Source organism: Pseudomonas sp. URIL14HWK12:I6 (assembly GCF_000514195.1).
Classification (GTDB): Bacteria; Pseudomonadota; Gammaproteobacteria; order Pseudomonadales; family Pseudomonadaceae; genus Aquipseudomonas; species Aquipseudomonas putida_A.
In genome coordinates this window covers 1-57,671 of record NZ_AZVL01000002.1, presented here as the reverse complement: position 1 = coordinate 57,671, position 57,671 = coordinate 1, and the positions used below count along the sequence as shown (strand labels likewise).

Here is a 57,671-nt window from a genome sequence, read left to right as displayed (position 1 = left end):
CTGGGAGACATAAATCGCGGGATTGCGCGAGGGGATGGTGCCCGAGACAGGAATCGAACCTGCGACCTTCGCGTTACGAGTGCGCTGCTCTACCGGCTGAGCTACACGGGCGGTGGGCTAAACCTAGCACCGGTCTTGAAGTCCGGCAACTTCAAAGCCTGTCCCGGTATTTCGCAGACAAAAAAATGCCCCGCCGTTTTCACGGCGGGGCATTTTCATTGCGCTAAAGCTGTGGGCTGATTAAACGCCCGAAGCCTTGGCCGCTGCCACGTCTTTGATGGACAGCTTGATACGGCCGCGGTTGTCCACGTCCAGTACCAGCACTTCCACTTCCTGGCCTTCTTTCAGGATGTCGGTGACTTTCTCTACGCGAGCGTCGCTCAGCATCGAGATGTGCACCAGACCGTCCTTGCCCGGCAGGATGTTGACGAATGCGCCGAAGTCGACGATGCGTTCAACCTTGCCGACGTAGATCTTGCCGATCTCGGCTTCTGCAGTGATGCTCAGAACGCGCTGACGAGCAGCCTCTGCGGCATCCTTGGTTTCGCCGAAGATCTTGATCGAGCCGTCGTCTTCGATGTCGATCGAAGCCTTGGTTTCTTCGCAGATCGCACGGATGGTCGCGCCACCTTTACCGATAACGTCACGGATCTTGTCGGTGTCGATCTTCATCGCGATCATGGTCGGAGCGTTGGCCGACAGTTCGGTACGCGACTGGCCGATGATCTGGTTCATCTGGCCGAGGATGTTCAGGCGCGCTTCCAGGGCTTGGCCCAGAGCGATTTCCATGATCTCTTCGGTGATGCCCTTGATCTTGATGTCCATCTGCAGCGCAGTAACGCCTTTGGCGGTACCGGCTACTTTGAAGTCCATGTCACCCAGGTGGTCTTCGTCACCCAGGATGTCGGTCAGGACGGCGAACTTCTCGCCTTCTTTAACCAGACCCATGGCGATACCGGCAACCGGTGCCTTCATTGGCACACCAGCGTCCATCAGGGCCAGGGAAGCGCCGCAAACGGAAGCCATCGAGCTCGAACCGTTGGATTCGGTGATTTCCGAAACCACACGGATGGTGTACGGGAACACGTCAGCGGCTGGCAGCATGGCCGAAACCGAACGACGGGCCAGACGGCCGTGACCGATTTCACGACGACCGGCACCACCCATGCGACCACACTCGCCCACCGAGAACGGAGGGAAGTTGTAGTGCAGCATGAACGGGTCTTTTTTCTCGCCTTCCAGGGTGTCCAGCAGCTGTGCGTCACGGGCGGTACCCAGCGTCGCAACGACCAGGGCCTGGGTTTCGCCACGGGTGAACAGCGCCGAACCGTGAGTCTTCGGCAGAACGCCGACTTCGATGTTCAGCGGACGTACGGTGCGGGTGTCGCGGCCGTCGATACGTGGCTTGCCGTTAACGATGTTTTCGCGAACGGTGCGGTATTCGATTTCGCCGAAAGCGGCTTTGACGTCAGCAGCAGAAGGCTGGCCTTCTTCGCCGGACAGCTTGGCAACGACCTGGTCTTTCAGCTCGCCCAGACGTGCGTAGCGGTCAGCCTTGACGGTGATGGTGTAAGCCTGGGAGATCGCTTCGCCGAACTCGGCACGGATCGCGCCCAGCAGTTCGGTGGCTTCTGGAGCAGGAGCCCAGGTCCAGGTTGGCTTGGCAGCTTCAGCGGCCAGTTCTTTGACGGCGTTGATCACCACCTGGAACTCGTCGTGAGCAAACAGTACCGCGCCCAGCATCTGGTCTTCGGTCAGCTCTTTGGCTTCCGATTCAACCATCAGTACGGCGTCGGAGGTGCCGGCAACGACCATGTCCAGGCTCGAAGCAGCTTGCTGCTCGTAGGTCGGGTTCAGCAGGTAGCCGGTGCTTTCGTGGAAAGCGACGCGAGCGGCGCCGATCGGGCCGTCGAACGGAATGCCCGAGATGGCCAGGGCAGCCGAGGTACCGATCATCGCAGCGATGTCCGGATCGGTCTTCTTGCTGGTGGAAACGACGGTGCAGACAACCTGCACTTCGTTCATGAAGCCTTCCGGGAACAGCGGACGGATCGGACGGTCGATCAGTCGGGAAGTCAGGGTTTCTTTCTCGGAAGGACGGCCTTCACGCTTGAAGAAACCGCCAGGGATCTTACCGGCAGCGTAAGTCTTTTCCTGGTAGTGAACGGACAGAGGGAAGAAGCCCTTGCCTGGATCGGCTTGCTTGGCACCGACTACGGTCACCAATACGCTGACGTCGTCGTCAACGGTGACCAATACTGCGCCGGAGGCCTGACGGGCGATACGGCCAGTCTCGAGGGTAACGGTCGACTGACCGAACTGGAATTTTTTGATTACCGGGTTCACGGTGTCCTACCTTCTTTGTGGCTCTTGGGGGAACTGGTTTCTTGCGAAATTCTTGGGCAATGTCGGGAATCGGCCCGCTGACTGTCCGGGTAAAACGGTAGTGCAGATAAAACTTGAGGCTGGGAGCCTGCCAGCCACCAGCGATAAACCGCTGATGCCTGACAGACAACCAACCTCATAGCGCAATCGCTGATTAGCGACGCAGACCCAGGCGGCCGATCAGAGCGCTGTAACGGCTCAGATCTTTGCCTTTCAGGTAATCCAGCAGCTTGCGACGCTGGTTTACCATGCGGATCAGACCACGACGGGAGTGGTGGTCTTTACCGTTGGCCTTGAAGTGACCTTGCAGTTTGTTGATGTTGGCGGTCAGCAGTGCAACTTGCACTTCTGGCGAACCAGTATCACCAACAGCTTGCTGGTAGTCGGCAACGATTTGAGCTTTTTCTTGAACGTCGAGAGCCATGAGGCAATCCTTTTATCAGGAAACTGTTTCAAAAACAGTTTCAACAGGCCAGGGACAAATCCCTGTATCTATAAATGAGTAGTGACCGTGCCTGTTAACAGCCACACTCGTTCGGTCATTCTGACCGAATCAGTCGACGCGGCGCGATGCGCCCGTCTTCGCTCACTTCACCGATACCGATGAAGCGACCATTGTGATCCTGTACCCGTACCATGCCGAACTTCGGAGCATCCGGGGCACGTACCGGCTGGCCGTTGAGCCAGTAGAACGCACTCGCTTCGGAGAAGTGCAGCAGCGGCCAATCCTGCAGGCCGCTGTCCGATGGCATCAGGAAGCGGTCGACCGCTTCGTTGCCGCCTTCGGCATGTACCGCTTCCAGCTCTTCGAGGGTCACGGTCTGCGCCAGGGTGAAAGGCCCGGCCTGGGTACGACGCAGTTCCGCGACGTACGCACCACAACCGAGTTGCTCACCGATATCCTCCACCAGGGTGCGGATATAGGTGCCCTTGCTGCAATCCACCGCAAGACGCGCAGTATCGCCTTCGAAGGCCAGCAATTCCAAGCGCGCAATAGTAACAGAACGCGGTTCGCGCTCCACTACTTCGCCTGCACGGGCCAGCTTGTACAGCGGCTGACCGTCACGCTTGAGTGCCGAGTACATCGGCGGTATCTGACTGATTTGCCCACGAAATTTCGGCAGAACCGCTTCGACATCGGCGCGACCAACGGTCACCGGACGCTCCTGCAAAACCTCACCCTCGGCGTCCGCCGTGGTAGTGGTCTTGCCCAGTTGCGCCAGGGTTTCGTAACCCTTGTCGGAATCGAGCAGGTACTGCGAGAACTTCGTTGCCTCGCCAAAGCACAGCGGCAATACACCGGTGGCCAGCGGGTCGAGACTGCCGGTGTGACCGGCCTTCTCGGCGTTGAGCAACCAGCGAACCTTCTGCAACGCGGCGTTGGAGGTGAACCCCAGCGGCTTGTCGAGCAGGATGATACCGCTGACGTTACGACGGATACGTTTGACCTGAGCCACCGAATTACTCCTTGGTGTCTTCAGGTGCAGCGGCCAGGTGCTGATTGTCCTCAGCCACGGCGCGCTCGATCAGGGCCGACAGATGCGCGCCACGCACGACGCTTTCGTCGTAGTGGAAGTGCAATTGCGGCACGCTGCGCAGCTTCATTTCACGGGCCAGCTGCATGCGCAGGAAACCTGCGGCAGCGTTGAGCACCTTGATGCTTTGCGCGATGTCTTCAGCGTTGTCCTGCCCCATCACGGTGATGAAGATCTTCGCGTGACCGACGTCACGGCTGACTTCCACAGCGGTAATGGTGACCAGGCCGACGCGCGGGTCTTTGACTTCACGACGGATCAGTTGGGCCAGCTCACGCTGCATCTGATCGCCGATACGTTGGGTACGGCTGTATTCTTTTGCCATGATTTTGTTACCTGTTACTGCCCCACGGTGAAACCCGCAAGGTCTGAAAGCGGCAAACGCCCGGCCTGACAAAAGCCAGACCGGGCGTTGCGTTTAGAGTCCTGACGCCGTGGCGCGCATCTGCATGCGGCGGCTCGGCGTGGCCCTTGAAGTACGCGAGTCAGAGGCTGCGAGCAACCTGAACCTTCTCGAAGACTTCGATCTTGTCACCGACTTTGACGTCGTTGTAGCTCTTCACGCCGATACCGCATTCCATGCCGGCACGTACTTCGGAAGCGTCATCCTTGAAGCGGCGCAGGGATTCCAGCTCGCCTTCGAAGATAACGATGTCTTCACGCAGTACACGGATCGGACGGTTACGGTGCACAACACCTTCGATCACCATGCAACCGGCGATCGCGCCAAACTTCGGCGAACGGAACACATCACGCACTTCGGCCACACCCAGGATGTTCTCGCGAACATCGCTGCCGAGCATGCCGGTCAGGGCTTTTTTGACGTCTTCGATGATGTCGTAGATCACGTTGTAGTAACGCATGTCCAGACCTTCCTGCTCGACGATCTTCCGTGCGCCAGCATCGGCACGCACGTTGAAGCCGAACAGTACAGCGTTGGAAGCCAGTGCCAGGTTGGCGTCGGATTCGGTGATACCACCGACACCACCACCGACTACGCGCACTTGCACTTCGTCGTTGCCCAGGCCGTTCAGAGCGCCCTGCAAAGCTTCCAGCGAACCACGGACGTCGGATTTGAGGACGATGTTGAGCGTCTTCTTCTCTTCCTGGCCCATGTTTTCGAAGATGTTTTCCAGCTTGCCGGCGTGAGCGCGAGCCAGTTTGACTTCGCGGAACTTGCCTTGACGGAACAGAGCCACTTCACGGGCTTTCTTCTCGTCGGCAACCACGCTCATCTCGTCGCCAGCGTCCGGCGTACCGTCAAGACCCAGGATCTCGACCGGAATGGCCGGACCTGCTTCCTTGATCGGCTTGCCGTTCTCGTCGAGCATGGCGCGCACGCGGCCATAGTTCGAGCCGACCAGCACCATGTCGCCTTGACGCAGCGTACCGTCCTGAACCAGAACAGTGGCTACCGGGCCACGGCCCTTGTCCAGACGCGATTCAACGACTACACCACGGCCAGGAGCCGATGGAGTGGCGGTCAGTTCGAGTACTTCGGCCTGCAGCAGAACCGCTTCGAGCAGCTCGTCAACGCCGGTACCCATTTTCGCCGAGACCGGTACGAATGGAGTGTCGCCACCCCAGTCTTCGGAGGTCACGCCGTGAACCGACAGTTCGCTGCGGATGCGATCGAGGTCGGCACCCGGCTTGTCGATCTTGTTCACCGCAACCACCAGAGGAACGCCAGCCGCCTGAGCGTGCTGAACAGCCTCGATGGTTTGCGGCATCACGCCGTCGTCCGCCGCAACCACCAGGATCACGATGTCGGTCGCCTTGGCACCACGGGCACGCATTGCGGTAAACGCAGCGTGACCAGGGGTGTCGAGGAACGTCACCATGCCGCGGTCGGTTTCAACGTGGTACGCACCGATGTGCTGGGTAATGCCGCCGGCTTCGCCCGCTGCTACCTTGGCACGACGGATGTAGTCGAGCAGGGAAGTCTTACCGTGGTCAACGTGGCCCATTACGGTCACGACTGGCGCACGGGAAACTGCCTCACCTTCAAACTTCAGGGACTCGGCCAGGGAATCTTCCAGGGCGGTGTCGCTGACCAGGGTCACTTTGTGGCCCAGCTCTTCAGCTACCAGTTGAGCAGTTTCCTGATCGAGTACCTGGTTGATGGTCGCTGGAGTGCCCAGTTTGAACATGAACTTGATGATTTCAGCAGCCTTGACCGACATCTGCTGAGCGAGATCGCCAACAGTGATGGTCTCGCCGATCTTCACCTCACGCACGACAGGACCGGTAGGGTTCTGGAAACCGTGAGCGTTGCGTTTTTTCAGCTTGGCCTTGCCGCGACCACCACGACGGAAGCCATCGCTTTCTTCGTCGGTAGTGCGTGGCGCCACACGTGGAGCCGGCGCTTTTTCTTTGACCGATGCGCGATGCGGAGCGTTTTTGCGCTCGCCATCGCCACCACCGCCGCGACGATTGTTATCGTCGGCACGTGGCTTGTCCGGACGGCGCTGTTCGTCACGCTTGCGAGTGTCGGCAGCCGGCGCAGCAGCAACCGGCGCGGCGTCGCGCACTGGTTCAGCGACTGGCGCAGGTGCTGCAACAGCTTCGGCAGGAGCGGACGGCGCAGCAGCAGGCTGGCGACGCGCTTCTTCTTCAGCGCGCTGCTTGGCTTCTTCTTCAGCCTTCTGACGAGCAGCATTTTCTACTGCGCGACGCTCTTCCAGTTCACGCTTGCGCTCGGCTTCGATTTCTTCCGGGCTACGCTGTACGAAAACTTTCTTCTTGCGAACTTCAACGCTGATGCTCTTGCTACCAGCCACACGCAGGGTGCTGGTGGTTTTACGCTGCAGCGTGATCTTGCGTGGTTCTTCCACTTTCGCCTTGTGGCTGCTCTTCAAGTGAGTCAGCAGGGATTGCTTCTCACTGTCAGTCACATTTTCTTCGGCGGCGGTGTGCGGCAGACCTGCCTCACGCATCTGCTGCAACAGGCGCTCTACCGGTGTTTTGACCTCATCGGCCAGTTGTTTCACCGTGACTTGCGTCATGCACTTCTCTCCTCAGGCCGCGCCTAATTACTCGAACCAGTGGGCTCGGGCGGCCATGATCAACTTGCCGGCACGATCATCGTCAATGCCGTCGATGTCGAGCAGGTCGTCAATAGACTGCTCGGCCAGGTCTTCGCGGGTAATTACGCCGCGCACCGCCAGTTCCATCGCCAAATCCTTGTCCATACCCTCAAGCGAGAGCAGGTCTTCGGCCGGATGGGCGTCTGCCAGCTTTTCCTCAGTAGCGATGGCTTTGGTCAACAAACGATCCTTGGCACGAGCGCGAAGCTCGTTGACGATATCTTCGTCAAAGCCGTCGATGTTGAGCATTTCTTCCAACGGTACGTAGGCAATCTCTTCCAGGCTGGTGAAGCCTTCATCTACCAGCACCTGAGCCAGTTCTTCGTCGACTTCCAGCTCGTCGATGAAGTTGCGCAGGATGTCGCCGGTTTCTGCTTGCTGCTTAGCCTGGATGTCCGATTCGGTCATCACGTTCAGGGTCCAGCCAGTCAACTGGCTCGCCAGACGCACGTTCTGACCACCTCGACCGATGGCCTGAGCCAGATTGTCTGCGCCAACGGCGATGTCCATTGCATGGGCATCCTCGTCAACGATAATGGCCGCCACTTCTGCCGGCGACATGGCATTGATCACGAACTGCGCCGGGTTATCGTCCCACAGGACGATATCGACACGCTCGCCACCCAACTCGCCCGACACGGCCTGGACGCGCGAACCGCGCATACCGATGCACGCGCCCTGCGGGTCGATGCGTTTGTCCTTGGAACGGACAGCGATCTTGGCACGCGAACCCGGATCACGGGACGCCGCCATGACTTCGATCAGGCCTTCAGCGATTTCCGGCACTTCGATACGGAACAGCTCGATCAGCATTTCCGGCGCGGTACGCGACAGGATCAGCTGCGGGCCGCGATTCTCGGTGCGGATTTCCTTAAGCAGTGCACGCAGACGCACACCGACACGGAAGGTTTCGCGAGAAATGATGTCTTCACGGGCCAGCAACGCTTCGGCGTTGTTGCCCAGATCGACGATCACGTTGTCGCGGGTGACTTTCTTCACGGTGCCGGAGATGATTTCTCCCAGGCGCTCGCGATAGGCGTCGACCACTTGAGCGCGCTCGGCTTCACGCACTTTCTGCACGATGACCTGTTTGGCGGTCTGTGCTGCAATGCGGCCGAACTCGATGGATTCGATCTTTTCTTCGACGACGTCGCCGACCTTGGCGCCCGGATGCGTTTCGGCAACCTTGCTTGGCCAGGTTTCGATCGCAGGATCGTCGAGATCATTCTCTTCGACGACTGTCCAGCGACGGAAAGTCTCATAGGAACCGGTGTGGCGGTTAATTTCCACACGCAGGTCAACTTCGTCTTCAAAACGCTTTTTGGTAGCAGTGGCCAGAGCCAGCTCCAGCGCTTCAAAAATCACGCTTGCCGGTACGCCCTTTTCATTGGATACCGACTCAACAACCAGCAGTACTTCTTTGCTCATCGTACGCCTCGCCTTTCGCAAGCCATTGGATCCGCGGGATCCGCGTCTCAGTCAAAACTGGGAATAATGTTGGCCTTGTCGATCATATCGATCGGCAACAGGAATTCATGGTCATCTACCTGCACCACGACATCCTGTTCTTCTACACCGCGCAGAAGGCCCTGAAAGTTGCGTCGACCTTCAAAAGGCGAGCGCAGCTTGATCTTCACTTGTTCACCGGCAAATTTTGCAAACTGCTCAAGAGTGAACAGTGGGCGTTCCATGCCAGGCGAGGAAACTTCGAGGGTGTATTCAACGGAGATCGGATCTTCAACATCCAGGACACCGCTGATCTGACGGCTGACAATGGCGCAATCGTCCACCAGCACGCCACCCTCTTTATCGATATAAACGCGCAACATCGAGTGACGACCTTGAGCCGAAAACTCGATACCCCAGCATTCATAGCCTAGGGCCACGACCACCGGGGCCAACAAGGCCTGCAACTCTTCTAGCTTGCTCGACACCTGAACCCCCTCGTGCATGTAAATGCATGCGCTGCAAAATAAAAAAATGGGCGAAACGCCCATCCTTGAAACGCCGTCGAACATCGGCGTAGAAAGTGTCCAGCTAACAAAAAGCCCCTGAAAAGGGGCTCCTTAAACTGGTTGCGGGGGCCGGATTTGAACCGACGACCTTCGGGTTATGAGCCCGACGAGCTACCAGACTGCTCCACCCCGCGACAAAGCTGGGGCGGAAGTATACGACCGATCCCTTATAGGGTCAATGTAACCTTCCACCTGCAAGAAAGCCCGCAACAGCGGGCTCTCCTGACTAATTGGTACCGAGAAGGGGACTCGAACCCCTACACCCTATGGGCACAACCACCTCAAGGTTGCGTGTCTACCAATTCCACCACCTCGGCAAAACTACGTTTGAAACCCTTCTTACTTCTGCTCTTGAGCTGGAGGTACGTCAGTCGCTGGAGTAGCCGACTTTTGCTCTTGAAGCACCGGGACATCATCAGAAGCCGGTTGTTGTTGCTTAGGTACTTCCAACACTGCTGGATCTGGCAAACCTGCTTGAGTCAGCTGATGAGCCTTCTCTTTAGCAAAGTAACCTAACCCCAAGCTGGTTATGAAGAAACCGGCGGCAAGTATAGCAGTAAACTTACTAAGAAAGGTAGAGGAACCTTGGCTTCCGAACACAGTATTTGAAGCACCTGCTCCGAAAGACGCGCCAGCGTCCGCACCCTTACCCTGCTGCAGCAAAACCAGAGCAACTACGCCCAATGCACCCAGCAGATGAAAAACGACTACGACTGTTTCCAGCATTTTTTCAGTTTCCCGCGGCGCGACAAATCGCACCGAACTCATCTGCATTCAGGGAAGCTCCACCAATGAGCCCCCCATCGATATCCGGCATGCCGAACAGTTCGACCGCATTGGCCGCCTTCACGCTGCCGCCGTATAGAAGCCGCACACCTCGTGCGACTTCAGAATTCTCTGCCGCCAACTGCTCGCGAATGGCTTTATGCACATCCTGAGCCTGTTGCGGCGTTGCAGTCAGTCCGGTACCAATGGCCCAGACAGGCTCGTAAGCAATGACTGCCTTGGCAAAGGCACCAACACCCAGCTCCTCGATGATGCTGCCCAGCTGACGCCCGACAACTTCAAGAGTTTTTCCGGCTTCGCGCTGCTCGAGGGTTTCCCCTACACACAACACCGGAATCAAGCCACATGCCTGTGCCGCTGCGAACTTGCGATTCAGCATCCCGTCTCGCTCGCCCATTATCTGGCGGCGTTCGGAGTGCCCGACAAGCACCAGGGAACAACCTGCATCCACCAACTGACTCGGTGCAATTTCACCGGTCAATGCACCTTGCATGGATTCCACCGCAGAATTCTGCGCACCGACCGAAATCGATTTGCCTTTCAAGCCATCAATCACTTGATTGATATGCAAGCAAGGCGGGAATACCGCGACATCAACACCGCTTGGCAAGGCCAGATGACGAAGGCCGTTGATCAGCTCAGCGACGCTGGCGCGGGTACCGTGCATCTTCCAGTTACCAGCTACCATAGGGCGACGCATGCTGTACCTCGTCGGTCAAAGTGGGCGCAGATGTTACCCAACACAATCATGGCTGGCAAGCCGAATCAGGCAGAAACTTCACTTACCAGTTTTGCCAGTTCTTCGGCGTAGCTGCGAACCTGAGTTTCATCCTCACCTTCGACCATCACGCGCACCAAAGGCTCTGTACCGGACTTGCGCAGAAGTACCCGGCCACGCCCCGCCATTGCCTGGGTGACACGCGCACTGGCTTCCTTGACCGCCGGATGCTCAAGCGGACTTTCACCGCCACCAAAACGCACATTGATCAGCACCTGAGGACACTTGCGCAAGGCCTGACGCGTTTGCGCAAGACCTTCATTGCGGGCCTTCAGTGCCATCAGCACCTGGAGCGCAGCAATGATCGCATCACCGGTGGTGGTGTGATTGAAGCAGACGATATGCCCCGAGTTTTCACCGCCTACCAGCCAGTCGCGCTCCAGCAGTTCGGCGATCACATAACGGTCACCGACATTGGCACGAATGAATGGTATCGAGAGCTCTGCCAGCGCGAGTTCAAGACCCAGGTTGCTCATCAGCGTACCGACTACGCCGCCCTGCAATTTGCCCCGCCCGTGCAGATCGCGCGCAATGATGAACAGCAACTCATCACCATCAACGATGGCGCCAGTGTGATCAACCATCAACACCCGATCACCGTCACCATCAAAGGCGATGCCCAGATCAGCGTGCTCGGCCAGAACCGCGGCCTGCAGCTGACCCATATGGGTCGAGCCGCAATTGTCATTGATGTTCAGACCGTTGGGCTGCGCCGACAGCACGACCACTTCAGCACCCAGCTCACGGAACACACTCGGAGCAACCTTGTAGGTCGCACCGTGCGCACAATCGATCACGATCTTCAAACCGGAAAAACTGGTACCGGTCGGCACACTGCTTTTGCAGAATTCGATGTAGCGGCCGGAGGCGTCATTGATGCGCGACACCTTGCCGATCTTGCTCGACTCAACCACAGTCATTGGGGTATCGAGCAGCTCTTCGATCATCAGCTCCAGCTCATCAGGCAGCTTTGTGCCCTTGCCGGAGAAAAACTTGATGCCGTTATCGTCATGCGGATTGTGCGAAGCACTGATCACGATCCCGGCTTCAGCCTGGAACGTGCGCGCCAGATAAGCAATGGCCGGCGTCGGCATCGGACCGAGCAGCATCACGTCCGCACCAGCCGAGGTCAGGCCTGCTTCAAGTGCCGATTCGAACATGTAGCCAGAGATGCGCGTGTCCTTGCCGACCAGCACCTTGCAGGCGCCCATCTTGCGAAAGGCCATGCCCGCCGCCCAGCCGAGCTTAAGCATGAAGTCAGGAGTGATCGGATATTCACCGACACGACCACGAATACCGTCAGTACCAAAGTATTTCTTGCTCATAAGTGCTCCATCATTCTTATTCGGCTGATTCCACGGCCGCGAGCATGCGCACCACGTCTACCGTTTCCGCCACATCATGGACGCGCAATATACGCGCTCCTTTAACCGACGCGAGTGCTGCGAGAGCCAGACCACCATAAAGACGCTCACCCACGGGGCGGTTCAATGCGTGGCCGATCATGCTTTTGCGTGAGACACCGACCAATAGCGGACGCCCCAGCGCATGCAGGGCTTCCATATGCTTGAACAAGCTTAGATTGTGCTGCAGGGTTTTCGCGAAACCGAAACCGGGATCAAGAATGATCCGTTCGGCAGGAATGCCCGCCGCCGCACATTGAGTCATGCGCTCTGCCAGAAACTCACCCACTTCCCGGGTAACGTCCTGATAGTGCGGATTGTCCTGCATGTCACCCGGCTCGCCGAGCATGTGCATCAGGCAGACCGGCAATCCGGTCGCGGCTGCGGCATCCAGCGCGCCATCGCGGCGCAGCGAGCGCACATCATTGATCAACCCGGCACCCAGGCGCGCCGTTTCACGCATCACCGCTGGCGTCGAAGTATCGACCGAGATGACTACATCCAGCTCGCGATTGATCAACTCCACGATCGGAGCTACGCGTTCCAACTCCTCCAACGGCGAAACCGCTCGAGCGCCAGGCCGGGTCGATTCGCCGCCGACATCGATCAGCGTCGCACCAGCAGCCACCATGGCTTCGGCGTGACGCAAGGCCACGTCGAGCTGGTTGTACCGGCCACCGTCGGAAAAGGAATCGGGAGTGACATTGAGAATACCCATGACATGCGTCTGGGCCAAATCAAGAACCCGATTGCCGCAAGGCAACCGGGTCAGGGACTGTACAGAAGTCATTTCAAACCTTAAACGTCAGCAGCCGGACCGCCGATCGGTGTTTCCGGGCGCTCATCCTGAATCACTGGAGGCGGGGGCGTACCCGTGCCACCGGTCCAGTCACGCGGTTCGCGAGGCGTACGACCCGCCATGATGTCGTCGATCTGCTCGGCATCGATGGTTTCGTACTTCATCAGCGCATCAGCCATGGCATCCAGCTTGTCACGGTTGTCCGTGAGGATCTGCTTGGCCGTGCCGTAGCACTGGTCAATGATGCTGCGCACTTCGGAGTCGATCAGCTTGGCAGTCTCACCGGAGAAACTTGCATTCTGACCGCCACCACCGCGACCGAGGAACACTTCACCCTCTTCTTCGGCGTACATCAGCGGACCGAGCTTTTCCGACAGACCCCACTTGGTCACCATGTTCCGCGCAATCTGACTGGCACGCATGATGTCGTTGGAAGCGCCGGTGGTCACACCGTCGAAACCAAGGGTCATTTCTTCAGCAATACGGCCACCGTACAGCGAGCAGATCTGACTGATCAACGCACGTTTGGACAGGCTGTAGCGATCTTCTTCCGGCAGGAACATGGTCACACCCAGCGCACGACCACGTGGAATGATCGAAACCTTGTAGACCGGATCATGCTCAGGTACGACGCGACCGACAATAGCGTGACCCGCTTCGTGATAAGCGGTGTTCTGCTTCTCTTTCTCGGACATGACCATCGATTTGCGCTCGGCGCCCATCATGATCTTGTCTTTGGCCAGTTCGAACTCTTTCATTTCGACGATGCGCTTGCCGCTGCGTGCAGCGAACAGCGACGCTTCGTTGACCAGGTTGGCCAGATCGGCACCAGAGAAGCCCGGGGTACCACGTGCGATAACGGCCGGGGCAACGTCGTCACCCATTGGCACTTTGCGCATGTGAACCTTGAGGATCTGCTCGCGACCACGGATATCCGGCAAACCTACAACGACCTGACGGTCGAAACGGCCCGGACGCAGCAGCGCAGGGTCGAGTACGTCAGGACGGTTGGTAGCGGCGATCACGATGATGCCGTCATTCATTTCAAAGCCATCCATCTCTACCAGCAACTGGTTGAGAGTCTGCTCACGCTCGTCGTGACCGCCGCCCATGCCGGCGCCACGGTGGCGACCGACGGCGTCGATTTCGTCGATGAAGATGATGCACGGCGCATGCTTCTTGGCCTGCTCGAACATGTCGCGAACGCGGCTTGCGCCAACACCCACGAACATTTCAACGAAGTCGGAACCGGAAATAGTGAAGAACGGAACCTTCGCTTCGCCGGCAATCGCCTTGGCCAGCAAGGTTTTACCGGTACCCGGAGGGCCGACCATCAATACGCCGCGAGGAATACGACCACCCAGGCGCTGAAACTTGCCGGGATCACGCAGGAACTCAACCAGTTCGCCGACCTCTTCCTTGGCTTCGTCGCAACCTGCAACGTCAGCCAAGGTGGTTTTCACCTGGTCTTCGGAAAGCAGGCGTGCCTTGCTCTTGCCGAAGCTCATCGGTCCGCCCTTGCCGCCAGCACCGCCCTGCATCTGGCGCATGAAGAACATGAACACCGCGATGATCACCAGTATCGGGAAGCTCGCCACCAGGAGTTGAGTCCAGATGCTTTGCTGTTCAGGCTGCTTGCCCTCAACCACAACGTGGTTGTCGACCAGGTCGCCGATCAGGCCATTGTCCTGGATCGCCGGACGAATGGTCTTGAAGCTGTCGCCATCGTTGCGCTTGCCGGTAATCACATAGCCGTCAACGGCTACGCGCTCGACCTTGCCATCCTTGACCTGCTGGATGAAGTCGGAATAGTTGAGGGTCTGCGGCTCGTTAGGGCTGGAGAAGTTGTTCATCACCGTCACGAGGACTGCCGCGATGATCAACCACAGGATCAGATTCTTTGCCATATCGTTCAATTAACTACCCTCTGAAGCAAGCTCCGCTACTGGCGCGCGCTTCGCATGATATTCACCGGCCTAACTTACTACATTACCTACAACTCTGGCAGGCGCCGTCTGTAACCCTTTGTGAAACACTTTCTACACAATATTCGCTTATGCACGCGGGGCAAAATACGAAAAACCTATCGCCCGGGCAAAAAACCTCGTTTTACTCGTTACCACCGCGGTAACCCCAAGCCAGCATATATTGCTCGCGGGAGCTGCCTCGAGAAGAATCCGGCTTGATCATCTGGATCTTGTCGAATTTCTTGCGAGCATCCTTCAGGTAAACATCGAAACCTTCACCCTGAAAGATCTTGATCACGAAATTGCCACCCGGCTTGAGTATCCGTTCCGCCAGATCAAGCGCCAGTTCGCAAAGGAACATGGCTTTCGGCATATCCACTTCAGGCGTACCACTCATATTGGGGGCCATATCGGAAATCACAAGGTCCACCTGCGAATTACCCACAGCCTCAAGAATCCGCGCAAGCACTTCGTCTTCGGTGAAGTCCCCTTGAATGAAGGTCACGTCCGGAATGCTGTCCATTTCCAGAATGTCCGAAGCGATCAGACGCCCCTGACCGCCGATCAGCCGGCTAGTGACCTGCGACCAGCCGCCGGGCGCTGCGCCCAGGTCGACAACGCTCATGCCGGAACGGATCAGCTTGTATTTCTCCTGGATCTCCAGAAGCTTGTAACTTGCACGCGAACGGTAGCCATCCTTCTGCGCCTGCTTCACATAAGGATCGTTGACATGTCGTTTCAGCCAACCAAGGCTTGTCTTGGAACGCGCCATTGGGCACCTCGATGATTAGGGTCGTGATTAATTGGGCGGATCCACGAACCCTCGGGTAAAATGGCCGCCATTTTACAGAATCCAGACGAAAGGGTCAGATTATGCCGCTCACTCCAGAGCAGAAGAAACAGTACAAATCCATTGGCCACCACCTGAAGCCGGTTTTGACGGTGGCGGACAACGGTCTGACTGAAGGTGTATTAGCCGAACTCGAACGCGCACTGGCGGATCACGAGCTGATCAAGATCAAGCTCAACATCCTCGATCGCGAGTCGCGCCTGGCGCACATTGCAGAGTTGTGCAAGGTCGGCAAGGCTGACCTGGTTCAGGTCATCGGCAAGATGGCACTGGTTTACCGCAAGAACTTCAGCGTCAACAAGCAGCTGTCGAACGTTCATCGCTTCAAGTGATGACAAGGGTCAAGGGTGTGCTTCGCGCACCCTGCCACTCCATCCCGGCAGCGGTTGCAACACCAACACCACACCGGAGAAGCCCAACAGCAGAAAACTGAATTCCTGCCAGCGCTGCGCTTGCGGCCAGCCGACACGCACTGCAATAAACATCGCACACGCATACAACGCCATCAGCAACACCTGCCCGCGAAAATCCCGCCATAGACTGGCAAGGCCATCGGCCTGTACCAGCACCAAAGCCTGAAAAATCACGCATGCCGCGGCAAAACCCGCCACCGGCACTTCGAATGCATCGGCAACTTCATCGATCAGCAACGGTGCCAGGCCAATCTTGCCCAACACCGGTCGCAAACCGAGATGTATCAACCAGAAGCCGCCGACCCACAACATCTGGGTCAGCTGCCAAAGCATGGCGCCCGCACGTAGCGGGCGCCTGCCTTCAGATGTGACGGACTTCGACAATCTCGTACTCGATAACGCCACTCGGCGTTTTCACGGCAACCACATCACCCTCTTCCTTGCCGATCAAGGCACGGGCCAATGGTGAGCCGACCGAAATCTTGCCGAGTTTGAAGTCAGCCTCATCCTCACCCACGATGTGGTAAGTGACGCTCTCATCAGTCTCGACGTTGGCGATTTCGACGGTAGTACCGAAGATCACTTTGCCGGTGTGCGGGATAGTCGTGACGTCGATGATGACCTGATTCTGAATCCGGCCTTCGATGTCACGGATCCGCGCCTCGACCATGCCTTGCTGTTCGCGGGCGGCATGGTACTCGGCGTTTTCCTTCAGGTCACCCAACTCGCGAGCGGTACCGATGTCCTGGCTGAGCTTCGGACGAACGACCTTGGTCAGGTGAGCGTGTTCTTCTTCCAGGGCTTTCGCGCCCTGGACGGTCATTGGGTATTTGATCATGCCTTCAATCCTGCGTGTAGATCCTGCAAGCGGCGCACGGTCTTCTCGGGACCGAACTTCAGCGCTTCGCAGATAGCTTCGCCCGCAGCAATGGTGGTGGTGCAGTAGATCTTGTGCTGCAGGGCATTACGACGAATGGAGTAGGAATCAGCGATCGACTGACGGCCTTCGGTGGTGTTGATGATCAGAGTGACTTCGTCATTCTTGATCATGTCGACCACGTGCGGACGCCCCTCGGTCACCTTGTTCACACGGCGCACTTTCAGGCCTGCAGCTTCGATCAGCTTGGCAGTGCCGGCAGTGGCGACCACTTCGAAGCCCAAGTTGATCAGATCACGGGCCACGCCTGCAACCAGCGGCTTGTCATCGTCACGCACGCTGATGAACGCGGTACCGCCGGTCGGCAGCACTTCGCTGGCGCCCATCTGGGCCTTGGCGAATGCTTCACCGAAGGTGTCGCCGACGCCCATCACTTCACCGGTGGACTTCATCTCTGGGCCGAGGATCGGGTCAACGCCAGGGAATTTGGCGAACGGGAACACCGCCTCTTTCACGCTGTAGAAGTTCGGGATGATTTCCTTGGTGAAGCCGATTTCCTTCAGAGTCTTACCGGCCATGACGCGAGCCGCGATCATTGCCAGGGAGACACCGATGCACTTGGACACGAACGGCACGGTACGCGAAGCGCGCGGGTTGACTTCGATGACGTAGATGTCTTCGCCCTGCAGCGCCAGTTGCACGTTCATCAGGCCGACAACGCCCAGTTCCAGGGCCATTTTCTTGACCTGTTCGCGCATCTCGTCCTGGATGTGTGCCGGCAGCGAGTACGGCGGCAGCGAGCACGCGGAGTCACCGGAGTGAACGCCCGCCTGTTCGATGTGCTGCATGATCGCGCCGATCACCACGTCTTTGCCGTCGCAGACCGCATCCACGTCCATCTCGATGGCGCAGTTGAGGAAGTGATCGAGCAGCACCGGGCTGTCGTTGGACACTTGCACCGCGTCACGCAGGTAACGCTTGAGCTCGTCTTCCTTGTACACGATTTCCATCGCGCGGCCGCCCAGTACGTAGGACGGGCGCACCACCAGCGGATAACCGATTTTCGCGGCAGCACGAACGGCTTCATCTTCGCTGCGCACGGTGGCGTTTGGCGGCTGACGCAAGTTCAGGCGTTCAACCATTTGCTGGAAGCGCTCGCGGTCTTCGGCGCGGTCGATGGCGTCAGGGCTGGTACCGATGATCGGCACGCCAGCGGCTTCGAGGGCACGCGCCAGTTTCAGCGGAGTCTGGCCCCCGTACTGGACGATCACGCCTTTCGGCTTCTCGACGCGGCAGATTTCCAGCACGTCTTCCAGGGTTACCGGCTCGAAGTACAGACGGTCGGAAGTGTCGTAGTCGGTGGAAACGGTTTCCGGGTTGCAGTTGACCATGATGGTTTCGTAGCCGTCTTCGCGCAGTGCGAGGGCAGCGTGTACGCAGCAGTAGTCGAACTCGATGCCCTGGCCGATACGGTTCGGACCGCCACCCAGAATCATGATCTTGTCGCGACCGGACGGTGCGGCTTCGCACTCTTCCTCGTACGTCGAGTAGAGGTAAGCGGTGTCGGTGGCGAACTCGGCGGCGCAGGTGTCAACGCGCTTGTAGACCGGGAACACTTCCAGTTTTTGACGGTGAGTACGCAGGTTCTTCTCGGTCACACCCAGCAGCTTGGCCAGACGCTGATCGGAGAAGCCTTTGCGCTTGAGCTTGAACATCAGGTCGCGGTCGATGGCGGACAGACCGAGGGTTTTGACCCTCTCTTCGTCCTTGATCAGATCTTCGATCTGCACCAGGAACCACGGGTCGATCATGTTCATGCCGAAGATGTCTTCGACGGTCATGCCGGCGCGGAAGGCGTCCGCCACGTACCAGATACGCTCGGCGCCCGGCACGGTCAGCTCGCGCTTAAGGATGCTCATGCTTTCCGGATTGCTCAGGTCGAGCTTCTCGTCCAGACCGCAAACACCGACTTCCAGACCGCGCAAGGCTTTCTGCAGGGATTCCTGGAAGGTGCGACCGATGGCCATGACTTCGCCGACCGACTTCATTTGAGTGGTCAGGCGTGCGTCAGCGTTGGCGAATTTCTCGAAAGCGAAACGTGGCAGCTTGGTGACGACGTAGTCGATCGACGGTTCGAAGGACGCCGGGGTCTTGCCGCCGGTGATGTCGTTCGACAGTTCGTCGAGGGTGTAGCCCACAGCCAGCTTGGCCGCGACTTTGGCGATCGGGAAACCGGTGGCTTTCGAAGCCAGTGCCGAGGAACGCGATACACGCGGGTTCATCTCGATCACGACCATGCGGCCGGTGTCCGGGCAGATGCCGAACTGCACGTTGGAACCGCCGGTCTCGACGCCGATCTCGCGCAGTACCGCCAGCGAGGCGTTACGCAGGATCTGGTATTCCTTGTCGGTCAGGGTCTGTGCCGGAGCAACGGTGATCGAGTCACCGGTGTGCACGCCCATCGGGTCGAAGTTTTCGATCGAGCAGACGATGATGCAGTTGTCCTTTTTGTCGCGGACAACTTCCATTTCATATTCTTTCCAGCCGATCAGCGACTCGTCGATCAGCAGCTCTTTGGTCGGCGACAGGTCCAGACCGCGGGCGCAGATTTCTTCGAACTCTTCACGGTTGTACGCGATACCGCCACCGGTGCCGCCCATGGTGAAGGACGGACGGATGATGCACGGGAAACCCAGACGCTCGAGGACGGCGTTGGCTTCTTCCATGCTGTGGGCGATACCGGAACGCGGGCATTCCAGGCCGATCGACTTCATGGCCTTGTCGAAACGCGAACGGTCTTCAGCCTTGTCGATGGTGTCGGCGTTGGCGCCGATCATTTCCACGCCGAATTTTTCCAGAACGCCTTCGCGCTCCAGGTCCAGGGCGCAGTTCAGAGCAGTCTGGCCGCCCATGGTTGGCAGGACCGCATCCGGACGCTCTTTTTCGATGATCTTGGCCACGGTCTGCCACTTGATCGGCTCGATGTACGTGGCGTCAGCCATGTCCGGGTCGGTCATGATGGTGGCCGGGTTGGAGTTCACCAGGATGACGCGGTAACCCTCTTCGCGCAGGGCTTTGCAGGCCTGGGCGCCGGAGTAGTCGAATTCGCAGGCCTGGCCGATAACGATCGGGCCAGCGCCGAGAATCAGGATGCTTTTAATGTCTGTACGTTTTGGCATGGGTTTGTCACTCAAATCCGCAGGTCAGTCGGCAAGCCGTCTTGATCGATTTCTGAAGCCCTGAGGGGCGCCACCGGTATCGGGGCCGCCCTCAAGGGCTTCTCGCTACAGTCTCAAGGCGAACGCTTAGCGTCGCTTGGCCATCTCGTTGATGAAGCGGTCGAACAGGGGTGCCACATCGTTCGGGCCCGGGCTCGCTTCAGGGTGGCCCTGGAAGCTGAACGCGCTCTTGTCGGTGCGTTCGATACCTTGCAGGGTGCCGTCGAACAACGATTTATGGATCGCACGTACGTTGGCTGGCAGGGTCGCTTCGTCAACCGCGAAACCGTGGTTCTGGCTGGTGATCATCACGACGCCAGTGTCCAGATCCTGTACCGGGTGGTTGGCACCGTGGTGGCCGTGACCCATTTTCAGGGTCTTGGCGCCGGAGGCCAGAGCCAGCAGTTGGTGACCGAGGCAGATACCGAATACCGGAATCTCGGTTTCCAGCACCTCCTTGATCGCCTTGATCGCGTAGTCGCAAGGCTCCGGGTCACCAGGGCCGTTGGACAGGAACACGCCGTCCGGCTTGAGTGCCAGCACATCGGCAGCCGGGGTTTGCGCCGGCACCACGGTCACGCGGCAGCCGCGCTCGACCAGCATGCGCAGGATGTTCAGTTTGACGCCGTAGTCGTAGGCAACCACGTGGTACGGCAACTCGGACGCTTCGATGGTCGCGTGGCTGTCGGTCTTCAAGTCCCAGACAGTCGAGCGCCATTCGTACTTTTCCTTGGTGCTGACGACTTTCGCCAGATCCATGCCCTTCAGGCCCGGGAAGCCTTGCGCGGCGGCAATTGCAGCTTCTTCGGAGATGTTGTCGCCGGCCATGATGCAGCCGTTCTGTGCGCCTTTTTCACGCAGGATGCGGGTCAGGCGACGAGTATCGATACCAGCGATTGCCACAACGTTGTTGGCTTTCAGGTAGTCGGACAGGGACATCGTGTTACGCCAGTTGCTCGCTACCAGCGGCAGGTCACGAATCACCAGGCCTGCGGACCATACGCGGTCAGACTCGGCGTCTTCCGGCGTGGTGCCGGTGTTGCCGATGTGCGGGTAAGTCAGGGTAACGATCTGCTGGGCGTAGGAAGGATCGGTAAGGATTTCCTGATAGCCGGTCATTGCGGTGTTGAACACCACCTCACCAACGGTTTGACCGTCGGCTCCAATGGCTTCGCCGCGAAAAATGCTGCCATCAGCAAGGGCGAGTATGGCTGGCTTAGTCAAGAAGACCTCCCGTAAATAACGCATGAAAGGGCAATCGCAGGTTGTAAAAAAGCGGAGTGACGTATGGACACGTCACCCCGCTTCTTCACTGAATTATTCTGCGCGCTTTTAGTGGACACACTAAAGCTGTAGCTTACAGAAAAAGGCTTTTTTGGTCCACCGCTAAAGAGCCTAAAAGGCCGGAGAATGCGACAGGCCGTCGCGCGGTATAGAAAAACCAGCGCAAACCGGGCGTTTACGCTGGGTAAAACAGTCAATCAATGCAGGTCGAGCACGTCCTGCATGTCATACAGACCCGGCTCGCGACCATCCAGCCACAACGCCGCACGCACAGCACCCTTGGCGAATGTCATGCGACTGGAAGCCTTGTGCGTGATCTCCAGGCGCTCGCCCTCACAGGCGAACAGCACGGTGTGATCGCCGACCACATCACCACCACGCACGGTGGCGAAACCGATGGTTTCCCGCTCGCGCGCACCCGTGTGGCCTTCACGGCCATAGACCGCAACCTTCTGCAGATCGCGATCCAGCGCATCGGCAATCACCTCACCCATGCGCAGGGCAGTACCCGAAGGCGCGTCAATCTTGTGCCGGTGATGCGCCTCGATGATCTCGATGTCCGCATCATCGCCCAGCACCCGGGCGGTCATCTCGAGCAGCTTCAACGACAGGTTGACCCCGACGCTGAAGTTGGCCGCGAACACGATCGGAATATCCTTGCCCGCCTCGGCCAGTAGCTGCTTTTGCGCAGCGTCGAGCCCGGTGGTGCCGATGACCATGGCCTTGCCGGCCTTGCGGCAGAACGCGAGGTTTTTCAGCATGACTTCCGGCAGGGTGAAATCGATCAGTACATCGAACTCTTCAGCCACCGATTCGAGATTGCCGGACAACGGCACACCGATGCGACCCAGCGAAGCCAGCTCACCGGCATCCACCCCGATCAGCGTACTGCCGGGACGAACGATCGCCGCGGTCAGGCCGGTCAGCGGCGCGCGCTGCTGCACGGCCTCGACCAGAATCTTGCCCATGCGCCCGGCGGCGCCCATCACAGCTATACGTCGCATGCCGACTCCTTACAGATCGCCGAAGAAGCGCTTCACACCATCGAACCAACCGGTGGTTTTTGGCGAGTGGCTGTTGTCATCCGCCAGCGAGCTGCGGAATTCTTCGAGCAATTCGCGCTGACGACGATTCAGATTGACCGGGGTCTCGACCGCTACACGGCACATCAAGTCGCCCGCACCACCGCCCCGCACCGGCGCCACGCCTTTGCCACGCACGCGGAACTGCTTGCCGGTCTGGGTGCCTTCAGGGATTTTCAGTTTGACGCGACCGTCGAGGGTCGGGATTTCCAGCTCGCCGCCGAGCGCCGCATCAACAAAGCTGATCGGCACTTCGCAGAACAGATGTTTGCCGTCGCGCTGGAAGATGTCGTGCTCGCGCACATTGATCACCACGTACAGGTCGCCAGTCGGGCCGCCCTGGGTGCCCGCCTCGCCTTCGCCGGACAGACGGATGCGGTCGCCGGTATCAACGCCAGCCGGCACTTTGACCGACAGTGTTTTGTACTCTTCGACGCGACCGTCGCCGTGGCAGGAATCGCACGGATCGGAAATGATCTTGCCCTGGCCATGGCAACGCGGGCAGGTCTGCTGCACCGAGAAGAAGCCCTGCTGCATGCGCACCTGACCGATGCCGCCGCAGGTCGGGCAGGTTGATGGCGACGAGCCTTTCTTCGCGCCGGAACCATCGCATGGCTTGCAATTGACCAGTGTCGGAACGCGAATATTCACGGTGGTACCGCGTACCGCTTCTTCCAGATTCAGCTCCAGGGTGTAGCGCAGATCGCTGCCACGCTGGGCGCCGCCACGGGAACCGCCACGACCGCCACCGAAGAAGTCACTGAAGACATCGCCAAAGATGTCGGAGAAGTTCTGCCCGCCGAAACCGGCGCCACCGCCACCCATGCTTGGGTCGACGCCAGCATGACCGTACTGGTCGTACGCCGCGCGCTTGCTCGAATCGGACAATACTTCGTAGGCCTCGTTGGCCTCTTTGAACAGTTCTTCCGACGCTTTGTCATCGGGATTACGGTCCGGGTGATGCTTCATCGCCAGACGACGATAGGCCTTCTTCAGGTCTGCATCGCTTGAACCACGCTCTACACCCAATACTTCGTAATAGTCACGCTTTGCCATAAGTCTTTTGCACTCTTGAGGACGTTCGGCAAACCCCTCCTGAGGATGGCCAAACTCGTTGAGCCCCAATACAGGCCCGGACCCAACTCACGTCAATTCAACGATCCTGGTCTTTGTTTCTTTTGGTACTTGCGGCACGAAAAGCAGGAGCATTCCCGGCCATACCAGCAGCAGGCGAACCTTGTCGCATGCTGTAAAAATTCGTGTATTCCAGATACGCCAACGCGGGAGCAAGCTCCCGCGCGGCGACATCCTACCAGTCACCGCCGCAAGGCAGTCAACCGGCCGACCAACAACTTACTTGTGGTCTTTGACTTCTTCGAACTCGGCATCGACAACATCGTCAGCCTTTTCAGCTTTCTCGTCGTGCGGTGCCGCGCCTTCAGCAGGCTGAGCCTGTTCGGCGTACATCTTCTGAGCAACCGGAGCCGAGACTTTCGACAGCTCTTCGATCTTCGCTTCGATGGCAGCCTTGTCGTCGCCTTTCACAGCGGCTTCCAGTGCAACCACAGCGGCTTCGATCGCGGTCTTCTCTTCAGCGCTGACCTTGTCGCCCGCTTCGGTAACCATTTTGCGAGTCGAGTGAACCAGTGCATCACCCTTGTTACGGGATTCAGCCAGTTCAGCGAACTTGCGGTCTTCCTCGGCGTTCAGCTCGGCATCGCGAACCATCTTCTGAATTTCTTCATCCGACAGACCGGAGTTGGCCTTGATGGTGATCTTCTGCTCTTTACCGGTCGCCTTGTCTTTCGCACCAACGTGCAGGATGCCGTTAGCGTCGATGTCGAAGGTCACTTCGATCTGTGGCACGCCACGTGGAGCTGGTGGAATGTCGGCCAGGTCGAACTTGCCCAGGGACTTGTTCTGTGCGGCCTGCTTACGCTCACCTTGTAGAACGTGAATGGTCACAGCGCCCTGGTTGTCGTCGGCAGTCGAGAACACTTGCGATTTCTTGGTAGGAATCGTGGTGTTTTTCTCGATCAGCGCGGTCATCACGCCACCCATGGTTTCGATACCCAGGGTCAGCGGGCTGACGTCGAGCAGCAGAACGTCTTTCACGTCACCGGCCAGAACGGCGCCCTGGATCGCAGCACCCATGGCAACCGCTTCGTCCGGGTTCACGTCTTTACGTGCTTCTTTACCGAAGAAATCGGTCACCAGCTTCTGTACCAGCGGCATACGGGTCTGACCGCCGACCAGAATCACGTCGTTGATCGCGCCAACGTCGATACCGGCGTCTTTCATGGCGATACGGCAAGGTTCGATGGTGCGCTGAACCAGGTCTTCAACCAGCGCTTCGAGCTTGGCACGCGAGATCTTCACGTTCAGGTGCTTAGGACCGGTAGCGTCTGCAGTGATGTACGGCAGGTTGACGTCGGTCGACTGAGCGGACGACAGCTCGATCTTGGCTTTCTCAGCGGCTTCTTTCAGGCGCTGCATGGCCAGCGGGTCACCTTTGAGGTTCATACCGCTTTCTTTCTTGAATTCGTCAACGAGGTAGTCGATCAGACGAATGTCGAAGTCTTCACCGCCGAGGAAAGTGTCACCGTTGGTGGCCAACACTTCGAACTGGTGCTCGCCGTCAACTTCAGCGATCTCGATCACGGAAACGTCGAAAGTACCGCCACCCAGGTCATAAACGATCACGGTGTGATCGCCCTTGGCCTTGTCCATACCGTAAGCCAGAGCAGCTGCGGTTGGTTCGTTGATGATACGTTTAACGTCCAGACCGGCGATGCGGCCGGCGTCTTTGGTCGCCTGACGCTGGCTGTCGTTGAAGTAGGCCGGAACGGTGATCACCGCTTCGGTCACAGGCTCGCCGAGGTAGTCTTCGGCGGTCTTCTTCATCTTCTTCAGAATTTCAGCCGAGATTTGTGGCGGCGCCATTTTCTGGCCGTTCACTTCAACCCAGGCGTCGCCGTTGTCAGCCTTGGCGATTTTGTACGGGACCATCTTGATGTCTTTCTGTACGACTTCTTCGTCGAACTTGCGACCGATCAGACGCTTCACCGCGTACAGGGTGTTGTGCGGGTTGGTCACTGCCTGACGCTTGGCCGACTGACCAACGAGGATTTCACCATCGTTGGCGTAAGCGATGATCGACGGCGTGGTACGCGCGCCTTCGGCGTTTTCGATAACTTTGGCTACGCCGTTTTCCAGCACGGAGACGCAGGAGTTGGTAGTCCCCAGGTCGATACCGATAATTTTGCCCATGTTCACTCTCCCGAAACTTTGGATTTTGTTGCCGCAGCAGTGGTGGCTAACTGCGGTAATACTTAAACGCTTGACTTCTAAATGGGGGCCTTGCGGCTAATTTCAAGCCTTCTCGTCAATCGAAGGCGAAATTGGCGCCGGCGCCTTGCTGACCACAACCATGGCCGGACGCAACAGGCGGCCATTGAGCTGGTAGCCCTTCTGGAACACCTTCAGAACGCTGTTCGGTTCGACGTCGGCGCTTTCCTGCATGGCCATCGCCTGATGGTGAACGGCATTGAACGGTTCGCCATGCGGATCGATCGCTTCAAGCTGGTAACGCTTGAGGGTGTCGTGGAACATTTTCAGGGTCAGCTCGATGCCTTCGCGCATCGGACGGATGCTTTCGTCGTCCGGGCTCGACAGTTCGAGGCCGCGCTCCAGGCTGTCAACGATCGGCAGCAAGTCACCGGCGAACTTTTCCAGCGCAAACTTGTGCGCCTTCTCGACATCCTGCTCGGCACGACGGCGGACGTTCTGCAGATCGGCAGCTACGCGCAGCGACTGATCCTGCGCGGCGGCCAACTGCTCTTCGAGCACTTGTACACGGGTCGCCAGGTCGTCACCCGAAGTTTCGGGCGCCTGATTGGCTTCTGGATTTTGCGTATCTACTGTCTGTTCGTCAGCCATAGAATTCTCCTTTCAATTACGTCCGCGAGCTGTACTCGCGCTTCTGCCCCGATATATGGGGCCGCAAAATCAGGCTTCAAGGGCCTGCAATGATTAACCCTACAAAAAAGTGCTGCATTGTCATTCCCGCTCGGACTAAGCATTTGATCGGATCAAGCAAATCGAGCTAAGCGAGGGCATTGTCAGCCTGAAACAAAACACTGTATAAATAACCAGACCTAAAGCCTGGGAGCGGCCTTTATGCTGGTGCACCTGTCCGTACATAACTACGCCATCGTTGAACATCTCGATCTCGAACTCGATCGCGGGATGAGCGTGATCACAGGGGAAACCGGCGCCGGCAAGTCGATCATGCTCGACGCCCTGGGCCTGACCCTGGGCGATCGCGCCGACAGCGGCGTGGTTCGCCCGGGCGCCGACAAGGCCGACATACTGGCCACCTTCGATCTGGTCGACATCCCTGAAGCCCATGCCTGGTTGGCCGAGCGCGATCTTGAAAGCGATGGTCCGTGCATCCTGCGTCGGGTGATCACCGCTGAAGGCCGTTCACGCGGCTATATCAATGGCACGCCCTGCCCGCTCGGCGATCTCAAGGCCCTCGGCGAACTGCTGATCGATATCCACAGCCAGCACGAACACCAGTCCCTGCTGAAGACCGACACTCACCGGCGCCTGCTCGACGAATACGCCGGCGCTACCGATCTGGCCCGCCAGGTTCAACTCGCCGCGCAGCGCTGGCGTCAAACCCGCCAGGAGCTGGAGCGCCTCTCCAATTCCGGTGACGAACAACGCGCGCGCCACCAACTGCTCAGCTACCAGCTTGAAGAACTGGAAAACCTCGGCCTCGGCGACAACGAGCTGGAACAGCTGGAGCAGGAACACAAGAATCTGACCAATGCCGAAACCCTGCTCGGCATCTGCCGACAGGTGGTCGAGCAGTGCAGCGAAAGCGATTCCGGCAATGTGCTGAATGCACTGACCGCCAGCCTCAATCGCCTGTCGAGCGTGAACAACTCGGTTGGCGCACTGGGCGAAGCCAGCAGCCTGCTGACCAGCGCGCAGATCCAGGTCGAAGAAGCCGTGGGCGAACTCAATCGCTTCCTCGACAACTTCGATGCCGATCCGGCGCGCCTGCAGTATCTGGAAGAACGCCTCGACGCAATTTACACCCTGGCCCGCAAGCACCGGATCCAGCCAACCGAAGTCGCCGAGATGCAGCAGAAGTTGCTGGATGAGATCGAAACCCTTAACGCCAACGACGAATCCATCGAGCGCCTGGGTGAAGAACTGGCGTCCTACGCACGCCATTATCAAGAGAAGGCCCGCGAGCTGAGCAACTTGCGTCATCAGGGCGCCAGCAGCCTTGCCAGCGCCGTGGAACAGGAAATCCAGCGCCTGGGCATGCCCGGTGGTCGTTTCACCATCGAATTGCGCGCCAACAGCAGCGACGAATTGCTACCCAACGGCCTGGAGCAAGTCGAGCTGCTGGTCAGCGCCAACCCCGGCCAGCCACTGAAGGCGCTGGCCAAAGTGGCCTCCGGCGGCGAGCTGTCGCGGATCAGTCTGGCGATTCAGGTGATCACCGCGCAGACCTCACGGGTACCAACCCTGGTATTCGACGAAGTGGACGTGGGCATCGGCGGGCCGACCGCCGAAATCGTCGGCCAGTTGCTGCGGCGGCTTGGCGATCGCGGTCAGGTGCTGACCGTGACGCACTTGCCGCAAGTGGCAGCGCAGGGTCATCAGCATTTATTCGTGCACAAGGTACGGGGCGAACAAGCGACTCACACCGCCGTGTCCAAGCTGAGCAAGAACGACCGTATAGAAGAAGTGGCGCGGATGCTGGGCGGCATCGACCTGACCAAAGAGTCTTTGGCTCACGCAAAAAAAATGGTGGTTACCGCAAAAGTTTAAGCACAGCAGAAAGCACGAAGGCGACCCTTGGGTCGCCTTCGTTCGTTTCGCGAACCTGAAATTCGCGCGACATGCTTACTTTTTCTTGCGTACGTACAGCACCAGATTGTGATCTACCAGATCAACACCGTGCTCCTCGGCAATTGCCTTCTGGAGCTTTTCGATTTCCGGACTGACGAATTCGACGACTTCACCGGTTTCCACGTTGACCATGTGGTCGTGGTGGCCACCGTCGGCCAGCTCGAATACCGCGTGGCCACCGTCGAAGTTGTGACGGACCACGAGGCCAGCGGCTTCGAACTGGGTCAGAACACGGTAAACCGTGGCCAGACCAACGTCCTCGCCCGCTTCCATCAACGCCTTGTAGACGTCTTCGGCACTCATGTGACGCTGCTCGGTAGAATCGAGCATTTGCAGGATCTTGACCCGTGGCAGGGTCACTTTGAGGCCGGCTTTGCGTAGTTCGCTATTTTCAACCATGGTCAGCTTTCTCGCGATGCTGCTTCGCAGCTTCTCTTAATGCGGGTATGATCGGCGTTTACGTTGTCCCAGCCAAGATAGTGGAAGTCGCCCACCGATGCAAAACACCAAGCTCTTGCTAACCAGTTTCACCTTTGTGGGACTGCTCGCACTCGCCGGTTGTTCATTCCCCGGGGTTTACAAAATCGACATCCAGCAGGGCAATGTCGTCACGCAGGACATGATAGACCAGTTACGCCCGGGAATGACCCGTCGGCAAGTACGGTTTATCATGGGTAACCCTCTGCTGACCGACACGTTCCATGCCGATCGCTGGGATTATCTGTACAGCCTGCAACCTGGTGGCGGTGAACGCCAACAGGAACGCGTGAGTGTTAACTTCAACTCCAACGACCAGCTTGTCAGCCTGTCCGGTGACTTCATGCCGGGCGTGAGCCGTGACGAAGCCATTCTCGGCAAGGACAGTGGCACCAGCGTGACCGCCCCTGCTGAAAACGCCGAGAAGCCGAAGCCGGAACAACCAGCCAAACCAGGTTCCTTGCTGGATTCGATCCAGAAGGACGTGGACGGTGTTGAAACCGTTCCGGTTCCGACGCCTGAACCGCTGGACACCTCGCCGCAGTAATGTGCGAGGCAATAAAAAACCCGGAATTTCCGGGTTTTTTATTGCCTGCGATTTGGCCTATCTACTGATTTCGCGCTTTCGCCTCGGCAGCCTTGGCCGCGCGCAGACGCCGCACCTCTTTCGGGTCAGCCAGCAATGGTCGGTAGATCTCGATGCGATCCCCCGCCTGAATCAGGCGAACCTGCGGATCCGCGATCACTTTGCCGAAGATACCCAACGGGCACTCGCTCAAGTCCAGCTCCGGAAATTCATCGCCAATACCTGACTTGAGCACCGTCTCACGCACTGTCGTCCCTTCAGGAACGCTCAAAGTGCGCAAGATCTGACGATCCACGGCGGCATACACCACCTCAATCTCGATCACCGGCTCAACCATGCATCTGTTTGGCGCGCTGGCAGAACGCATCCACCAACGTATTCGCCGCCTGATTGAACAGCGGGCCGAGTGTCGCGCGCACCAGCGGGCCGGCGTAGTCGAAAGACAGGTCAAGACTGATCTTGCAGGCCTTCTCGTTCAACGCCTTGAAGACCCAGACGCCATGCAGTTGGTTGAACGGGCCTTCTTCCAGGTTCATTTCGATCGATTGCCCCGGCACCAGCGTATTGCGCGTGACGAAGTGCTGACTCAGACCGCCCTTGGCCACGCCAACGCTGGCACGCATGTGCTCGGGCGAACTCTCCAGCACCTCGGCGGACGAGCACCATGGCAAGAATTCCGGGTAACGCGCGACGTCGTTGACCAGGTCGTAGAGGAATTGCGCCGGGTATGGCAGCAACGCCGAACGTTGAATATGTGTCGTCATGTAAGCGTTACTTCCAGAGCTGAGCGGCAAACACTACCAGAATGCCGATGGGCGCCACGTAGCGCATCAAGAACAGGGACAGGGCAAACAGCGCCGGGTTACGAATCGACAACTCGTCACGCACCGCCTCACGCCCCATCACCCAACCGGCAAACAGCACGAAGCACAGGCCACCGAGCGGCAACATGATCCGCGAGGTGAAGAAATCGATCACGCCGAAGAAGTCCAGACCACCTGCCGCACCCCATTGATAGAGATGGAACAGCCCGCCATCGTTCACGAAAAATTTGGCTTCCTTCCAGATATTGAAAGAGAAAACCGTACCGAGACCGACGAACCAGCAAATGAATGCCAGCCAGAAAGTCACCCAGCCACGGCTGATTTTCGTGCGTTCAACCAGATAGGCAACCATCGGCTCGAGCAGGGAAATCGCCGAGCTCCAGGCGGCAATTGCCACCAGGACAAAGAACACCACGCCCATCAATTGGCCGAAAACCACGTTACCGAAGGCAAATGGCAGACTGACGAACATCAGGCCCGGACCTTCGCTAGGGTTCAAACCGCCAGCAAACACAATCGGAAACAATGCCAGACCGGCCACCAGCGACACGAAGGTGTCGAGCAGTGCCACACCGACCACCGTGCCGGACAACGAGGCTTCCTTGGTCATGTAAGCGCCGTAGATCATGATCGAGCCGACGCCCACGCTCAGGGAAAAGAACGCATGGCCCATGGCGGGCAGCAAGCCGTCGAGGACTTTTTCCGGGTGGAAATCGAACATGAAATGCACGCCCTCCATGAAATGCCCGGTGGTCATGCTGTAACCCAGCAACACCAGCACCATCACGAACAGCAGCGGCATCATGATCCGCAGACTGCGCTCAAGCCCGGCAACCACGCCTTTGGCGATCACCACGGCCGACAACAGCATGAAAACTGTGTGCCAAAGTGTCAGGCGCCAGGGATCGGAGATGACATTGCCGAAATAAGCGCCGACCTGCTCCGCCGTGGCGCCCTGGAAGTCGCCGCGCCCCATGTCGATGATGTAATCCAGCGACCAGCCGCCAACCACACTATAGAAAGACAGGATCAGCAGCGCCGTGATCATCCCGGCAAATGCGCCCCACGACCACTTGCCCGAATGCCCGGCTTCCAGCGCCAGCACCTTCAAGGCATTCGCCGGACTCTGCCGCGCGCGGCGGCCGATCAGGGTTTCAGCCAGCATGACCGGGATCCCGATCAGGGCGATGCAGGCCAGAAACATCAGCACGAAGGCGCCGCCACCGTAGACCCCGACCATGTAGGGGAATTTCCAGATGCTGCCCAGTCCCACGGCCGAACCGGTCGCGGCGAATATGAAAACCCAGCGGCTAGCCCAACTGCCGTGGACAGAAACCTTGTCTGTCGACATTGAATATCACGCCCAAGCGTTAGAAAAAGAGGCCGCATTGTCCGGGATTCACTCAACGTGCTCAAGCACGCAGCATCACCGTAGCCGAGGACCGTTTATCTCCATATAATGCCGCCCCTATGGCTAAACAGAAGAAACACCCAACAGGGACCATCGCGCAGAACAAAAAGGCGCGACACGATTACTTCATCGAACATCGTTTCGAGGCTGGTCTGGTCCTGGCCGGCTGGGAAGTAAAAAGTCTGCGGGCAAGCAAGCTGCAACTGGTCGACAGTTACGTGCTGCTCAAGGATGGCGAAGCCTGGCTCCTCGGCAGTCACATCACGCCGTTGATGACCGCCAGCACCCACGTCATCGCCGATCCGACCCGCACCCGCAAACTGCTGCTGAACAAGCGCGAGCTGGAAAAACTCGCCGCTGCCGTGCAACAGAAAGGCTACGCCTGCGTGTGCCTGTCCTTCTACTGGAGCAAGCACATGGTCAAGTGCGAGATCGCTCTGGGCAAGGGCAAGAAGGAATACGACAAGCGTGACACCGAGCGCGAACGCGACGCCGGTCGTGAATTGCAGCGCGCCGTGCGCAACAAGGGCAAGGAAGAATAATTTTCCTGCTTTAAAAGATCGCAGCCTGCGGCAGCTCCTACACAGGAATGAGAATTTCCCTGTAAGAGCTGCCGAAGGCTGCGATCTTTTTGCTTCTAAAAGCTACATCCCCTTGCGCCGCTCCGCCCGAGCCATGCGCTGAACTTCCTGCCGCACCTCTTCCAGCACTTCCTGCACATACAGAATGTGCCGACTGGAAACCTCGCGCGCCTGCTCCGCACGCCCCTCGATAATCGCCAGATACAGCTCCCGGTGCTGAGAGATCAGCATGTCGCGGGTTTCCGTGCGCTGCTTGTACATGCCGCCAATGTTGGTCACCACGTTGCGCTTGAGCAGATCGAACAGACCGCGAATGGTGTGCAGCAGCACCGCGTTATGGCTGGCTTCGGCGATCGCCAGATGAAACTTCGCATCCGCCGCGCCCTCTTCCGCCCGACTCACTTCGTCATGCCGCGTATAGCAATCCTGCAACTCATTGAACGCAGCAGTCAGACGCTCACGATCCACGTCCGTAGCGCGCAATGCTGCGTAATAGGCACACGATGCCTCCAGAGTGTGCCGAAACTCCAGCAAGTCGCGCTGCGCCTCGGGATTGCTCTCCAGCAGCAATAGCAGAGGATCGCTGAAGGTCGAGCCGAGCGTTTCCACCACATAGTTACCGCCGCCCTGGCGACTGACCAGCAAACCTTTGGCCGCCAGTTTCTGAATCGCTTCGCGCAACGACGGACGCGATACGCCGAACTGCTCGGCCAAAGCGCGCTCGGCCGGAAGCCGCTCACCGGACTTCAGCGTGCCCTCGAGGATCATCCCCTCGAGGCGCTCGACAATATCGTCAGACAAACGGCGCTGACGAATCTGATCAAACCCCATAACTCAATTCTCCACGATCCCGACCGCTCGCCGGGCTCTCTATTCTGGCCTATCGGCGCCCCGCCGACACCTGTCAGCGCACATTCGCCCGACCGGATTAGATGCCCTCTGCACCGCCTGTTCGACAAAAGTTTCAGGGCGACAAATTGACACACCGACATCAAGGCTTTTACCCTAGCCAACAGCGATTGTAAATTGGTATTACCAATTAACCAAGAACGCTGACAGTGCCTGACCAACAACAATTAGGGGCCACCCCATATGCAAACCTGGCAACAGCTCTATACCCCGCTCGGCAGTCTCGGCGTCTCCGCTCTTGCGGCCGTCATCCCCATCGTTTTCTTCTTTCTCGCGCTGGCGGTGTTCCGCCTCAAGGGTCACGTGGCCGGCAGCATCACGCTGGCCCTGTCGATTGCCGTGGCGATTTTCGCCTTCCACATGCCGGTCGACATGGCCTTCGCCGCGGCCGGATACGGCTTTGCCTACGGTCTGTGGCCGATTGCCTGGATCATTGTCGCGGCGGTGTTCCTCTACAAACTGACGGTCAAGAGTGGTCAGTTCGAGGTCATTCGCAGTTCGGTGCTGTCGATTACCGACGACCAGCGTCTGCAGGTGTTGCTGATCGGTTTCTGTTTCGGTGCGTTTCTGGAAGGTGCCGCCGGCTTCGGCGCGCCGGTAGCGATTACCGCCGCGCTGCTGGTCGGCCTCGGCTTCAACCCGCTGTACGCCGCTGGCCTGTGCCTGATTGCCAACACCGCGCCAGTAGCGTTTGGCGCACTGGGCATTCCAATCATTGTTGCCGGGCAAGTGACCGGCATCGACGCGTTCAAGATCGGCGCCATGACCGGCCGCCAACTGCCGCTGCTGTCGCTGTTCGTGCCGTTCTGGCTGGTGTTCATGATGGACGGCCTGCGTGGCGTGCGTGAAACCTGGCCGGCAGCGCTGGTTGCAGGCCTGAGCTTCGCCGTGACCCAGTACTTCACTTCGAACTTCATCGGCCCGGAGTTGCCGGATATCACCTCGGCTCTGGCCAGCCTGATTTCCCTTACCCTGTTCCTCAAAGTCTGGCAGCCAAAACGCGCCGCCGGCCAACACATCGCCGGCGCCGTTTCGGCCTCGGTGGTGACCGCCAGCGCAGGAGGTTTCGGCCAGAAGCGCAGCACCGTGGCGTCGCCTTACAGCCTCTGGGAAATTTTCATCGCCTGGTCGCCATTCCTGATCCTCACCGTGCTGGTAACCATCTGGACCCTCAAGCCGTTCAAGGCCATGTTTGCCGCCGGCGGTTCGATGTACGCCTGGGTGTTCAACTTTGCCATCCCGCACCTTGACCAACTGGTGATCAAGACTGCTCCGATCGTCGCCACCCCGACCGCCATCCCGGCCGTGTTCAAACTCGACCCGATTTCCGCGACCGGTACCGCGATTTTCTTCTCGGCGCTGATCTCGATGCTGGTACTGAAGATCAATTTCAAAACTGGTCTGACCACTTTGAAAGAAACCTTTTACGAACTGCGCTGGCCTATTCTGTCGATCGGCATGGTGTTGGCGTTTGCCTTCGTCACCAACTACTCAGGGATGTCTTCGACCATGGCGCTGGTCTTGGCCGCGACCGGCGCAGCCTTCCCGTTCTTCTCTCCGTTCCTCGGCTGGCTGGGCGTGTTCCTCACCGGCTCGGATACCTCGTCCAACGCGCTGTTCAGTTCGCTGCAGGCGACCACCGCGCACCAGATCGGCGTCAATGACACCCTGCTGGTAGCCGCCAATACCAGCGGCGGTGTGACCGGCAAGATGATCTCGCCACAATCGATCGCCGTGGCCTGCGCCGCGACCGGGCTGGTGGGTAAGGAATCGGATCTGTTCCGCTTCACTCTCAAGCACAGCCTATTCTTTGCCACGATTGTCGGCCTGATCACTCTGGCCCAGGCCTACTGGTTCACCGGCATGCTGGTGCACTAAACCTATAAACAAAACGGAAATAACCGACGCCGGCTGGTGATTCCGGCGTCAGCAATTCACACCCCGGTCTGTAAGGCTGCTGAAAGCAAGGCTCTTTATATTCAGCAGTCTCAACAGACGGATAACCGGGCCCACCCGGAGACACGCCTGATGAGCGAGCTTTTTTACAACGCTGTGCCCAACGCCACCCGCGTCGCACCGCCACTGCCCGAACCTCGGCAGTACCCCAGCGAGAAACCGTCGCGGGTCTATCTGTTCGGCACCTGCGTGGTCGACCTGTTCTACCCCGAAGCCGGGATGGACGCGATCCACTTGCTCGAGCGTGAAGGGATCAAGGTCGAGTACCCGCAAGGGCAGAGCTGCTGCGGGCAACCGGCCTACACCTCGGGTTACACCGAGCAGGCGCGGACGGTGGCGCGCGCGCAACTGGCGCTGTTTGCCGGGGATTATCCGGTGGTGGTGCCGTCGGGTTCCTGCGCGGGCATGTTGCGCGAGCATTACGCCGACTTGTTCAAGGACGAGCCGCAAACGTTGAAACAGGTGCAGGCCCTCGCGGCCCGCACCTATGAGCTGGCCGAGTTCCTGCTGTTCGTCTGTAAGGTGCAGCTCAAGGACAGCGGCGAGCCGGTCAAAGTCGCGCTGCACACCTCGTGTTCGGCACGGCGCGAAATGAACACCCACCTGCACGGCCGCGAGTTGTTGGCGCAGTTGAGCAACGTGGAACGGGTCAACCACGACCACGAAAGCGAATGCTGTGGCTTCGGTGGGACATTCAGCGTCCGTATGCCAGACATTTCCGGCGCGATGGTGGCGGACAAGACCCGGGCGTTGAAGGATTCCGGCGCGCACAAAGTGTTGAGCGCCGACTGTGGCTGTTTGATGAACATCAACGGCGCATTGGAGAAACAAAAAGAAGCGCTGCGCGGGCAACATCTCGCCAGCTTCCTCTGGCAACGAACCGGAGGTGCGCAATGAGCACCTCGACGATTATTCCTACGGTTGCCATAGAAGAAGATTTCCGCACGCGGGCGCACAACGCCTTGGGTGATCAGCAGTTACGGAACAACTTCCGTACTGCGATGGATTCATTGATGACCAAGCGGGCAGCGGCTTTCAGCGATGCCCACGAAAGAGAACACTTGCGCGCCCTGGGCAACTCGATCAGGGCGCGTGCGCTCTCCAAGTTGCCCGACCTGCTCGAGCAACTGGAACAGAACCTGACCCGCAACGGTGTGACAGTGCACTGGGCGGAAACGGTGGACGAGGCCAATGGCATCGTCCTTTCGATCATCCGCGCTCACGAGGCGCGGCAAGTGATCAAGGGCAAATCGATGGTCAGCGAAGAGATGGAGATGAACCATTTCCTCGAGGCTCAAGGTGTTGAATGCCTGGAGTCCGACATGGGGGAATACATCGTCCAGCTCGACCACGAGAAGCCTTCACACATCATTATGCCGGCGATCCACAAGAATGCCGGTCAGGTCGCGTCCTTGTTCCACGACAAACTTGGCGTGGAGTACACCAAGGACGTTGACCAACTCATTCAGATCGGTCGCAGAGTCCTGCGGCAGAAATTCTTCGAAGCGGACATCGGCGTTTCCGGCGTCAACTTCGCCGTCGCCGAAACCGGCACCCTGCTGCTGGTGGAAAACGAAGGCAACGGACGCATGACCACCACCGTGCCGCCGGTGCACATCGCCGTCACCGGCATCGAAAAGGTCGTGGAAAACCTGCGCGACGTGGTGCCGCTGTTGTCGCTGCTGACCCGCTCGGCGCTGGGCATTCCGATCACCACCTACGTCAACATGATCTCCGGCCCGCGCAAGGAACATGAACTCGACGGCCCGCAAGAAGTGCATCTGGTGCTGCTCGATAACGGTCGCAGCCAGGCCTTCGCCGACAGCGAACTACGCCAGACCCTCAACTGCATCCGCTGCGGTGCCTGCATGAACCATTGCCCGGTTTACACCCGCGTCGGTGGTCACACCTACGGCGAGGTGTACCCGGGACCGATCGGCAAAATCATCACCCCGCACATGGTCGGTCTGGCGAAAGTCCCGGATCACCCGAGCGCTTCGTCGCTGTGCGGTGCCTGCGGTGAAGTGTGCCCGGTGAAAATTCCGATCCCTGCCCTGCTGCGGCGATTGCGCGAAGAAAACGTCAAAGCCCCGGACAGTCCGCATCAAGTGATGCGCGGTCAGGGCAGCAAGTATTCGCGCAAGGAACGTTTCATCTGGAACGCCTGGGCGAAACTCAACAGCTCGCCGACGTTGTATCGGTTGTTCGGTTTCTTCGCCACACGCCTGCGTGCCCTGACCCCGAGCAATGTCGGCCCGTGGACGCAAAACCACAGCGCACCAAAACCCGCCGCCCGCTCACTGCACGACATGGCCCGCGAGCATCTGGGCAAACAGGGAGATCGCTGATGAGCGCCAAGCAAAATATCCTCGCCAAGCTACGGAAAAGTCTGACCGGCACCACACCGATTGCCGACGACTTCGACGTCGATCTGGTGACCCAGCCTTACACCTACAGCGCCGAGCAACGTATCCCGCAACTGCGCAAACTGATGGAAGCGGTGCACACCGAAATCCATCTGACTACCGGCGCAGACTGGCCGACGCTGCTCGCGCAATTACTGCGTGACCGTCAACTGCCAAGCCTGCTGATCGCACCGACTACGCCTCACGGGCAGCGCATCTCACAACACTGGGCGAACAATCCTGATCTGCCGGCACTGAAGTCCTACGACCGGCCGATGGAGGAGTGGAAAGCCGAGCTGTTCAACGACACCCCGGCCAGCCTAACCGGCACTCTCGGTGCCATCGCCGCCACTGGCAGCCTGATCCTCTGGCCAACCCGTGAAGAACCGCGGTTGATGAGCCTGGTGCCGCCGGTGCATTTCGCCCTGCTTAAGGCCAGCGAAATCCGCGACAACTTCTATCAGGTGCAACAGGAGTTCGAGTGGGCCCAAGGCATGCCGACCAACGCACTGCTGGTGTCCGGCCCGTCGAAAACCGCCGACATCGAACAAGTGCTGGCCTACGGCGCCCACGGCCCGAAAGATCTGGTGGTACTGATCCTGGAGGACCAATGACGCTTCCGGTGAATTTCCTGCGCGATGCGCAGCAACTGATTCCAGCAGATCGCCGTTTCGACGATCCACTGTCGACCTTGGCCTTCGGCACCGACGCCAGTTTTTATCGGCTGATTCCCAAACTGGTGATCCGCGTCGAGTCCGAGGACGAAGTGGTGGCGCTACTGAAACTGGCCCAGCGCGATCAAGTCCCGGTGACCTTCCGCGCCGCTGGCACCAGTTTGTCCGGGCAGGCGATCAGCGATTCGGTGCTGATTGTGCTGGGGGATAACTGGAACGCTCGCGAGATTCGCGGCCAAGGCATGCAGATTCGCCTGCAACCGGGCGTGATTGGCGCACAGGCCAACGCGTGGCTGGCACCATTCGGGCGCAAGATCGGCCCGGACCCGGCGTCGATCAACGCTTGCAAGATCGGCGGCATCGTCGCCAACAACGCCAGCGGCATGTGCTGCGGCACCGCGCAAAATACCTACCACACCCTGGCCGGAATTCGCTTGGTACTCGCCGACGGCACCCGTCTCGACACCGAAGACGCCGCCAGCGTCGCCGCTTTCCGCGTCAGCCACAGCGATCTGCTGGAGCGCCTGGCAACATTGGGCCGCGAGACCCGCGCCAATGCCGAACTGGCCGCGCGAATCCGCCACAAATATCGTCTGAAAAATACCACCGGCCTGTCACTCAACGCCCTGGTGGATTTCGACGAGCCTGTGGATATCTTGAGCCACTTGCTGGTCGGTTCCGAAGGCACCCTTGGCTTCATCAGCGCGGTGACCTATGACACGGTGATCGACCATCCGAACAAGGCGTCGGCGCTGATCGTGTTCCCGGATGTGGAAACCTGCTGCAACGCGGTTACCGTGCTGAAAAGCCAACCGGTGTCGGCGGTGGAATTGCTCGATCGGCGTAGTCTGCGTTCGGTGCAGGACAAACCGGGCATGCCGGATTTCGTACAGCACCTGTCGAACAATGCCTGCGCGCTGCTGATCGAATCCCGCGCCGCCTCTTCCACTTTGCTGCAAGAACAACTGGCGCAGATCATGGCTTCGCTGACCCGTTTCCCGGTGGAGAAACAGGTCGATTTCACCGAAGATCCGGCCGAGAACGCCAAGCTTTGGGCCATCCGCAAGGACACCTTCCCCGCCGTCGGCGCCGTGCGCAAAACCGGCACCACGGTGATCATCGAAGACGTGACCTTCCCGGTCGAGCAACTGGCCATCGGCGTCAATCGCCTGATCGCGCTGTTCGACAAACACGCCTACGACGAAGCGATCCTTTTCGGACACGCACTGGAAGGCAATCTGCACTTCGTCTTCACCCAAGGCTTCAACAGTCCGGAAGAAGTCGCACGCTACCAAGCGTTTATGGACGACGTGGCGCAACTGGTGGCGGTGGAGTTCGGCGGTTCGCTCAAGGCCGAACACGGCACCGGGCGCAACATGGCACCGTTCGTTGAGCTGGAATGGGGCAGGGATGCCTATCAGTTGATGTGGCAGCTCAAACGTCTGCTCGACCCCAACGGCATCCTCAACCCCGACGTGGTGCTCAGCGAAGATCCGCAGATCCACCTCAAACACCTGAAGCCGCTGCCGGCGGCTGACGAGATTGTCGATAAATGCATCGAGTGCGGCTTCTGCGAACCGGTCTGCCCGTCGAAAGGTCTGACCCTCAGCCCGCGCCAGCGCATCGTGATCTGGCGTGACATTCAAGCGAAGAAACGCGCCGGCGTTGACACCACCGAGCTGGAACAAGCCTACGAGTACCAAGGCATTGAAACCTGTGCCGCGACAGGCTTGTGCGCGCAGCGTTGCCCCGTAGGCATCAATACCGGCGAACTGGTGAAAAAGCTCCACGCCCGTAACGCCACGCATCAGAAAACCGCTGACTGGATCGAAGGAAATTTCGCCAAGACCCTGCAAGGCGCACGCTTCACCCTGCACCTGGCCAACGGCGCACGGATGTTGCTTGGCGCACCGCGCCTGGCGAAGCTGTCGGCAACCCTGACACGTTTGTCCAAAGGCCAGGTGCCGCTGTGGACCAGCGCGATGCCGCAACCGGAAAAAGCCATTCGCTTCAGCCCGAGCGTGTCGGATCAACGTCCACGCGTGGTGTATCTGGCGGCCTGCGTTTCACGGGTGATGGGCCCGGCAGCCGGCGACAAAGAGCAAATGTCGCTGTACGACAAGACCCGTGGTTTGCTGGAAAAGGCCGGTTACCAAGTGGTGTTCCCGGACAATCAGGACAACCTCTGCTGCGGTCAGCCTTTCGCTTCCAAAGGCTATGCCGAACAGGCCGAGCACAAGCGTCAGGAGTTGATCAGCGCGCTGCTGCACGCCAGTCGCGGTGGACTCGATCCGATCTATTGCGACACCAGCCCGTGCACCTTGCGCCTAGTGCAGGACGTGGGAAATGTTCGCCTGGATCTGTATGACCCGGTGCGCTTCATCCGTACGCATCTTCTCGATCGACTGGAGTTCACCCCGCAAGAAGCACCGATTGCAGTTCATGTGACCTGCAGCACCCAGCATCTGGGCGAAAGCCAGGCGCTGATCGAACTGGCACGCAAATGCAGCAAAACCGTGGTGATCCCGGAAGGCATCCATTGTTGCGGGTTTGCCGGTGACAAGGGTTTCACCACGCCGGAGCTGAACAGCCACTCGCTGCGCACACTCAAGGGCGCGGTGCAACATTGCAACGAGGGGATTTCCACCAGCCGCACCTGTGAGATCGGCCTGACGCAGCACGGCGGCATCGACTATCACGGACTGGTCTATTTGGTGGATCGGGTCACTCGAGCGAAGGCCTGCTAAAAGAAAGTTAGAACCCTTGAGCGAGGCGGTAGTCCACAGAACAAGCCCCGAACACGCGGGGCTTTACCTCCTTTCGCTGGCCTGCTCTGACGGTCAGCGAGAGTCTGGATTCCTCAGTGCAAGGAGATACTCATGAAGCATTCTGTACTGTTTGGTCTGTTCGTTACTGCCTCGATGATGGCTTCTACTTCGTTCGCCGATGGCAAACCTGCCGACTTGTGCGAGGCGAATCTGCAAAAGATCGAAAGCGCCAAGACGCAATATCAGACGTCGCCGGATCTGAATTCGCGCGTCTCGGCAAGCGTCAGCAAAGCCCAGGCCCTCAAGGCTCAGGGCAGGATCGACGACTGCCTGGCGGAAACCCAGCAAACCCTTCTGGTAATCCAGAACTCGACGGGGGATACCAAGAAATAAACCTCGGGACGACCAGTCTTCAGGTGGCGTGATGCAGCGCGGTTAGGGTTGAAGGGTCACGATGTAAAAAAAACCGAATTCCTGCGTGCGGCCGCGGTCGATTGAACAGGCCCACTACCAAACACGGCCTGTTACGACCTCGGCATCGCCGCCAGACCGTCCGGCAGCACCGAGACCAACCGTTCAAGGAGATACCCATGAAGCATTCTGCAATTGCTGGATTGTTCATCGCTGGTGCCCTGCTGACGTCGCCGGTGTTTGCGGCAGACAAAGACCTTTGTGCCGGGAATCTTCAAACCATCAAAGACTTCGTTACCAGTCAGCCGTCAATTCCCGAGACGTCCATGAACAACGTCAAGGAAGCGCAGAAAAAAGCTGAAGACGCGCAGGCGGCCGGCAATGACAAGGATTGCGTTGAGGTCACCTCTTCCTTGATAACCAAAATGCAAATCCGCAATCCAACGCGCAATTGATATGCCACGAGGCCAACCTTCGGGTTGGCCTCGCCGGCCGTTTGGCGTACACTGCGCAGGCTTGTTGCCTCACCTGATGTACGAGGCAATGAGTTCGGGGCCGATTAGGATTCGACGCCGGTGACGAAACTTTAGGTGCATGCCGACTTGGTAACAGAAGTCGTAAATCCACTGTTGCAACTTCTTATAGTTGCCAATGACGACCAATACGGTGCTGCTCTCGCTGCTTAATTGCAGCTGACATGCACTCCTGGTGCCTTCGGGCCCAGCAATCATCAGGGGATGTCTGTAAACCCGAAATGATTGTCATATAGAACAGAATCGCCGTGCAGTACGTTGTGGACGAAGCGGCTAAAACTTACACAACTCGCCCAAAGCACCCTGCCCGTCGGGTCGCTGAGGGTTAACTTAATAGACACGGCTACGCATGTAGTACCGACAGCGGAGCACTGGCGGACGGGGGTTCAAATCCCCCCGGCTCCACCAAATAGCTGTTTAGACCTGTCTCGGACAGTCTACGAAACACCTCAAGAAGCCCGCCTAGTGCGGGCTTTCTTGTTTCTGGCTGTATCTTCTCGTCTACCCCTATACGAACTGCCCGTGTATCCTGCCGTGTATCTTCTGTATAAATTGAAACTAGGGGGTACAAGGAGTGAAGCGCAGCGAAATTAAGCGCCGCCCACTGGCCGACACAGTGCTGTCGACCCTTGAGCCTGAGGTAAAGGAATACCGTGAGCATGACGGGGACAGCCTGTACCTACGCGTCCGTCCGGACGGGAATAAATCGTGGCAACTGCGCTACAAAAAAGCTGACGGCAAATGGTCGTGGCTGGGGTTGGGCAGTTATCCCTCCGTAAGCGGCGCCATGGCCCGCAAGAAAGCGGCAGAGTTGCGAGCTGACGCGGCGCAAGGCAGTAATCCACTGGCGACCAAGCGCGCCAGAAAAGCAGCTGAAGACGAGGCCGCTGGCCACACGTTTGAATCACTTGCTCGTGAGTGGTACGCAGTCAAGCGCAAGAGCTGGACTGACGGCACCGCGGTACGAACCATCGGAGCTCTGGAGCTTCACGTTTTCCCGGTCTTTGGCAAACGGATCTATCGCGAGATACTGCCAATGGAATGGATGGAGTTTCTGCGGTCGATGGAACAGAAAGGAATCATCGAGCAGACCAGTCGTGTCCGAGGTATGTGCCGTGAGATTTACGACTTGGCACGCGTCACCGGTCGCGCAACACACAACCCTTTGGAGGGGTTGCACAAATTCCTCCAGACCAAGGCCGCCGAGAACTATGCCCATGTATCCCCGGAAGAGTTACCACCTCTCCTAAGGGCCATTCGAGCGTATCCAAGCGCAACCGATATCCGCATTGGTCTCCACCTTCTCTCCATGCTCGCTTGCCGTCCTTCAGAGTTGCGCGAAGCAAGCTGGTCCGAATTCGACCTAGATAAAGCCCTGTGGTCGATCCCAGCCGAACGCATGAAGCGCCGACGAGAACACTTGGTTCCACTGCCAACTCAAGCTGTCGAGTTGCTGCGTAATTTGCAGGCGCTCACCGGTGCCTACCCGATGCTCTTCCCAGGCCGAAGCGATACAACCAAAGCTCGATCCAATACGGTATTCCTGATGGCGTTACGTCGTCTTGGATATGAAGGCCGCCAGACTGGGCACGGTTTCCGCCATATCGCCTCAACGATCCTGAACGAGCACGGCTTTGACGAAAATCATATCGAAGCGCAGCTCTCTCATGTCAAAGAGGGCATAGCCGGTGTGTACAACAAAGCGATCTATCTGCCTCAGCGAACAACCATGATGCAATGGTATGCAGATCACTTGGACAAGCTGGCCAACGGCAATGTTGTCGCAATCAAGAGGGCCTGATGCGGTCCTTCCATGCGCGCATAGACAGATATAGAATATGAGCCACCACTGTCCAAATACACAGTAGCTGGCTTGCAATGTGTTCCGCGCGCCCAGCTCAAGACCAGGGCTTGCCGAATTGATGGATAAAATCTACAAGCTGCTGCCTTGGCTCAACTCCTCCCAAGCGGTGGACTGGCTTTGCCGCCTCACCGGTACGCAAATGACCGAGGAGTTACTCATATGCCTATGTGGGGCTGGTCACGCGCGCATCTATATCGACGTTGGCGGGGCGTGCCTTGGAGTCGATGATGAGGACTGGAGCCGCGAGGTAGTAGCGAGTGGAAAACAGATGGTGGTCGATCCATCAGCACTCACTAAACCAGACGCTGACCACTCGCACATCCTGTTACGCGGCGAAGTACTCAATCTGAGCGACGATAAAAAAGATCATCGAAAGGACGTCGATTGGTTTCCAAATAGGCTCATTTCAATTTTTCTTTGCTTCAGGCAAGCCGACATTCTGGCACTTGCAGACAAGGTGAATGCGGATGAAACCGCCCAGAAGGCCGACCTGATTGCTCAAGTCGAACGCTATCGTAAAGACCGAGAGCTCACGCTAAACGAACTTCATGAAGCGCAGGAGGAAATAGCAGGTCTGCAGGGTAAGCTTGATTTAGCCCTCACCAACTCACCAGGCCTAGGCCTCAACTCGAGCTCCAAAAAATCACATTTGTTGGCGATTGGAGGGCTACTTCGCCTGATTAAAGATCCTGCCCGTCCTCGGTATAACCAGACTGGAGCAGTTAACGCGATAACTGCAATGGGGTGGGCAGGCGCAAGCAATTCGAACCTAAACCATATTTTTGCAGAAGCTAATTCCGCCGCGAAAGACGCCGATAGTGAACTTGAGGCAAAGATAGAAGCCTTGGGCATGGCAGTAAAAAACTTCGCTGATGCTTGAAACTCTTGCAGATGCAAAAATCAAAATTGCAGTTGCAATGACCTCCCCCCTAAATAATCTCAATCTGGCTCCTGTCATCTACAGCGATAACAGGAGCACGCTATGCATCATATTCACACCACACTCCATGGCTCTGCGCCAGCAACGCAAAGCTTCGACCCAGCAACAACTTTAATTCGCATGCCGGATCTCGAAGCCATTACTGGCCTCGCCCGCCCCACCGTATACAAACGTCTCAAAGACGACCCGACCTTCCCCCGTCCTGTGCCGTTGAGCAACAGTAAGTCGCGCGGGTCTCCAGTTGGCTTCGTTCTGGCCGAGGTCCATGCCTGGGTTCGTCAGCGCATCGCATTGCGAGGGGAGGCGGCATAATGAGCGAACAAAAAAAAGGCCAACCCAATAAGGCCAGCCCAAAAAATACTCACGTAGAGAATACCAGCAACGACGCCCAGCTAGCACGGCTTGTTCCGCACCTACGCCAAGGGCCATCTGACACCTTCACAATCATGCGTGAGCTGAATATCTGCCGCCCCGGTGCCCGTATCTGCGACTTGCGCGCCTCCGGCTACAAGATCATTACTACTCGCACATTGCTTACGGATGAGTGGGGCCGCACCCACCGTGGCGTAGCCATCTACACCCTGATCGCCGAACCCGGCCAGAAGGTGGCTGCATGAGTGCTCGTATAATCCCATTCGACTATCAAGGCCAGGCCGTCACTTTCAACGCCGATGGCTGGATCAACGCAACCGTAGCAGCCACGCGCTTCGGTAAGGTTCCTAATGAGTGGCTGCGCCTCAGTTCCACTGAGGAGTACATCGAGAAGCTGGCCAGCAGGATGGCTGAGAGTAATACGGGGAAATCCCGCATTACCCTAGTGACAACTCGCCGCGGCAATACTGCCAACAGTGGAACTTGGCTCCATCCGAAACTCGCAGTGAAGTTCGCTCGCTGGCTCTCAGTGGACTTTGAGATCTGGTGCGACGAGCAGATCGACACACTGGTACGCGCTGACCACGTTACTTGGCAACAGGCACGCCAGCAGTCAGCTATTGGCTATCGCGGCCTGTGTGAAGCGCTGGCGATCGCCCACGAGGAGAGCGGCAAGACTCCCCGGCGGCACCACTTCATCAATGAAGCAAAGCTGATCAATCAGGCAATCACCGGACAGTTCGACGGCCGCAATCGCGATCAACTCAGCGCGCATGAGCTGGTGCTGGTCACTCTGATTGAGATCCGCGACGTGCTGCTGATCGGCCAGGGCAAAGACTTCGCGGCCCGCAAAGCATCCCTATTGCGCTATGTCCAAAGCCTTACCTCCAAGCACCTTCGGAGTGATGCCGCATGACGGCTATGCTTATGATCAGCGACAAACAGTCGATAACTTTTCTTGCCAGTCGTCACACCCGCCGGTATGGTTCGCATGTCGCTGCAAATTCAGCGACCGACCTTGGCGGGTCGAACGACTTCAGGCGCAACAGCGCCCCCATTACGATTGCAGGCGCTTTTTTTGTGCCCGCATTCTCGTGTTATGGCGGGTTGCGCAGGAGCACCCTCGGGTGCGCCGGGTTCCTGAATCTCCGGTCCGCCAATCCTGTGCAACTCGCCACCCTTCTCTGCTTGGCGGCAGGCCGCGGTGGCTCTCATGATTCGGGAGCTACGACCATGCAACACGCCCTCATTCCGTCCGCAATTCGCGCCTTCGCTCACCGCCGAATGGCTCTAAGCGCTCTCCGCGCTAACTCGTCCCTCTCAATTCGTCTCGCCCGCTACAACGCCCACATGGCCATCGTCCGCACACTGGAAACTTCAGGGGGCGTGCAATGAGCCAGCCAATCGCTCGTATCGCCGACGAAGCCCTTGAACTGCTGCGCGCCACACACGAACGCATCAGCAATATGCGGGTGTTGTTCAACGCGATCACGAAGGACCTGAAGCACGGCAAATCGCACGATATTGAAGAGTTGGCCAGCCTGGGCAGCTTCCTCGGGTACGACTGGGCGAACTATGTCGACAGCGAAGTCGAGCAGATGCAGAAGACCCTGGATACCGCGGAGGTGGCCAAATGAACGCCTCTATCCGGTCACGGGAGCACCTGAGCTTCACGCAGCGAGATGTCGAGGGGCGTTTCATCAACTGGCCTCGGAACAATCCCGGCGTAGCGGCCGACTGGCAGAAAGGTATCGAGTTCTTCGAAAGCGAAGTATTCGAGCTGGCCACTCACGATGAAACTGAAGCGTTCAACGCTATTCAATTTGCCATTGCCGGAATGGGCGGGCGCACCACCAATCTTGAAATCGGATTTATAGATCGCGTGGCACGTGCTGCGGTACTTGGTTTGCGCGTGATTCGCGGCGGCGCAGCACGGTTCGAACCCAAAGACTTCGACGAGATTTAAAACATGAAAATTCAAAACGGCGCATCAGCGTCGACGGGATCGGCTTGCCCGAAGAAAGCCACCGCACTGTTTTACGTCACGCATCCGAAGGTGCCCAAGGCATTGCTGGGACCGTTCTATACCGAGGCCGACGCTGAGTGCGGGCGCTTTGTTATGCGCAGTGCTGACGCTCAGGTAACGGCCTACCTGGTTGACTCAATCGACGACATCACCCACTGGCACGGCGTGAACAACGGCCAGGTTTGCCGGGCCTTTGCTGGCGCTGATCGACAGGAGGCCAGCCATGGGTGACGTGACCCCAATCAATCGCAAGAGCAGTGGCGGCCGACCCGCTGCTGGCGCCCATATCGACAGCGCCAGCTATGTGCTGCTGGTGGAAACGCTGGTCGGCTTCCTGGAGCTGCGCATCTCGGAAGGCGACCAAGGCCGGCACTGCGATGAGCTCGAGCGCCTGACTCAGAAACTGCAAAGTTTGGCCAAGCGGTTCACAACGCCGAAGGGGGCCGCATGACTGACGCAACCATCCAGTTCCGTGATGCCCTTCAGTCCGTCTACGGTTTGCTCGATTGGATGCCAGAACCTGATGGCCACATTCACCGGTTCCGCGTGCCTGAGGATAAGCCCGGCTCCCTCAACGGCTGGTATGTGCTGTACCTGGACGGCATTGCATCCGGAGCGTTCGGCAGTTGGAAGGCCGGAGGCGCCAGCACCTGGTGTAGTCGCGAACCGGTGGACGCCCGCGAAGCGGCTCAGATCCGCAAGCGGGTTGACCAGGCCCGTCGTCAGCGCGAGGCCGAACAACACCGGCGCCAGCAGCAGGCCGCCGAGAAGGCCAACCACTGGTGGCGCAATGCGCGCCGAGCCGCGCCCGACCATCCGTACTTGATCGCCAAGGCGGTTCGCTCCTACGGCCTACGCCAGCGTGGCGCTGATTTGTTGATCCCGCTGTATTTGGATGGTCGCTTGGTCAACCTGCAACGAATTGCTCCGGACGGCGAGAAGCGCTTCCTGTTCGGAGGCCGGATTAAAGGCACGTACTCACCGCTGGGCATCATCGAGCCGGGTTGCGTGCTTTGCATCTGCGAAGGATGGGCGACGGCCGCCAGCCTTCACCAGCACGGCGGCTACGTCGTGGCGGCAGCCATGAACGCCGGCAACTTGATCCCGGCGGCGATGGCCCTTCGTGCTCGCTACCCGGGCCTGCCAATCGTCATCGCCGGCGACGACGACCGGCTCACCGATGGCAACCCGGGGCGCGCAGCGGCAAACGCAGCGGCGGCGGCCGTGGGTGGCCAAGTGGCTTTCCCTGAGTGGCCGGAAGGCGCCCCCGATGACCTCACTGATTTCAACGACCTCGCCAACTGGAAGCTCGCCCATGTCCAAGCCTGACACCAATGTGATCAACCTTCGACCGGACGCCGCGACCATTGCGCCAGATCGCCCCTGCTGGGCGGTGTATGAACATTGGGTGATCAATGAGAAAGGCCGCAAGCTGCGTCCCGGCGTTTACTGGCACAGCTTCAAACGCACCGCCGCCGATCAAGATGACGCCGATGGTGATACCGGTGACCGGCCTATCACCGATGAGTGGATCTCCAGCCCCGTTACAGTCGTGGCCCGCACCACCAATAGCGACGACGGCAGCGAAGGTCGGTTGCTGCGCCTGGTAACAGATGGTGGCATCAAGGAATGGATCATCGCCATGGAAGTGTTCGGCGGCAGCGGCGAGGACGCCCGGCGCGCATTGTTCGGGATGGGCGTCATCATTGCCCTGAAGAAGCGCGGTACGTTCATGGAGTACCTGCTCGACCAGCATCCTGCAGAAGTGTTCGCCACCACCAGCCGGCCAGGTTGGCACGAATCGGGCGCGTTCGTGCTGCCCGGGCGGACGATCGGCAGTGACAAATTGCGATACCAGGCCAGCAACAAGGCCCAAGTTCTTTTCAGCCGCCGCGGCGAGTTGGCGCTCTGGCAAACAGAGGTGGCGGCAAAGTGCGCCGGCAACCCTGTGCTGACACTGGCGATTGGCTGCTCGTTGGCCGGCCCGCTGCTGAGTCTGGTCGGCGTGCTGGGTGGGGGCGTTCACTTGGTGGGCGACAGCTCGAGCGGCAAGTCCTTGGCGCAGTTGATCGGCTCGTCAGTGTGGGGTGACCCGGGCGTGTTCGCTGCCAGTTGGGACATGACCAAGGGCGGCCTTGAGATCGAAGCGTCGAGCCGTAACGACACCATCTTGCCGCTGGACGAAATCAAGCGCGCCGATCCGAAACGGGTACAGGAAATGGCCTACTCCCTCGCCAACGGCCAGGGCAAAGGCACCATGACCCGCGAGCGTGAAGGCCGCGCCAAATTGAGCTGGCGCCTGCTGACCCTTTCCAGCGGCGAGCGCTCGCTCTCCGAGCACGCCGCTATTTCCGGCAATGCCGCCCACGCTGGCGCCGAGCTGCGTATGGTCGACGTGAATGCTGGCACCCGCACGCATCGAGCCTTTGACGAGTTACATGGGCTGGAGGGCGCGGACTTTCACCGGCAGCTCACCGTCGCGGTGGGTGCCCACCATGGCCACCTAGGACCGGCCTTTGTCGAGCGCTTGGTTGCGACCGACGACAAGCCGGGCTTGCTCAGTGACTTCGACGGCATCCGCGCTCAGTTCGTCGAGGACAACGCCCAGGCCGGCCGGGTGGCTGACCGGTTCGCCGTGATCGCGCTGGCCGGCGAGATGGCCATCGCCTACGGACTGCTCCCGTGGGAGCCGGGCACCGCCCTCGCCGACTGCCGCCTGCTCTACGGCGAATGGCTCTCCCGTGTCGGCGGTGGGAATGCCGAAGACCGCCAAATCCTGGCCGGCATCATCGACTTTATCGACAAGCACGGCAGCAGCCGATTCTCGGACGTGGACGCACCCGAGGCGGACGCCAAGGTGTTCAACCGTGCCGGGTACTGGGAAGTGGTCGCCCACAAGCGACTGTTCCTATTCAACAAGTCCGCGCTCATCGAAGCCGCCCACGGGTACGGCCTCACCCGCGTCATCAAGGCGCTGGAGGTTGGCGGAGCCCTTGCCAAGCGCGACACCGATCGGGATAGCCGAAAGACCAAAAAGTACCGCATCCCCGCCGGCGGATCTGCTCGGCTGTACGTCATCGATCCAGAAGCTCTGGACGGCGAAGGCGGTGCTGTATGAGCTCAACCAACACCAGAGACGAATGCCCGACTTCACAGGAACCTACAAACGTGGGGAACAGGGGGAACGGGGGAACATCCAGCAAAGACGCGGCCTGTAGCCGTCCCCCCTTATTTGGTGTTTGGGGAACAGGGGGAACACAAACATGTTTTTGAATATAAGTGAGCAGCACTTTCCTGACGTTTGGTTATCACTGTTCCCCACAAAAAAACGTGGGGTACAGAATCCCCCTCTGGAAGCCCCTGAATCACTGGGTGTTCCCACTGTTCCCCCGTTCCCCCGTTTTTTTTTCACAGACTCATTTGGGCAATGTTGCAAATCGGGCGAGGTGAAGCCGTGAGCCTCCTTTCCAGCCTGCTCGATCACATGCCGCCAGCTATCACCGGTACCGACTCCACAATTTTGCGGAGTCACCCAGAACCTCGCCCGTGCCTGGTTTTGGCCAACCTCGTCGAGCGCACTCAGCAGCTCATCACAAGCTCACACGCAAGCGCCGCCACTGCCACGCCTGGATGGCGACACGCCCGTGACCAGTACCTCAACCACATCATGGCTTGTCGTTCCTGTTACGCGCCCACCGGCCGCCATTGCCCGGCGGGCGCCCACCTGCGTGCCAGCTACGACAACACGCCCATGGAGGGGCACCAATGACGCCAAGACTTATCACCCGCTTGTGCAACATCGCTTTGAAGCCCGGCATCAGCGCCAGCACGCACCTCATCACTACACGGCGGATCTGCCGCGCCATTGCTGACCAACTCGACGCTATCCGCGCCGAACGTCGAGCCATTCGCCGCGAGGCCGGCAAATTGAAAGCGTTCCTGCCGTTCACGCGGCAAGCGATCGAGGATCTGGAGGAAAAGGCCCGGGAACACCAAGAGGCTATTCGCACCGGAGCACAGGAAGCGCTCGCCGGGTTCGGCCAATCGCTGATGTTCGACCGGGAAGGGCTGGCGCAGACGTTGGGATTCGAACGGATGTGCGACCTGCTAGGCGTTAACCCAGTACATCGCCAGCAAGCCAGAACAGACGGAGATACCAGCCTTCGCGGGCTGGCCTACCTCTCCCAACTGGAGGACAGCGCCGACCGCAAGAGCGAGGAATGGGGCGGCGGTGGCCCTCTGTATCGCGCTTGTCATGCCGCCTTGATCCGGTTCATCAAGGAATGCCCGGAAGACCAGTTACCCGATCCCTTCGCGCCTGGCGCTCCCTTCGGGCCGAAGTTGCCGCCCACCTTAAGCATCGTCGCCAAGTAGAAACCCAATTACGCGACACGTTTTGCGAATCACGAAAACGTGTCGCGACACAGAGCAACACAACCGGGCATCCGCCCATCAATGGCGCCGACGGCGCCAAAGGAGGCAACAAGTGTCACACCACATACGCTTCGCTGAAGCGTGCAATGCCACAGATTTCACCACCGACCCGGGGACCATTGGCGGATACATCGTGTGGACCGTACAGCATGTGCGAGACGGCCAGCGGGTTGAACTCGAGGGGCCATTCTTCACCGAGGAAGAAGCCAGGATCTCCGCCGAACTGATGCGAATCGAGTACCGCGGTGCCCGGGCTTATCAGTCGACTCACTGTTCCGCCTGGAATCCCGACGTGAAACGCGAGATCGCGATTCGAAACGACGCGATGGCCGCCCGCATGATCCTTGCCGGCCAGCTAGGCGTGGAAATCCCCAAACACAGCGCCCATGGCGCCCAGGAGTAAGAAATGGCAATGGCAACGAATTTTGGCAATAAGACGCTGATTCTACTTGGAGGTAGCGCTGGGAAACTATTTGGTCGGGAACACCTGTACGAGCTCTCCACGGGTGACGTTCGCGAGGCAGTGAAGGCCATCGACGTAAATCACCCTGGCTTTGTGCAGTACCTGGCCAACGCCAAGAGCAAAGGCTTGGAGTTTGCCGTTTTCCGTAATCGGAGAAACATTGGCGAGCGTGACTTGAAGCTGGGTGGGGCGCAGGAGATTCGAATTGTTCCTGTAATAGCTGGTAGCAAGCGCGCCGGCGTTCTGCAGACAGTGATCGGAGTTGCGCTCATCGTCATAGCGTCGTTCATGACCGCCGGCGCTGCGGCGACTGCGGTAATGGGTGCGGGGATTGGCACAGCCGCCGGCGGCGTTATCCAGATGCTCAGCCCGCAGGCTGCTGGACTAAAGCAAAGCGCCGGGCCTGAGAACTCTCCGTCCTACGCCTTCGGCAGCGCCAAGAACACTACGGCCAGCGGTAACCCGGTCCCGATTTGCATCGGACATCGTCGGTGGGGTGGGATGATCATCTCGGCTTCGATCTACGCTGAAGACAAGGCGTAACGCGGTTATTGGGCTTTCAGCAAGCGCATGTTAGCGTCACGGCTTTATTAGTTACGGATGACGCCAACATGTGCTCTCTTAAAGCCGCAGCTCTCGCTACTTCGACCCTTATTTTGGCTGGGTGCTACTCACCAAGCGACCTTGTTGAAAAAGGGCCGGCGCTTTCAGCATCCTCCAGCAAGACACCTAAGAACTACGCTCTATGTGTTTTCCCTCAATGGCAGGAGTATCGACCAGACGCCACTATGTCCGAAACAGAAACGGGCTACCGGATCATCAGCGGTAACGACATGAACACCAATGAGATCCTGAGCATCAGCAAAACCGCCTCGGGCAGCTCGGTAAAATTTTACCAACGCGCGTACCTCGACTTCGGTTCAGGCAAAGAAAGCGCCTTGCGATCGACCAAAGCGTGCCTCTGAACACTTCGCTGACTGACGCGAGCCTTGGGGCTTAGTAGTTGGCGTCATACTCGTCGCGCACCGTTTTCTAAGTGGTAACCAATCAAGGAAGTTGAAAATGACTGAACGAAGCGTCCAGCTCCACCAGAGCGCGAGCACCGAAAATGCGAACTTTGATCGATTTGTCTTAGGGGCATCAATGGCAGCCTGCGCGTACCTAGCGCAGACCATGCCCTTCGGTCCCATTGGCGTGAACGTATCCACGATGTATCTCGCGACCCTCTTAATGATGGCGCTAAGCGCAATCTTTGGCTTTCTACGGATTGAGGCGACGATCTCAACAATGAACTCCAACTCAAAATACCTTCACATGATCGAGATGGGGCAACTGAACGATGTCACCATGCGCCGACTTGCGCATGACGCAGTGGAAAAGGTGGCCGATAGAACGAAGACGATGTATCAACTTCGCAATCTCACGATGCTGCTCTCATTCTTCTGTTACGTCGCCACAAAGGTGTACGCCGCTTATCCCGCCTAGCTCTTTCTACGTTGATTTTTTTACAGGGTGGCGGACTTTGAGCCGCCAGCGATATCAGGTTTTGTCAGGTTCGCAGGGGCGAGCCATACCGCCCAGTATCCACGCTGGTATCCACCAGTTGCGAGGTCGCAGCGTCCCCCGCGGCCCCCGTCGAGACACTCATCCAGCCAGTGACCATTCGCGGTGACCACCAGCAGTGACCACTCCCACCGGTCACCGAATGAACCTTCACGCACGTCTTCACGCACGATCCTCACGCACCCAAGAGCTCGCGAAATCCCTGTGGGAGCGAGATTCCCAACGCTGGTACGCAGCCAGGTACGCACGATCAGTACGCACCCTGGACCTGCCAGCCAAGCCCTCGGTGGAGGGTGCCGAGCAAAGCTAAATTCCCGTCAAACTCAGCTTTTTGATGTTGACTGACGCTTCATGAAGCCGAGCTGCAACGAGTGCCAAGTAATTGTTAAATCTGGCCCTGTCGCCGGGAGAGACGCTGGCGATCACTGCTTCGTCCACAACTCCCACGCCTCGTAGAGTGGCCTGCAAATTGGCAATCCAGTTACTCATGAAACCGTCATAAAGGCTCGGTACCGCGTCGAACACCGATTTGATAGCTCCAGCGATAGCGGCGTCATTGAGGCTATTCACCACCTGGTGAGCAAAGGTATTTCTTGCCTCACGCAGACTATGCAGAAGCGTGAGCATTTCCAACGAAATCAAACCCAGAGAGAACGCTAGGTCTATTTTTGCGGCATATTGGAATTTCAGCTTTCCCTTGCGAGCGCGAGGTAGGCCAATGAGTCGCGCTCTGATCATCTCATCCAAAATGCCGTCGGTTATTACTCCGCTCAGCAGAACCGCACCTCGATCATTCTCTTCAGAAAGCAACTCAAAGGTTTTTTTATAGACTTCACCAACGTTAGCGCCCGCGAACATGCGTACCTTCCTTGAGATCATGATTTAACAAATGGCTTCCAGAAGCGACTAAGCCTGTGAGCCGCTAGCACTATGGCACGCGCGCTCGACAGTTCGCAGCGATGGTTCGCAACCACCATTACGCGCAAACCGTCGTGCCCATGCAGACCTTTCGCGAAAAAGTCGTAAAACTGGATGCGGCGGGGAGGTTCCTGTTATCAAAAGCCATGATTAGCGATGGAAGGTTTCCACTGAGGTTCCACCGAAACGCAGGCATTTAACCTGGAAACCCGCGAAGCGCACGGCATATTGTCTGGACGATCGGTATAGACGTTTACCCCCACTGGGGAAACACCCATGATTGGTTATCGAATCTTCAGTGAGAACAGCATGCCCAGCATCGTTTGGGGTCGACATCCCCAAGAGGCATACGACAACCCTTACGAGCATGAAGCCCAGCGGCAGTTCCTCAGGGAGTGCGATGCCCTGCTTCGTGAAATCATCAAACGCCTCAGGCCGCACACGCTGAAATACCATCGCGACGAGCAATCCCTGCAGAAGGCGACTTGGCTGATCACCATGGACTTGCTGGCGTCACTCCTCGACTGCGTCGACTTACTGAAGGAAACGCGCCACAGGCCAGTTGCGCGAGTCTTTCGCGACGCAGTTGAAGCGATCGACGTGATGCGCTTTCTGCACGAGGATTCCCCGAAAGCAGTATCTGCGTTGAAGAAGTGGTACCAAAACGAAACAATTTCTCACGGCGAAATCCGGAAACTGATCGAAGCGCAGGACGGCGCAGAGGCGGCCACCGAGCGCAGAATCTTCTATCAGCAACTGTCCAAGTTCACCCACCGCACGTATCGAGCACTTCTCCACAGCGTGTCACTCGGACGTGACGATCTCATGGTTCACGACAGTCATGGCTCCGGCCACCTTGTTCTGCCGCAAACCATCGCGGCTTACATGGCTGTGTTGGGCGACATAACGATTCAGGCGAGCGGGAGCCTCAGCGCTACCGGACTTCTCTCCACCGACGAAGTGGTAGAAGCATGGGGTGCTGCTCTGGAAGTTCATACCGTCCCTCGGCGCTTCGCAATTCGATTCAAACCTGGCTCGTCTCTTTGACCACGCTTTGACGGAATGTGAGACAGGCGTGAGACGGAATCCACGCTGGATGGTCGTCCAAGGCCTATTCCGTTCGGGATGCGTCAAAGTAGGACGCTTGGCCGTCTCAACCCCCTTACAACCCCCTGACGGATTTTGGACAGGCTCTGGACGGATTGACGGGCGCATTTTGTTAGGTGCCGGCCGAACGCCCCAGCCATCAAGGGCAGAAAACCACGGAAGGCTGACTTGGTGCTGAAGCAGTCCAGAATGGATGAGCGAGCATCAGTGAAGGAGCGGCCATAATCCTTGACCACCCTTGACAGGGCCTTGACGAAACATCGAGCAGGTACTGACGGTTTTCGCCGGCGCCGCCAACCACCGATCCTGTCAAACCCACACACAATAACGCTTCCAACCATTCGCGTTGCTCTGTATGCGCGAGTCTCGTCGATAATTAATGGCCATGGCCGTCAAGGGCGAAGGCAAGGTGGATGACTAGGTGGTAGCGCCCGATCGCTACTGAAACAGCTAGCTAGGCTGGTGAGCGAAAAATTTCCGAAAACGTCATTTGACATTTACAGCTCTAGGTGTAAATTTAGTATTCTTACTAAGTTTACAGCTGGAGCTAATCATGGCCGCACTTCAAAACCCTTTCAAGCCAGGAGCGGGGCACATGCCTCCCTACCTCGCAGGTCGGGAGGATGAAAAAAAGGAATTCGCGCGCCTTCTACATCAAAAGACGATTCTCGAGAACTTGGTTCTCACAGGTCTGCGAGGTACAGGGAAGACGGTATTACTAGAAACATTTAAACCCATGGCCCAGCAAAGTAAATGGCTGTGGGTAGGCACTGATTTATCAGAAAGCGCAAGCTTGAACGAAAGTAGCATTGCTACTCGCCTTCTCACGGATTTATCCGTTGTTACTTCCGGCGTGAAGGTTGGAGAGTTTCAAATTTCCGAAGGAATAGGGTTCTCCCGCAAAGAGTCAACAGTTGACCAAACATTAAACTATCAGACTTTGCAAAGCATCTATGAGACAACACCAGGTCTCGTAGAAGATAAGGTAAAGCGAGTCTTAGAAATCGTATGGAACTCCATTAAAGACTTAGGCGTATCAGGGATAATTTTTGCATACGACGAGGCTCAAAACTTATCTGACCACGCACAGAAAGACCAGTTTCCACTTTCGATGCTACTGGATGTTTTCCAGTCTATCCAGCGTAAGGGCGTTCCTTTCATGCTAGCGCTGACAGGCTTGCCGACCTTATTCCCTAAGCTCGTTGAAGCTAGGACTTATGCTGAGCGTATGTTCCGAGTAGTGATGCTAGATAAGCTGAATGAAAAGGCAGTGCACGACGCGATTAGCATCCCACTAAAAGACTACCCAATTCAGTTATCCAAACCCTCTATGCAGCAAATCGCCTCTCTATCTGGCGGATACCCTTACTTTGTTCAATTTATATGTAGAGAAGTCTACGATGTCTTCATACAGCAAATTGGCAACGGTAAAACTCCTGGGGTACCCTCAGATGAGATTCTTCGAAAGCTGGATAGTGATTTTTTTGTAGGTCGATGGGCAAGAGCAACAGATCGGCAGCGAGAACTTCTTGGAGTTATCGCGGAACTTGACCACTGTGATGGAGAGTTCTCTGTTCAGGACGTGACAGTAAAATCGAAGGAAGTACTAGAGAAACCTTTCGGAAGCAGTCACGTCAATCAAATGCTATCTAGCTTGGCTGAATCAGGTTTGATATATAAAAACCGACATGGCAAATACTCATTTGCGGTTCCTTTGCTGGGTCAATTCATTAGACGCCAAAAAGAGTACCTTTAAATTATCTGGCTGCGAGCTGACGACTAGTCAAAAGCCAGAAGCGCCCTCCCCTCCCCCCCCTAGGAAGGAGGGGGGCCTCCAATACCAGGTGGCAGCTGCGGAGGGAGCTCATGAAAAAGCACCACCCTGATATGGGGTAGTGCTAGCTGAGGAGATTTATGAAGCTCGATACAAAAAAAAAGCCCCTAAAAAAGGGACCTTTTTTTTGCACAGGATCGCATCAGCCGAATACGCGAGCCATTGCGTCCTTTAGACGGTGCTCATCCTCAGGCGTTGGACGA

The 57,671-nt window shown here is 58.1% G+C and carries 56 protein-coding genes, 3 tRNA genes and 1 other RNA gene; 29 read left to right on the top strand and 31 right to left on the bottom strand.

The genetic code is table 11. The features are described from left to right. Positions 1-35: 35 nt before the first annotated feature. From H043_RS0103920 to rlmE, 16 genes are all read right to left on the bottom strand, one after another. Positions 36-111 (bottom strand) — tRNA-Thr (locus tag H043_RS0103920). A gap of 129 nt (positions 112-240) precedes the next feature. Then, positions 241-2,346: a polyribonucleotide nucleotidyltransferase gene (gene pnp / locus H043_RS0103915; RefSeq protein WP_007961443.1), complete on the bottom strand. Its 2,106-nt coding sequence runs from the start codon at positions 2,344-2,346 to the stop codon at positions 241-243. A gap of 193 nt (positions 2,347-2,539) precedes the next feature. Next, entirely contained in the window at positions 2,540-2,809 is a 270-nt protein-coding gene (rpsO, locus tag H043_RS0103910; protein ID WP_003221553.1) for a 30S ribosomal protein S15, read from the bottom strand. 115 nt (positions 2,810-2,924) lie between these two features. Further along, the gene (gene truB, locus H043_RS0103905) at positions 2,925-3,842 is read right to left on the bottom strand and encodes a tRNA pseudouridine(55) synthase TruB (protein ID WP_024011571.1); all 918 of its coding nucleotides are present in this window, start codon (positions 3,840-3,842) and stop codon (positions 2,925-2,927) included. A gap of 4 nt (positions 3,843-3,846) precedes the next feature. Continuing rightward, entirely contained in the window at positions 3,847-4,245 is a 399-nt protein-coding gene (rbfA, locus tag H043_RS0103900; protein WP_003221549.1) for a 30S ribosome-binding factor RbfA, read from the bottom strand. 160 nt (positions 4,246-4,405) lie between these two features. After that, positions 4,406-6,925: a translation initiation factor IF-2 gene (gene infB, locus H043_RS0103895; protein WP_027610783.1), complete on the bottom strand. Its 2,520-nt coding sequence runs from the start codon at positions 6,923-6,925 to the stop codon at positions 4,406-4,408. 27 nt (positions 6,926-6,952) lie between these two features. Further along, positions 6,953-8,434: a transcription termination factor NusA gene (nusA, locus tag H043_RS0103890; protein WP_003221546.1), complete on the bottom strand. Its 1,482-nt coding sequence runs from the start codon at positions 8,432-8,434 to the stop codon at positions 6,953-6,955. A 47-nt stretch (positions 8,435-8,481) separates the two neighbouring features. Further along, positions 8,482-8,940 (bottom strand): ribosome maturation factor RimP, encoded by a 459-nt coding sequence (gene rimP, locus H043_RS0103885; protein ID WP_007915250.1) that lies wholly within the window; start codon positions 8,938-8,940, stop codon positions 8,482-8,484. A 138-nt stretch (positions 8,941-9,078) separates the two neighbouring features. Continuing rightward, positions 9,079-9,155 (bottom strand) — tRNA-Met (locus H043_RS0103880). A gap of 97 nt (positions 9,156-9,252) precedes the next feature. Beyond that, a tRNA-Leu gene (locus tag H043_RS0103875) sits at positions 9,253-9,338 on the bottom strand. Between the two features lie 22 nt (positions 9,339-9,360). Next, positions 9,361-9,747, bottom strand: a complete 387-nt coding sequence (secG, locus tag H043_RS0103870; protein ID WP_027610782.1) for a preprotein translocase subunit SecG — start codon at positions 9,745-9,747, stop codon at positions 9,361-9,363. Positions 9,748-9,751: 4 nt separating this feature from the next. Then, entirely contained in the window at positions 9,752-10,507 is a 756-nt protein-coding gene (tpiA, locus tag H043_RS0103865; protein ID WP_008088336.1) for a triose-phosphate isomerase, read from the bottom strand. A 65-nt stretch (positions 10,508-10,572) separates the two neighbouring features. Further along, positions 10,573-11,910, bottom strand: a complete 1,338-nt coding sequence (gene glmM, locus H043_RS0103860; RefSeq protein WP_027610781.1) for a phosphoglucosamine mutase — start codon at positions 11,908-11,910, stop codon at positions 10,573-10,575. A gap of 16 nt (positions 11,911-11,926) precedes the next feature. After that, positions 11,927-12,778 carry a dihydropteroate synthase gene (gene folP, locus H043_RS0103855; RefSeq protein ID WP_027610780.1) on the bottom strand — a complete coding sequence of 284 codons (852 nt, stop codon included), beginning with the start codon at positions 12,776-12,778 and terminating at the stop codon, positions 11,927-11,929. A gap of 8 nt (positions 12,779-12,786) precedes the next feature. After that, the gene (gene ftsH / locus H043_RS0103850) at positions 12,787-14,694 is read right to left on the bottom strand and encodes an ATP-dependent zinc metalloprotease FtsH (RefSeq protein ID WP_027610779.1); all 1,908 of its coding nucleotides are present in this window, start codon (positions 14,692-14,694) and stop codon (positions 12,787-12,789) included. A gap of 202 nt (positions 14,695-14,896) precedes the next feature. After that, the gene (gene rlmE, locus H043_RS0103845) at positions 14,897-15,526 is read right to left on the bottom strand and encodes a 23S rRNA (uridine(2552)-2'-O)-methyltransferase RlmE (protein ID WP_003221536.1); all 630 of its coding nucleotides are present in this window, start codon (positions 15,524-15,526) and stop codon (positions 14,897-14,899) included. A gap of 101 nt (positions 15,527-15,627) precedes the next feature. Here rlmE and H043_RS0103840 point away from each other — a divergent pair, with 101 nt between their 5' ends. Then, positions 15,628-15,936 carry a YhbY family RNA-binding protein gene (locus H043_RS0103840; RefSeq protein ID WP_003221534.1) on the top strand — a complete coding sequence of 103 codons (309 nt, stop codon included), beginning with the start codon at positions 15,628-15,630 and terminating at the stop codon, positions 15,934-15,936. Between the two features lie 9 nt (positions 15,937-15,945). Here H043_RS0103840 and H043_RS0103835 read toward each other — a convergent pair whose 3' ends face one another. From H043_RS0103835 to grpE, 8 genes are all read right to left on the bottom strand, one after another. Continuing rightward, positions 15,946-16,350, bottom strand: coding sequence for a hypothetical protein (locus H043_RS0103835; RefSeq protein ID WP_027610778.1), 405 nt, complete (start codon positions 16,348-16,350; stop codon positions 15,946-15,948). A gap of 28 nt (positions 16,351-16,378) precedes the next feature. Next, the gene (gene greA, locus H043_RS0103830; RefSeq protein WP_003221530.1) at positions 16,379-16,855 is read right to left on the bottom strand and encodes a transcription elongation factor GreA; all 477 of its coding nucleotides are present in this window, start codon (positions 16,853-16,855) and stop codon (positions 16,379-16,381) included. Next, a complete protein-coding gene (gene carB / locus H043_RS0103825) occupies positions 16,852-20,073 on the bottom strand; it encodes a carbamoyl-phosphate synthase large subunit (RefSeq protein WP_027610777.1) in 3,222 nt (1,073 codons plus the stop codon). The genes greA and carB overlap by 4 nt, the downstream gene beginning before the upstream one ends. Positions 20,074-20,199: 126 nt before the next feature. Beyond that, positions 20,200-21,336, bottom strand: a complete 1,137-nt coding sequence (carA, locus tag H043_RS0103820; RefSeq protein ID WP_027610776.1) for a glutamine-hydrolyzing carbamoyl-phosphate synthase small subunit — start codon at positions 21,334-21,336, stop codon at positions 20,200-20,202. Positions 21,337-21,593: 257 nt separating this feature from the next. Beyond that, entirely contained in the window at positions 21,594-22,400 is an 807-nt protein-coding gene (gene dapB / locus H043_RS0103815) for a 4-hydroxy-tetrahydrodipicolinate reductase (protein WP_003221523.1), read from the bottom strand. Positions 22,401-22,409: 9 nt separating this feature from the next. Then, complete coding sequence (dnaJ, locus tag H043_RS0103810) at positions 22,410-23,534, bottom strand: molecular chaperone DnaJ (protein ID WP_003221522.1); 1,125 nt, start codon at positions 23,532-23,534, stop codon at positions 22,410-22,412. A gap of 297 nt (positions 23,535-23,831) precedes the next feature. Then, entirely contained in the window at positions 23,832-25,748 is a 1,917-nt protein-coding gene (dnaK, locus tag H043_RS0103805; RefSeq protein WP_003221521.1) for a molecular chaperone DnaK, read from the bottom strand. 102 nt (positions 25,749-25,850) lie between these two features. Continuing rightward, positions 25,851-26,417 carry a nucleotide exchange factor GrpE gene (gene grpE, locus H043_RS0103800; RefSeq protein ID WP_007961425.1) on the bottom strand — a complete coding sequence of 189 codons (567 nt, stop codon included), beginning with the start codon at positions 26,415-26,417 and terminating at the stop codon, positions 25,851-25,853. Between the two features lie 240 nt (positions 26,418-26,657). Here grpE and recN point away from each other — a divergent pair, with 240 nt between their 5' ends. Next, a complete protein-coding gene (recN, locus tag H043_RS0103795) occupies positions 26,658-28,331 on the top strand; it encodes a DNA repair protein RecN (RefSeq protein ID WP_027610775.1) in 1,674 nt (557 codons plus the stop codon). Positions 28,332-28,406: 75 nt separating this feature from the next. Here recN and fur read toward each other — a convergent pair whose 3' ends face one another. Next, positions 28,407-28,811: a ferric iron uptake transcriptional regulator gene (fur, locus tag H043_RS0103790; RefSeq protein WP_003221515.1), complete on the bottom strand. Its 405-nt coding sequence runs from the start codon at positions 28,809-28,811 to the stop codon at positions 28,407-28,409. Between the two features lie 97 nt (positions 28,812-28,908). Here fur and H043_RS0103785 point away from each other — a divergent pair, with 97 nt between their 5' ends. Then, positions 28,909-29,436: an outer membrane protein assembly factor BamE gene (locus H043_RS0103785; protein ID WP_027610774.1), complete on the top strand. Its 528-nt coding sequence runs from the start codon at positions 28,909-28,911 to the stop codon at positions 29,434-29,436. A gap of 61 nt (positions 29,437-29,497) precedes the next feature. Here H043_RS0103785 and H043_RS0103780 read toward each other — a convergent pair whose 3' ends face one another. The 3 genes from H043_RS0103780 to H043_RS0103770 are packed head-to-tail and all read right to left on the bottom strand — an operon-like array spanning position 29,498 to position 31,650. Further along, positions 29,498-29,812, bottom strand: a complete 315-nt coding sequence (locus H043_RS0103780) for an RnfH family protein (protein ID WP_027610773.1) — start codon at positions 29,810-29,812, stop codon at positions 29,498-29,500. Beyond that, positions 29,805-30,239 (bottom strand): type II toxin-antitoxin system RatA family toxin, encoded by a 435-nt coding sequence (locus H043_RS0103775; protein ID WP_003221509.1) that lies wholly within the window; start codon positions 30,237-30,239, stop codon positions 29,805-29,807. Before H043_RS0103775 ends, H043_RS0103780 begins: the two co-directional genes overlap by 8 nt. Positions 30,240-30,246: 7 nt before the next feature. Beyond that, a complete protein-coding gene (locus tag H043_RS0103770; protein ID WP_007961408.1) occupies positions 30,247-31,650 on the bottom strand; it encodes a sodium-dependent transporter in 1,404 nt (467 codons plus the stop codon). A 119-nt stretch (positions 31,651-31,769) separates the two neighbouring features. Here H043_RS0103770 and smpB point away from each other — a divergent pair, with 119 nt between their 5' ends. Beyond that, entirely contained in the window at positions 31,770-32,252 is a 483-nt protein-coding gene (gene smpB, locus H043_RS0103765; RefSeq protein ID WP_003221505.1) for an SsrA-binding protein SmpB, read from the top strand. A gap of 102 nt (positions 32,253-32,354) precedes the next feature. On the opposite strand, the gene H043_RS0103760 is transcribed toward smpB, so the two are convergent. Continuing rightward, positions 32,355-33,122, bottom strand: coding sequence for a GntR family transcriptional regulator (locus tag H043_RS0103760; RefSeq protein WP_027610772.1), 768 nt, complete (start codon positions 33,120-33,122; stop codon positions 32,355-32,357). Positions 33,123-33,383: 261 nt separating this feature from the next. On the opposite strand from H043_RS0103760, the gene H043_RS0103755 reads away from it, so the two are divergent. The 20 genes from H043_RS0103755 to H043_RS0103655 all read left to right on the top strand — a co-directional run bounded on the left by H043_RS0103755 (position 33,384) and on the right by H043_RS0103655 (position 51,523). Then, positions 33,384-35,078: a lactate permease LctP family transporter gene (locus H043_RS0103755; RefSeq protein WP_027610771.1), complete on the top strand. Its 1,695-nt coding sequence runs from the start codon at positions 33,384-33,386 to the stop codon at positions 35,076-35,078. Between the two features lie 150 nt (positions 35,079-35,228). Continuing rightward, the gene (locus H043_RS0103750; protein WP_027610770.1) at positions 35,229-36,053 is read left to right on the top strand and encodes a (Fe-S)-binding protein; all 825 of its coding nucleotides are present in this window, start codon (positions 35,229-35,231) and stop codon (positions 36,051-36,053) included. Beyond that, positions 36,050-37,504 carry a LutB/LldF family L-lactate oxidation iron-sulfur protein gene (locus tag H043_RS0103745; protein WP_027610769.1) on the top strand — a complete coding sequence of 485 codons (1,455 nt, stop codon included), beginning with the start codon at positions 36,050-36,052 and terminating at the stop codon, positions 37,502-37,504. The genes H043_RS0103750 and H043_RS0103745 overlap by 4 nt, the downstream gene beginning before the upstream one ends. Then, positions 37,504-38,175: a lactate utilization protein C gene (locus H043_RS0103740; RefSeq protein WP_027610768.1), complete on the top strand. Its 672-nt coding sequence runs from the start codon at positions 37,504-37,506 to the stop codon at positions 38,173-38,175. The genes H043_RS0103745 and H043_RS0103740 overlap by 1 nt, the downstream gene beginning before the upstream one ends. Beyond that, entirely contained in the window at positions 38,172-40,982 is a 2,811-nt protein-coding gene (locus tag H043_RS0103735; RefSeq protein WP_027610767.1) for an FAD-binding and (Fe-S)-binding domain-containing protein, read from the top strand. The genes H043_RS0103740 and H043_RS0103735 overlap by 4 nt, the downstream gene beginning before the upstream one ends. 132 nt (positions 40,983-41,114) lie before the next feature. Further along, positions 41,115-41,396 carry a hypothetical protein gene (locus H043_RS0103730; protein ID WP_027610766.1) on the top strand — a complete coding sequence of 94 codons (282 nt, stop codon included), beginning with the start codon at positions 41,115-41,117 and terminating at the stop codon, positions 41,394-41,396. A gap of 197 nt (positions 41,397-41,593) precedes the next feature. Beyond that, a complete protein-coding gene (locus H043_RS0103725; RefSeq protein ID WP_027610765.1) occupies positions 41,594-41,869 on the top strand; it encodes a hypothetical protein in 276 nt (91 codons plus the stop codon). Positions 41,870-41,965: 96 nt separating this feature from the next. Further along, positions 41,966-42,355, top strand: a transfer-messenger RNA (tmRNA) gene (ssrA, locus tag H043_RS29585). A gap of 166 nt (positions 42,356-42,521) precedes the next feature. Continuing rightward, on the top strand, positions 42,522-43,748 hold the full coding sequence (locus tag H043_RS0103715) for a tyrosine-type recombinase/integrase (protein ID WP_027610763.1): 1,227 nt from the start codon (positions 42,522-42,524) through the stop codon (positions 43,746-43,748). Between the two features lie 121 nt (positions 43,749-43,869). Next, positions 43,870-44,691, top strand: a complete 822-nt coding sequence (locus tag H043_RS0103710; protein ID WP_027610762.1) for a hypothetical protein — start codon at positions 43,870-43,872, stop codon at positions 44,689-44,691. A 102-nt stretch (positions 44,692-44,793) separates the two neighbouring features. Beyond that, positions 44,794-45,063: an AlpA family transcriptional regulator gene (locus H043_RS29580; protein WP_027610761.1), complete on the top strand. Its 270-nt coding sequence runs from the start codon at positions 44,794-44,796 to the stop codon at positions 45,061-45,063. After that, entirely contained in the window at positions 45,063-45,368 is a 306-nt protein-coding gene (locus H043_RS0103700) for a helix-turn-helix domain-containing protein (protein WP_027610760.1), read from the top strand. The genes H043_RS29580 and H043_RS0103700 overlap by 1 nt, the downstream gene beginning before the upstream one ends. Then, positions 45,365-46,039, top strand: a complete 675-nt coding sequence (locus tag H043_RS0103695; RefSeq protein WP_027610759.1) for a KilA-N domain-containing protein — start codon at positions 45,365-45,367, stop codon at positions 46,037-46,039. The genes H043_RS0103700 and H043_RS0103695 overlap by 4 nt, the downstream gene beginning before the upstream one ends. 475 nt (positions 46,040-46,514) lie before the next feature. Beyond that, positions 46,515-46,760 carry a hypothetical protein gene (locus H043_RS0103685; protein ID WP_027610758.1) on the top strand — a complete coding sequence of 82 codons (246 nt, stop codon included), beginning with the start codon at positions 46,515-46,517 and terminating at the stop codon, positions 46,758-46,760. Then, a complete protein-coding gene (locus H043_RS0103680) occupies positions 46,757-47,089 on the top strand; it encodes a hypothetical protein (protein ID WP_027610757.1) in 333 nt (110 codons plus the stop codon). Before H043_RS0103685 ends, H043_RS0103680 begins: the two co-directional genes overlap by 4 nt. Before the next feature lie 3 nt (positions 47,090-47,092). Next, entirely contained in the window at positions 47,093-47,380 is a 288-nt protein-coding gene (locus H043_RS0103675; RefSeq protein ID WP_027610756.1) for a hypothetical protein, read from the top strand. Then, positions 47,373-47,600 carry a hypothetical protein gene (locus H043_RS0103670; RefSeq protein WP_027610755.1) on the top strand — a complete coding sequence of 76 codons (228 nt, stop codon included), beginning with the start codon at positions 47,373-47,375 and terminating at the stop codon, positions 47,598-47,600. Before H043_RS0103675 ends, H043_RS0103670 begins: the two co-directional genes overlap by 8 nt. Further along, positions 47,597-48,478, top strand: coding sequence for a toprim domain-containing protein (locus H043_RS0103665; protein ID WP_027610754.1), 882 nt, complete (start codon positions 47,597-47,599; stop codon positions 48,476-48,478). Before H043_RS0103670 ends, H043_RS0103665 begins: the two co-directional genes overlap by 4 nt. Then, positions 48,465-50,267, top strand: coding sequence for a DUF927 domain-containing protein (locus H043_RS0103660; RefSeq protein WP_027610753.1), 1,803 nt, complete (start codon positions 48,465-48,467; stop codon positions 50,265-50,267). The genes H043_RS0103665 and H043_RS0103660 overlap by 14 nt, the downstream gene beginning before the upstream one ends. Before the next feature lie 647 nt (positions 50,268-50,914). Next, positions 50,915-51,523, top strand: a complete 609-nt coding sequence (locus H043_RS0103655; RefSeq protein ID WP_027610752.1) for a hypothetical protein — start codon at positions 50,915-50,917, stop codon at positions 51,521-51,523. Positions 51,524-51,638: 115 nt separating this feature from the next. Here H043_RS0103655 and H043_RS30610 read toward each other — a convergent pair whose 3' ends face one another. Continuing rightward, on the bottom strand, positions 51,639-51,854 hold the full coding sequence (locus tag H043_RS30610; protein WP_256214120.1) for a hypothetical protein: 216 nt from the start codon (positions 51,852-51,854) through the stop codon (positions 51,639-51,641). A 135-nt stretch (positions 51,855-51,989) separates the two neighbouring features. Between H043_RS30610 and H043_RS0103645 the strand changes: the two genes are divergently transcribed. From H043_RS0103645 to H043_RS28930, 3 genes are all read left to right on the top strand, one after another. Next, on the top strand, positions 51,990-52,589 hold the full coding sequence (locus H043_RS0103645) for a tail assembly protein (protein ID WP_049827805.1): 600 nt from the start codon (positions 51,990-51,992) through the stop codon (positions 52,587-52,589). A 68-nt stretch (positions 52,590-52,657) separates the two neighbouring features. Continuing rightward, a complete protein-coding gene (locus H043_RS0103640) occupies positions 52,658-53,011 on the top strand; it encodes a hypothetical protein (RefSeq protein WP_027610749.1) in 354 nt (117 codons plus the stop codon). Positions 53,012-53,108: 97 nt separating this feature from the next. Beyond that, positions 53,109-53,531, top strand: a complete 423-nt coding sequence (locus H043_RS28930; protein ID WP_049827804.1) for a hypothetical protein — start codon at positions 53,109-53,111, stop codon at positions 53,529-53,531. A 384-nt stretch (positions 53,532-53,915) separates the two neighbouring features. Here H043_RS28930 and H043_RS0103630 read toward each other — a convergent pair whose 3' ends face one another. After that, positions 53,916-54,467, bottom strand: coding sequence for a hypothetical protein (locus H043_RS0103630; RefSeq protein ID WP_027610748.1), 552 nt, complete (start codon positions 54,465-54,467; stop codon positions 53,916-53,918). Between the two features lie 336 nt (positions 54,468-54,803). Here H043_RS0103630 and H043_RS0103625 point away from each other — a divergent pair, with 336 nt between their 5' ends. Together H043_RS0103625 and H043_RS0103620 are read left to right on the top strand one after the other, a co-directional pair. Next, entirely contained in the window at positions 54,804-55,574 is a 771-nt protein-coding gene (locus tag H043_RS0103625) for a hypothetical protein (protein WP_027610747.1), read from the top strand. Positions 55,575-56,187: 613 nt separating this feature from the next. Then, positions 56,188-57,390, top strand: coding sequence for an ATP-binding protein (locus H043_RS0103620; protein WP_256214119.1), 1,203 nt, complete (start codon positions 56,188-56,190; stop codon positions 57,388-57,390). Positions 57,391-57,671 lie beyond the last annotated feature (281 nt).

Coding starts and splice junctions, on each gene's coding strand:
- rpsO (WP_003221553.1), bottom strand. CDS start 2,809: ATGGCTCTCGACGTTCAAGAAAAAGCTCAAATCGTTGCCGACTACCAG.
- rbfA (WP_003221549.1), bottom strand. CDS start 4,245: ATGGCAAAAGAATACAGCCGTACCCAACGTATCGGCGATCAGATGCAG.
- infB (WP_027610783.1), bottom strand. CDS start 6,925: ATGACGCAAGTCACGGTGAAACAACTGGCCGATGAGGTCAAAACACCG.
- nusA (WP_003221546.1), bottom strand. CDS start 8,434: ATGAGCAAAGAAGTACTGCTGGTTGTTGAGTCGGTATCCAATGAAAAG.
- secG (WP_027610782.1), bottom strand. CDS start 9,747: ATGCTGGAAACAGTCGTAGTCGTTTTTCATCTGCTGGGTGCATTGGGC.
- tpiA (WP_008088336.1), bottom strand. CDS start 10,507: ATGCGTCGCCCTATGGTAGCTGGTAACTGGAAGATGCACGGTACCCGC.
- glmM (WP_027610781.1), bottom strand. CDS start 11,910: ATGAGCAAGAAATACTTTGGTACTGACGGTATTCGTGGTCGTGTCGGT.
- folP (WP_027610780.1), bottom strand. CDS start 12,778: ATGACTTCTGTACAGTCCCTGACCCGGTTGCCTTGCGGCAATCGGGTT.
- ftsH (WP_027610779.1), bottom strand. CDS start 14,694: ATGGCAAAGAATCTGATCCTGTGGTTGATCATCGCGGCAGTCCTCGTG.
- rlmE (WP_003221536.1), bottom strand. CDS start 15,526: ATGGCGCGTTCCAAGACAAGCCTTGGTTGGCTGAAACGACATGTCAAC.
- H043_RS0103840 (WP_003221534.1), top strand. CDS start 15,628: ATGCCGCTCACTCCAGAGCAGAAGAAACAGTACAAATCCATTGGCCAC.
- H043_RS0103835 (WP_027610778.1), bottom strand. CDS start 16,350: ATGCTTTGGCAGCTGACCCAGATGTTGTGGGTCGGCGGCTTCTGGTTG.
- greA (WP_003221530.1), bottom strand. CDS start 16,855: ATGATCAAATACCCAATGACCGTCCAGGGCGCGAAAGCCCTGGAAGAA.
- carB (WP_027610777.1), bottom strand. CDS start 20,073: ATGCCAAAACGTACAGACATTAAAAGCATCCTGATTCTCGGCGCTGGC.
- dapB (WP_003221523.1), bottom strand. CDS start 22,400: ATGCGACGTATAGCTGTGATGGGCGCCGCCGGGCGCATGGGCAAGATT.
- dnaJ (WP_003221522.1), bottom strand. CDS start 23,534: ATGGCAAAGCGTGACTATTACGAAGTATTGGGTGTAGAGCGTGGTTCA.
- dnaK (WP_003221521.1), bottom strand. CDS start 25,748: ATGGGCAAAATTATCGGTATCGACCTGGGGACTACCAACTCCTGCGTC.
- grpE (WP_007961425.1), bottom strand. CDS start 26,417: ATGGCTGACGAACAGACAGTAGATACGCAAAATCCAGAAGCCAATCAG.
- recN (WP_027610775.1), top strand. CDS start 26,658: ATGCTGGTGCACCTGTCCGTACATAACTACGCCATCGTTGAACATCTC.
- fur (WP_003221515.1), bottom strand. CDS start 28,811: ATGGTTGAAAATAGCGAACTACGCAAAGCCGGCCTCAAAGTGACCCTG.
- H043_RS0103785 (WP_027610774.1), top strand. CDS start 28,909: ATGCAAAACACCAAGCTCTTGCTAACCAGTTTCACCTTTGTGGGACTG.
- H043_RS0103780 (WP_027610773.1), bottom strand. CDS start 29,812: ATGGTTGAGCCGGTGATCGAGATTGAGGTGGTGTATGCCGCCGTGGAT.
- H043_RS0103775 (WP_003221509.1), bottom strand. CDS start 30,239: ATGACGACACATATTCAACGTTCGGCGTTGCTGCCATACCCGGCGCAA.
- H043_RS0103770 (WP_007961408.1), bottom strand. CDS start 31,650: ATGTCGACAGACAAGGTTTCTGTCCACGGCAGTTGGGCTAGCCGCTGG.
- smpB (WP_003221505.1), top strand. CDS start 31,770: ATGGCTAAACAGAAGAAACACCCAACAGGGACCATCGCGCAGAACAAA.
- H043_RS0103760 (WP_027610772.1), bottom strand. CDS start 33,122: ATGGGGTTTGATCAGATTCGTCAGCGCCGTTTGTCTGACGATATTGTC.
- H043_RS0103755 (WP_027610771.1), top strand. CDS start 33,384: ATGCAAACCTGGCAACAGCTCTATACCCCGCTCGGCAGTCTCGGCGTC.
- H043_RS0103750 (WP_027610770.1), top strand. CDS start 35,229: ATGAGCGAGCTTTTTTACAACGCTGTGCCCAACGCCACCCGCGTCGCA.
- H043_RS0103745 (WP_027610769.1), top strand. CDS start 36,050: ATGAGCACCTCGACGATTATTCCTACGGTTGCCATAGAAGAAGATTTC.
- H043_RS0103740 (WP_027610768.1), top strand. CDS start 37,504: ATGAGCGCCAAGCAAAATATCCTCGCCAAGCTACGGAAAAGTCTGACC.
- H043_RS0103735 (WP_027610767.1), top strand. CDS start 38,172: ATGACGCTTCCGGTGAATTTCCTGCGCGATGCGCAGCAACTGATTCCA.
- H043_RS0103730 (WP_027610766.1), top strand. CDS start 41,115: ATGAAGCATTCTGTACTGTTTGGTCTGTTCGTTACTGCCTCGATGATG.
- H043_RS0103725 (WP_027610765.1), top strand. CDS start 41,594: ATGAAGCATTCTGCAATTGCTGGATTGTTCATCGCTGGTGCCCTGCTG.
- H043_RS0103710 (WP_027610762.1), top strand. CDS start 43,870: ATGGATAAAATCTACAAGCTGCTGCCTTGGCTCAACTCCTCCCAAGCG.
- H043_RS29580 (WP_027610761.1), top strand. CDS start 44,794: ATGCATCATATTCACACCACACTCCATGGCTCTGCGCCAGCAACGCAA.
- H043_RS0103700 (WP_027610760.1), top strand. CDS start 45,063: ATGAGCGAACAAAAAAAAGGCCAACCCAATAAGGCCAGCCCAAAAAAT.
- H043_RS0103695 (WP_027610759.1), top strand. CDS start 45,365: ATGAGTGCTCGTATAATCCCATTCGACTATCAAGGCCAGGCCGTCACT.
- H043_RS0103685 (WP_027610758.1), top strand. CDS start 46,515: ATGAGCCAGCCAATCGCTCGTATCGCCGACGAAGCCCTTGAACTGCTG.
- H043_RS0103680 (WP_027610757.1), top strand. CDS start 46,757: ATGAACGCCTCTATCCGGTCACGGGAGCACCTGAGCTTCACGCAGCGA.
- H043_RS0103675 (WP_027610756.1), top strand. CDS start 47,093: ATGAAAATTCAAAACGGCGCATCAGCGTCGACGGGATCGGCTTGCCCG.
- H043_RS0103670 (WP_027610755.1), top strand. CDS start 47,373: ATGGGTGACGTGACCCCAATCAATCGCAAGAGCAGTGGCGGCCGACCC.
- H043_RS0103665 (WP_027610754.1), top strand. CDS start 47,597: ATGACTGACGCAACCATCCAGTTCCGTGATGCCCTTCAGTCCGTCTAC.
- H043_RS0103660 (WP_027610753.1), top strand. CDS start 48,465: ATGTCCAAGCCTGACACCAATGTGATCAACCTTCGACCGGACGCCGCG.
- H043_RS0103655 (WP_027610752.1), top strand. CDS start 50,915: ATGACGCCAAGACTTATCACCCGCTTGTGCAACATCGCTTTGAAGCCC.
- H043_RS0103645 (WP_049827805.1), top strand. CDS start 51,990: ATGGCAATGGCAACGAATTTTGGCAATAAGACGCTGATTCTACTTGGA.
- H043_RS0103640 (WP_027610749.1), top strand. CDS start 52,658: ATGTGCTCTCTTAAAGCCGCAGCTCTCGCTACTTCGACCCTTATTTTG.
- H043_RS28930 (WP_049827804.1), top strand. CDS start 53,109: ATGACTGAACGAAGCGTCCAGCTCCACCAGAGCGCGAGCACCGAAAAT.
- H043_RS0103630 (WP_027610748.1), bottom strand. CDS start 54,467: ATGTTCGCGGGCGCTAACGTTGGTGAAGTCTATAAAAAAACCTTTGAG.
- H043_RS0103625 (WP_027610747.1), top strand. CDS start 54,804: ATGATTGGTTATCGAATCTTCAGTGAGAACAGCATGCCCAGCATCGTT.
- H043_RS0103620 (WP_256214119.1), top strand. CDS start 56,188: ATGGCCGCACTTCAAAACCCTTTCAAGCCAGGAGCGGGGCACATGCCT.